Origin of the sequence: Heliobacterium mobile (assembly GCF_009720735.1) — a bacterium.
Lineage (GTDB): Bacteria > Bacillota > Desulfitobacteriia > Heliobacteriales > Heliobacteriaceae > Heliobacterium > Heliobacterium mobile.
In genome coordinates this window covers 1-57,671 of the sequence record NZ_WNKU01000013.1, presented here as the reverse complement: position 1 = coordinate 57,671, position 57,671 = coordinate 1, and the positions used below count along the sequence as shown (strand labels likewise).

Genomic DNA, 57,671 nt, shown 5'->3' with positions numbered 1-57,671 from the left:
GTTGTCCAAAAGGGTTAGATAGATTTTGTGGCGGAATAAGGGGATGTACAAATGCGAATTTTGATGACAGGTTTGTTATCCGTCAGTTATATCCGTGACAATTGGGTAGAACCATTACGCCGTATGCATGAGGTAACTTGTGTTGACCTTACGCCATTGCTGAGCATTTATCAAAATGGCTATCATGAGAAATATCTGTTATCGCTGATTCAACGTGAGAGCTATGATTGCCTGTTCTTTTATTCGGATGCAGTACACCAAGAATTTAGCGATGACTTTTTTTATGCGGTTCGGCGGAAGGGATTGCCTATAATTGCATTTTATGCAGATGATGAACCAGAAATTTGGTTTCGAAAGAATGCTCCTTACGATCATCGTTTCGATTTTATCGCGACACATTCACGTAGAGGAGCAATTCGGCGGCAGCAAGAGGGATGGCAGGACCGAGTATTATATTTGCCTTGGGGGTATAATCCGAGAGTTTTTTATAAGATACCTAAGACAGAAAAAAAATATGATGTTATCTATGTTGGTGCAAACGTAAGAGGGAATAACAACATCGTCTCACAATCCCATCAGAACAATACGATTCAGCGATTGATGGTGGAAATGTATCGCTTCTGCCAGTCACAAGGGTTGATTTTTCGTATCTTCGGTGATGCATGGGATAAGGATGAAGAGCTTAGAGAGTGTTATGGTGGACGACCATCCTTCGAAGAATTGGCGCAAGTTTATAACGAAACACGCATTGTTTTTAACCCGGGCATATCTGCGGAAGGTGATGATTCGGGTTTTCAAACAAAATTGCGCCATTTTGAAGTGGCCGGATGCGGATCAGTGCAAATTACCAACAGGAACCCTGAGCTAATGGAGCTTTTTGTAGAAGACAAGGAAATCCTATTTTATGATTCTCTAGATGGCTTGAAGAGTAAAGTGTTAACGTATGTTCGCAATGAGAAAATAAGGGAAGAAATGGCGTTAAAAACACTTGTAAAAGCTAAAAAAGAGCATACAACGGATGAACGGCTCAAGATTTTATTTAATGCGGCATTAGATGTTGATGTCATCTCAATGAAAAGCGGCACGACCATATCTCAGAATACCGTAGGACACGAAAAGCCATTAATTAAGACCGTTTGGTTAAAAGAACGAAAAGACGCTCAAACGATATTGGAACAGTGGAATGATGATGAATTTGACGGTTTTGATGCTGTCCATTTTATCGTTGGCGATCTTCAGCCCGTCAATATTGAATATAACGTGCTCTCCAGAGCAATTCAAAAGGTAAATGCCCCCATCATCGGTGTTCGCAGCTTTTTGGAATTAGCCATATTGGATGGTAATTTTGTTCAACGGAGGAAGCAAAATATTCGGGGCTTGCTTCTGAAAGAGCGCAATGTACTTTACCAAATTGACGAAGCAGTTGGGAATAATGATAATCGACTTGGTGAAAAGAAAGAGATAATTCCGGCATTTATTGACGGCAATTTATCTTTTCCGATATTTAATTATTTAGTGCGTCCTAATATAGCTAAGAATTTCTTACAGGCATCTATATCCAATGATGTTAAATGGTTTTTGGAGCAAGAACGTTATGAGTCTGGTATGATACTTAATGATTTGAGAGTTAATACTTATTTAGCTCTGCAAAACTGGGAACCGGCATATATCTCTCGATTACGAATGGTTCTTAATAATATTCAATTTGAAAAACCTTCTTTGATGGTGTATGGTGTTCAGGGAAAAATGGCCGAACATGTATTCAAATTACTTAAAGAATATCCGAATGTTATAATTTCCGGTCTTATTGATCGCAGTCTCACGGGTTCACGGATTCAGGGACATTATGTTTATTCAGCTGATGATATATTAAAGATGGTTCCTGATTATATCATCATTGCCGCAGAACATTCGGGACCGCAAATTTTGAACAGCATTCGGGACATGCAGGCAATAACGACAATCCTACCCTTATATAACCTAGATGATCCAGTGTGGGAGTTATTCCTTTAATAAGGTTAAAGGCAAAGAGCATTTTTAACGAAAATATAATTACGACATAGTAGCACTGAAGAAAGGCCCTATTGCGGGAAGGGTGTATACATTGCGGGTTCTATTTTCCAATGCGCCTTGGCACAAACAAGCGGAAATCGGTCAGGCAGGATGGCGAGGTGTGCGGGCCGGTTCACGCTGGCCCCATACTTCGCCTTTTTTCGGTGGTGAACTTACGGGGGGATACATTCCTTTTCCTTTCTTTCTTTCTACGGCAGCGGCGATGGCAAAACGTGCTGGCTTGGAGACGTTCATTCGAGACTCCATTGCCATGGGAGAATCTTACGCTGATTTTTTTAATTTTGTTAGGGAATATGATCCTCAAGTAATTATAATGGAGACATCAACCCCTAGTTTGTCGAATGATCTCGCCATTGCACGCCGCTTAAAAAAAGATTTTTCGAAAGCCCTCATTATTTTTTGTGGGGCTCATTTTGAGTTAGAGCAAGAAAAGTTTATTGAATCAAACCGAGATATTGATTTTACAGTTTATGGGGAATATGAAACCGCTCTCGTTGAACTGTTAAACCTCCTACATTCCTGTTTAGTGAACGAATCCTTTTCTCTCAGCGAAAAAGGCGAAATATCAGTCTTGCCGGAAAAGATTGCTTCAATTCCTAATTTAGTTTTTCGTGACGGTGCTGCCGTAAGAAAAACCCTCCATGGAAAACCTGTCGATTTGGCGTCTCTCCCTTGGCCACACAGAGATAGTCTTCCTAATGAAAACTACTTTGATTCAGTTTGCGGTCTTGATCTGCCTCAACTGCAAATTATGACGTCCCGAGGTTGCCCTTACGGTTGTATTTTTTGTGTTTGGCCACAACTAATTTATCGAGGTACTCATTACCGTACGCGCAGTCCTGAAGACGTAGTGAATGAGATTGAAGAGAATCTTCGCCGCTATCCTTATCGGAGCATATATATCGATGATGATACATTTAATATCAATCGTGAACACGTATTGATGATCGCTCGACTCATGAAGCAACGCGGTTTGACGGATGTTCCATGGGGAATAATGGCTCGAGCAGACCGGATGACCGAAAACATGTTGGATGAGTTAAAAGAAGCAGGGCTTTTTAGTGTTAAATATGGTGTGGAATCAGCAGATCAACAGGTACTTAACGATATTGGTAAAAAATTAGATTTGGCGAAAGTAAGTCAAATCATTCGATATACCAAAGAAATCGGCATTAAAGTCCATTTGACCTTTACGTTTGGTTTACCTAGTGATACTGCAGAATCGATTGAGGAGACAATCGCCCTTGCAGCCAGTCTACCTTCAGATTCAGTACAGTTTTCTATTGCAACGCCATTTCCAGGAACTAAGATGTATACCGAGTATGATGCCCGTGGCTGGATTTCAACTAAGAATTGGGATCATTATGACGGCTCTACGCAGGCTGTATCTAGAACAGAACGATTTACAGGCGAACAACTGGAAGGTTATGTACGCAAGGCCTACCGCATCTGGGGCGAGGCGAAGGTGAAGCGTACTCTTTATTCTGACGAATTCAAACAGGCTTTTAAGAACAAGGTGGCCGCAACAGTTGGTCCCGGAGCCAAACTCGTTTTGTTACAATCAGCGAATATCGCTTTAACATGTAACCTTTTGCGTCTGCTTCATGAGGAAATGCCCTATGAAATGCATGTGGTAACTCATGAGCGATTCGCAAAAGAATTTGTATCGATTATTCCTGAAAAACGAGTCCATGTATTTAGGAACACTGGCGATTTCAGTCATGCCTTGTTGCGAGATTTTGCGAAGACATTGCGTGAACAGGAATACCTCGAAGGGACAATTATCCCCTATACAAATCCTACCGGATGTGGTTATGAAGAAGTCGAAAAAGTAGCCCTAGAACTGGCATCAACCATCGTTGCCGGTGTAACCATGGAAGGGAAAATCATTCGATGAAGCGTATTTTGATGGTTGGAGCCTTGTCGATCCAGTATGTAAAAGACAATTGGGTAAAACCTATACGGGAGATGTATGATGCCGCTTGTATTGACGTATCGCCGTTGTTGGCTTCACGTAAAAACGGTTATCATGAGCAATATCTTTTAGAGGTGTTGCGCCGAGGCAATTTTGATGTACTCTTTTTTTATTCCGATGCCGTGAATAAAGACTTCTCTGACGATTTCTTTGGCTATGTCCGAGCAATGGGGGTAAAAATCGTTGCTTTTCATGCGGACGATGAGCCTGAAGTATGGTATCGTCAAAACATTGGACATGATCATCGTTTTGACCTGGTCGCATCTCATTCTCTTCGAGGAGTCCAGCAGCGCTTACATGAAGGGTGGGATAAAAACCGGATTCTTTGGCTTCCTTGGGGATTTAATGAAAACCTTTTTCACCGTGATCAGAATTGGGTCGAACATGAAAACGGGCATTCCAGTGAGGTAAAATACGATATTGTATTTATTGGTACGAATTTGGTGCAAGAACATAATCAGCAGATATATTTAAGAGATGGGTACTCCCGACAGCAAATGCTGACAGATCTTTACTACATCTGTCAGGAACTGAACTTGGAGTTGAAGCTTTTTGGTTTTGGATGGGAGCGCCATCCCGTACTAAAGGAATGTGCGGGCGGTTTGGTAGCGAATGAAGAAATGGCACGCGTTTATCAACAGGCCCGGATTGTATTTAACCCGGGGTTCTCCGCCGACGATGCCATTGATTCTTATCAAACGAAATTACGTCACTTTGAGGTGGCTGGTGCCGGGGCTTTTCAACTGACCAACGAAAATCCGGAATTATCTCGGTTATTTCAACCTGGTAAAGAAATCGTTTTTTTTAGAAATCGTGAAGAGTTAAAGGATAAAATCAATTATTTCATTACCCACGATGAAGAACGTTATCGAATCGCGAAAGCCGCTTATCAGCGAGCTCATGGTGAGCATACAATGGGGCACCGGTTGAGGACGCTTTTTGGTGGAACGGACATCACCGACATAGTGACGCATCAAGAAGTGTTAATCAAGACCATGCGCTTTTCTTCTAAGGAAGAGCTGCGGCGCTGGCTTGATGGAAATAAAGGCACAGTTTCTAAGCAACTGGGACAATTTGCAGCAATTCATTTTATTGTCGGTGATTTTGTTGTAGAAAACCTGGAATACAGCTTTGTACGTAGCCTGTTACAAAAACTACAAAGTGTCTATGTTATCGGTATACGCACTTATCTAGAAGTTGGTGCATTACACGATAACTATGTGCAGCGAAAAAAACAGGATATGCATGGTTTGTTGTTAACTGAAGAGATCGACATTAGTGATATCCCTCGGGAAGTGTCAGAGTATATCCAGTATCAATGTCCCACCTTATCTGAAAAAGGAAAAATTCGACCACTCATTAACTATTTACTTCACCCTTCCGTCGTGGAGCGAGTAGTAGAATCGTTTTTAAATCTGGAACCATCTACGTCTAATGATTTGGGGTTTTACTGCTCCGGAGCGGTAGTCAACGATTTTCAGGCTGGTCCTGCACTGGATATTCCCGATATCCGTACCCCACCCTATGTTTTCCGCCTCCGTAAACTTCTAGAAAAGCTTCAAGTCGATAGACAGCGTCTTCTTATCTATGGAGTAAGAGGGGATATGGCTGATCGGGTTTTTGGACAACTAAAGTTATACCCTAACGTTAATCTAATTGGAGCGGTTGATCGGAACCTACAAGGCCGTATGATTGCCGGAATCCCCATTTATGGTTTTGATGACATTCCTTCATTAAAGCCGGATATGGTCATAATTGCTGCCGAGACGTCCGGGTCGGCAATTTATGAGAGTTTAAAGCCGCTGCAGCACATGGCAGCAGTGGCTCCGTTGTATGATTTGTCTTCACCTATATGGGATGTGCTTCTCCCCTTTTCTACCGGAAAAATGAACTATGGACTATGAAGAAGTAATTGTCAGGAGTGAACAGGATGCCTCATTTTGATTATGATTTAGCGGTGATTGGCATCGGGCGGGTCGGGTTGCCACTGGCGTTGATATTTGCGGATAAGGGCCTTCGTGTCTTGGGTATTGATAGAGATACGCATATTGTTGAATCCATTCGCCAAGGAAAGATGCCTTTTTTCGAAACGGGATGCCAAGAGTTGCTCGACCGTGGTGTTTCAATCGATACAGATTATGACCTTGCTCAGTGTGGGCGAGCTGAAAAAGTGATCATCACCGTAGGTACTCCTTTTATGGAACATATCGAGATGAATCTAGGGCACATTAATCATGTATTGGCCGACGTGATTCCACAGTTACAGCGAGGACAGACGATCGTCTTGCGTAGTACCGTTGCGGTTGGAACGACGGAATTTGTCCAGAAAAGGATCGAAGCGGAACGAGGTTGGAAGACGGGGGAAGATTATTTTCTTGCTTTCGCACCGGAACGAATTCTTGAGGGTAAAGCTCTCGAAGAGATGAGTTCAATTCCTCAAGTTATCGGAACGGCTGAAGAAGGCAGCTTTCAAACGGCAGCCAATTTGTTTTTGAAGATCACTGGAGAGGTTTTTCCAGCAACCTTTCGTGGTGCAGAACTGGTAAAGCTCTTTTGTAATACAGGCCGCTACGTGTATTTTGGCTTAGTCAATTATTTTTTTATGGTAGCCAACAGTTTCGGGGAAGATATTTATGAACTGCTGAATCTGACGAATCATCATTACCCGCGGCCCATTTTTTATGGCCCCGGCTTTACGGCGGGCCCTTGTTTGCGAAAGGATTTTGCCATGATCAGTGAACTGTTTCCACAGTCTGATTTGTTTACGGCTACATGGCGTGTGAACGAGTCAATGCCGAAAGTAATTGTGGAAAAGATTCTCTCTGTTCAATCGATTTACGGATGCAAAGTGGCTGTTTTAGGTTTTACATTTAAGAAAGATAGTGATGATGTTCGAGACAGTTTGGTTCCGAAGCTGGTGCGGTATCTTCTTAAAGAAGTGCCCAGAGAAATTGCTATCGCAGAACCGAACCTATCGATAGGTGATCCACTTGACTGCACCTATCAGATCTTCTCTAACCAATCGGTAGAAACAGCCATCGAAGATTCGAATGTCATTGTTATCGCCAATGCACATACGGCATTTCAGCGTAATTGGGAGAGTTTGAAACAAAGAATACAGCCGGGTACGTTAATTGTAGATATTTGGAATATGACTCAGCAGGGACGCATGTTTTACAGACAAGGGTAATAAAAAGAGCCCGTGCTGCTGAAGGTGTCACCATAAAGTGGAATGCAAAATCATTAAATTATTAGGGTAGGAGTTGTATTATTGTGGGGAAAAATGTACTCGTTTTAGGTGGAGCTGGTTTTATCGGTTCTTATGTCTGTCGTGAACTTCTTGAGAAGGGCTATAAGCTAACGATAGTTGACAACTTTAGTAAATACGGCTTTATACAACATGACTATTTGCGGCACCCGAATGTGCGGCTCTTGGTGAAAGACGTGCGCAATATGTACCCGGTGGAATTTAAGGGTTATGACATCATCCTTTGTCTCGCTGCGTTGATTGGAGGTATTAAATATTTCCATAAAATTCCCTATCAGATTGCTCGTGATAATAATGAGCTTCTTGCGTACGCGATCGACTGTACGCTAGCCTCTTCCCCAGAAGCAGTCTTTGTCTATTTTTCTTCTTCCATGGTCTACGAGCGTGTTCAGCATCCTGTGACTGAAGCAGACGCCTATCAGCAACTTGTTCCCTTTACGAATTATGGTATGCAAAAACTCTATGGAGAGTACATGGTGCGGGGAGCTGAGCAGGAACTCGGATTACGCTACCTAATTGTTCGTCCCTTCAATGCGGTAGGGAGTGGCGAACTACCTGCTGTCGATTCAAAAGGTGAACTTGAATTCGGAATGGCTCATGTTATTCCTGATTTCGTCTACAAGGCGATGGTGCGGCAAAGCCCCTTTGAAATCCTCGGGGACGGTGAGCAGGTGCGTACCTTTACTCATGCCCGCGATGTGGCTGAAGCGTTACAACTGGCGTTAGCAAAAGGGATTGTTAACGAAGATTTTAACTTTTGCGGGCTCAATACCTTTAAGGTAAGTGACTTGGCGTTGCGAATCTGGGAAAAAGTCAACGGGGAAATCCCCTTCCCAGGCTTTAAACACTTGTCTGCCCCAGAAGCGGATGTACGTTTCCGCGTTGGTGTCTCAGAGAAAGCCCAAGCAATACTTGGATGGACACCTAAATATGATATGGATTATATTCTAGATGATACGATTCGCTTTATTAAGGACAACTTCCAAGCGGTTCGTCGGTAAGGAGGGGCTATGCGCTACCTCCTCTATGGTTCTCAGGGGTTCGCTGAACATGTAGTTGACGCTTTGACAGAAAAAAATGAACAATTTGCATCATTGACGGACCGTTCTCAGATAACGGCAATTGTCGATCATGAGCTTTCCCAGTTGGGAAGACAGGTTCGAGAGTTTACCGTTCAAGAAGCTACCCCAAGACTTTTACGGGATATTCCCTTTGATAAGGTGATTATCGCTACGTTAGATTATCCCAAAGCAATTGAGCAGTTACAGCATTCTGGTTGTACTATGGATAAAATTGAGACGAATCTTTTTTGGGAGCCCTTTTTTCTCCAAATGGAACCGACAACATACTGTAACTACTCCTGTGGGTCTTGTAGCCGGAGTATGCTTCCCCCGGGACGTGCAAACCACCATTTGAATATGGAAGACTTTTATTCCGTTATGGGCCAATTTCCCCGGGTAAAGCGAGTTCAGTTGCAAGGACTTGGTGAGCCTCTGTTGAATCCGTCACTGTCGCGGATGGTAAAGTATCTCAGGGAGAGAAACATAAATACTTCAATAACGACCAACGGGAGTATTAAAATCCAACGGGAAATGTTAGATCACTTGGATAAACTCATTTTTTCGATTGATTCGACTGAACCGGAACGATTTCAACAGTTGCGCCCCGGTGGGAATTGGACGAAAATACGAGCGCATATCGCCGAAGCTTGGGCATATCGCCAGAAACAGTCTGAAAGGCCGCTACGGCTAGTCTATAACTTTGTGGTCAGTGCGGGTAATCACGATGATATGGACGGTCTCTGTTACTTTGCTACGCAACTTCCACCGGATGAAGTTCATATTCATTTGGCAGAAAACTGGCTGATTTCCAGTCAGGAAGGATATAAAAATTCCCGATTTTTCGCTGAGGCGGCTTTTGCGATAGAAGAACAAGTAATTGATAAAGTAGAAACCCTTCGTAGCCTTTTGGGGCAGATCGGAGTTACAGTAACCTATACAGGAGGGCAAAGACGAAAAGAGGCCTGTTGGTGGCCTTTTGCAGGTATTTTTATTTCTTGTGATGGGTATGTAACACCCTGTTGCATCCGGATGCATCCCGAAGTATTTCATCTTGGGAATGGATTGTCGGGAGATTTTCGTCAAATTTGGTTCGGGGAGAAATATCAATCCTTTCGTCAGGGCATGGTATCTTCTTCAGAGAATGGGATATGTGACGATTGCCCGCGGTGAAATGAGAGATTATATTCTCGGGGAGGAAACATAGTGACCATTCAGCGCTGGAGCAAGGGTAAATCAGAAACGGTAATTCGAAATCAATGGATTAACCTTACTTCTAACGAATTTTTTAATGATGGTGTTAAAATCGCTCCCTATTATTTGTTTCATTATCCCGACTGGGTGGTTGTGGTGCCCGTAACCAAACAAGGAAAGATTGTTCTTGTTCGGCAGTATCGTCCAGGAATCGATCAGGTTGACTGGGAACTCCCTTCCGGTGCGATGGATAAAAGGGATGATTCACCTGAAGCGGCGGCGGTCCGTGAGTTGCGAGAAGAGACCGGATACGCTGGCGTAGAAGCTGAATTTATCGCTTCGTTGACCGTCCACCCATCGGCTTTTTGCAATCGCTGTTATATTTTTTTGGTACAGGAATCAGAAAAAGTTAGTGAACCGCAGCCAGATGAGACAGAATGGATTGAATCAGCTGAATTTACCTGGAGTCAGTTAGAGGATATGATTATGCAATCTGAATTTATTATGGCGCCCCATATCGGTGCACTTTATCAAACTCGATTAAAATTCCCAAAGATTTTTGTATAAGCAAAAGGTGATACCGAACGATGAAAGTGATTATCCTTGCTGGTGGCGGCGGAACCCGCTTATTTCCCTTGTCCAGGCAGGACTACCCCAAGCAATTTCTCCAAATTAACGGGGACTGTTCTTTATTGGGACAGACAGTGACACGTTTTCTTCGTACTCTGCCCCCGGAAGATATCATTGTAGTGACAAACCAGTCTTATTTTCACCATGTGCAGATGGAGCTTCGTAGACTTGGTGCCGGCAGAGCGCATATCATTTTAGAACCTTCAGCTCGGAATACTGCGCCTGCGATTGCCTTGAGTGCCTGTTACTGCTTAGATGTAATCGGCTGTGATGCAGATGAAGTTCTTTTTGTGGCTCCTTCGGATCACCTTGTGTGGGCAGAGGCAGAATATATTGAACAAGTAAACGTAGCAGTGCAGATGTCCCGGTTAGGGCGGATCGTTACTTTTGGCATTGAACCCGATCGACCGGAGACAGGTTATGGTTATATCCAAGCAGGAGCACCTTGGGAACAGGGTTTTTTGGTACAGCAGTTCATTGAAAAACCGGACATGGACCGGGCAGAAGCTTTTTTGACTGAAGGTGGTTACTACTGGAACTCAGGGATGTACGCATTCACCATTGGCTGTCTGATGGAGGAAATGAGTAAACATCAGCCGATGCTCGCTGAATTAGCCCGGTTGCCTTTCAATGATTTATTGTCTCGTTTTAACGATGCGCCAGCCCTATCGATTGACCATGCAGTGGCAGAGAAATCAGACCGTGTTGCGGTCATTCCCTTCGGAATTTATTGGAGTGACATTGGCTCTTGGGATGCTATTTTCGAGGCACTTCCGAAAGATAATCACGGGAATGTTGTGCAAGGGGACTGTTTGACATTAAACTGCCGTGAATCGCTGCTGATGAGCCATGATCGACTGCTCGTGGGACTCGGTCTGGAAGATACCTTGGTGGTGGAAACGCAGGATGTAATTGTCGTTGCCCGTCGTGGCGAGTCTCAGAAGATTAAAGATGTGGTTGAACGGTTGAAAACAGAACGGCGGCGGGAAGCCCTGGAGCACCCCACCCAATATCGGCCTTGGGGTAGTTTCACCATTTTGGCGCAAGCACCGGGATACAAAGTAAAGCGAATAACTGTTTTTCCGGGGCAGCGGTTGAGCTTGCAGATGCATTACCATCGTTCAGAGCATTGGATTGTTCTAGAAGGTACGGCTCGGGTGGAGATTGGTGGACAGGAGCAGATGATCCATGAGAATGAGAGTGTCTTTGTTCCCAAGTCCACGCAGCATCGACTAGAGAATCCCGGGAAAATCCCATTGGTCATCATCGAAGTACAAAACGGTATGTATCTGGAGGAAGATGACATCGTTCGATTTGGTGATGAGTATGGAAGGTACTAGGGGAAGTTAAGTAAGAGGTTGAGGATTGATGATTCAAGGGAATCCTTTTAAGGCCTATGACATTCGTGGTCGTGTTCCAGAAGAATTAGATGAAGAACGAGCCTACCGGATTGGGCGGGCCTATGCCCAGTTGTTTCAACCGAAGAAGGTGGTGGTTGGCTATGATGTCCGTCCGTCTAGTCCTATGTTGGCCAATGCGCTGACTAAAGGACTTAACGAGGGCGGTTGTGATGTCATTCAGGTGGGGCTTTGCGGAACCGAACAAATCTATTTTGCCGTATTCCACTGGAATCTGGACGGCGGGATTATGGTTACTGCTAGCCATAATCCTGCCGGGTATAATGGCATGAAGCTCGTTCTGTCTGGTGCGAGACCGGTGAGCGGTGATAGTGGCTTACGAGATATTGAGGCACTCGTAATGAATAGAGATACTGTTTTTGAACACGGTAACGTTCAAGGAAAACAAACACACCATGTTAATCTTGTAACTGCTTATGTTGAACATCTCCTTTCCTATATTGAACGTTCCTGTCTCAAGCCGCTGAACGTAGTCGTTAATCCAGGCAACGGATGTGCGGGACCGATCATTGATGCACTGGAACCGCATTTGCCGATTCGATTTATGAAAGTTAACAGTGAACCGGATGGTTCCTTCCCGAACGGAATTCCCAATCCATTGCTTCCAGAAAACCGAGAAGTGACTGCCCGGGCGGTACGGGAGTCTGGAGCGGATGTAGGGATAGCTTGGGACGGGGATTTCGATCGCTGCTTTTTCTTTGATGAAAAGGGACGATTTATTGAAGGATACTATCTCGTTGGTCTTTTTGGTCGAGTCTTTGCCCAGCGGTACGGCGGGGCAAAGATTATTCATGACCCACGACTGACTTGGAATACCCAGGAGATGGTCATAACTGCAGGAGGCATTCCCGTTCAAAGTAAAACGGGTCATGCCTTTATCAAAGAGCGCATGCGGCTGGAAGATGCCGTCTATGGTGGTGAAATGTCGGCCCACCATTATTTCCGCGATTTTAGTTATTGTGACAGTGGGATGATTCCTTGGCTAATCCTGTTGGAAATTATGTGCCGGGAGAACAAGTCGCTGTCAGCGCTAATCGAGGATCGGATGGATCTTTTCCCTTGTAGCGGGGAAATCAATCGTAAGATAAACGAACCCGAGGCGGTGCTGATGGCAGTGGCAAGCGCATTTTCTATCGGTGGAGTGATGGACAAGACTGACGGTCTGAGCGTAGAACATGCAGACTGGCGGTTTAACTTGCGTGCATCCAATACAGAACCACTGCTTCGCTTGAACGTGGAGACCCGGGGTGACAAAGCTTTGCTGAAAACGAAAACGGCGGAACTGCTGACATTTATTGAATCATTAGGTTCATAGAGAGCTATTCTAGAAAACAGCCAGGTGTTTCGGTAACACTTGGCTGTTTTGCCGGTACGGCATTATCTCTAAGGTTTTTAGTGGGGTTTAACGATAATAAAAAATAGAGGTAGAACACCGTTTCATGTATTGTTAATATATCCTTGAATTAGTAGTGCCTGGAGGCGTTTATGTGGACATTGTATCGGTTGTTATCCTAAACTGGAACCGTCGAAATGACTTGCGAGAAGGGTTGATTCGTCTTCGGGAACAATCGTACCAGCCCTTAGAAATTATAGTCGTCGATAACGGTTCTACCGATGACAGTGTGGAAATGGTCAAAAGGGATTTTCCAGAGGTTCATGTTATAGAGACAGGAGAGAATCTCGGTGTAGAAGCCTATAACCGCGGATTTCTTCACGCAACTGGCGAGTATATAGTGATTCTCGATGACGATTCCTTTCCGGCAGTCGATGCCATCGGAAAGATGGTGGAGCAGTTCCGGCGCGATCCCCAGCTCGGTGTTGTCGCCTTCGATGTGCGAAGCTATGGGCAGTTTGAGGAATGGCAGCGGAAGCGTCATGAAGACATCTCTAAAACGACACAAGCAAAGATATCAAAATCACTACAGGAGAAACTATCCGTACCTGAATGCGATATGAGTAATAAAGAGAAACTAAGCACTTCGGCCAGCGATGACACAGAACCAGTGGAATATTACATGAGTTTTAATGGTGCTGGAGCTGGTATACGTAGGGAACTGCTGAATCGAGTCGGTGGGTATCCTGGGGAATTCTTTTTATATATGAATGAAACCGATCTGGCTTTTCGAATCTGGAATGCCGGTTATAAGATTAAGTTTTTTCCAGACATTGTGGCCTATCATAAGGCTTCTCCGACGAACCGGCAGTCCTGGCGTGCGCCTCTTTACTATACTCGGAATCTTTTTTGGCTGGTTTGGAAACATCAACCGGCACCTTATGTCTTTACCTTGACCTTTCAGCTTTTGTATTATTGTTTTTATTTTGCCATGGAACAAAAGGCATCGGTCTATCTAAAGGCGGCTTGGGCGGCTTTTCGCCAGATGGGAATGATTTTGGAATTGCGTAAGCCCGTTCAGGATCATGTAGCCCGGAATATGCGTGTACCATACCGAGTGAATTTTACCTTTTATCGGTAGTTTATGCTTGTTTCCTTTGATGAAGAAAATAGTGTCATCAAGTATTAAGTGTTCCTGTGGAAAGTGGAAGCTGTTTGTACAGGAGATTTGGGATGAATAAAGAAAATAAAAAATGGTGCTTGCTGATTCGTTCCGTTCCCTTTCAACAACTCGATAAAATCGTCCCCAAGGTCAAGGAAAAGTTTCCCGAAGTGCAGCTCGCCGTATTGACTCATCGCCATGGAGTGGAGATGGCCTCGAAATATCAGGAAGTCGATGAGGTTATCCCTTATCTAGAGACAGGCAGTTTTGATCGCTCCCGTCTCCCGGAAGCGGTACGAAGCCGGTCATGGGACGCTGTGATAGCACCTGTTGCCAACGAAAGCGGGAGCGGGTTTCACAATGTTTTGCATTGTGCGTTAGCTGTTCCGGCGAAACAACATTGGATGGTTAATTTACCCGGTGAGATGACACCGATTCAATCGAGCAAGATCTTGTGGCAAACCTTGCGCAATGGATTTTATGCCTTTGTCGCAGTGTTGGCGGCGTCTGTCCTCTGGTTGCCTTGGGTGGTTGCCTTTTCTTTATATCCTCGCCGTGGGGAATAAAAATACTGGACAGGTGAATCCAGACTTATATGGGGCGTGACAAATGTTCGATTATTTGATTGTCGGTGCTGGACTTGCCGGTTCTACATTAGCAGAGCGTCTGGCCTCTGAAAAAAATGCCAAAGTACTTGTCGTGGATAGGCGTTCCCATGTGGCTGGGAACGCCTATGACTGCTATGACGACAGTGGAGTATTGGTCCACCGCTACGGTGCGCACCTTTTTCACACCAATGACCGAGAAGTGTATCTCTATTTATCTCAGTTTACAGATTGGCATCACTACATTCACAGAGTACTTTCGTGGGTCGACGGGCAGCAACTTCCCTTTCCGATTAATCTGGATACTCTCAATCAGTTGTATGGGCTTTCGCTGACCGAAGAGACGATGAAACTCTTCCTGGATGAGCGAGCTGAGGCACAAGAGATCAAAAATTCCGAGAATGTCATCGTCGGTCAGGTCGGTAAAGAACTGTATGAAAAGTTTTTTGCCAATTATACGCGCAAACAGTGGGGTTTATCTGCTGCTGAACTGGAACCGGAAGTCTGTGCCCGTATTCCTGTGAGGTTTAACCGGGACTCCAGGTATTTTACCGATGTCTACCAGGGGATGCCAAAACAGGGCTATTCGCGTATGATCGAGCGGATGCTACAGCATCCGAATATCAAGCTGATGTTGCAAACCGATTTTACCGAGATTCGTCACCTTATTCCTTATAAACAACTGATTTACACCGGTCCAATTGACGAGTACTTCAATTATGCCTACGGGCGTTTACCCTACCGGTCTTTGCGGTTTGAATTTGAGACGCTAGCGCAGGAATCTTTTCAGCCGGCTTGCGTCGTCAACTATCCCAACGAATTTGACTTTACTCGAATCTTAGAGATGAAGCATGCGACCGGCCAGAAGTGTGAAGTCACGACGATTGTTCGAGAATATCCCGTCGCTGAGGGAGAGCCATACTATCCGGTCCCGGCAAAGAAAAACCGTGAGTTGTACCAGCGGTATGCCGAGGAGGCTGCCAAGATGGACAAGGTATACTTTGTGGGCAGATTGGCGCAATATCGTTATTTGAACATGGATCAGGTCGTCAGAGAAGCGTTAGACCTATTTGCACGGCTCCGATCGCAGGATATAACAAGGAGGATATGATGAGAGGCTTTACAGTCGCTGGATATCGAATCGGCCCTGACGCACCTCCGCTGATCGTTGCAGAAATGTCTGGAAACCATAATCAATCCTTAGAGCGGGCACTGCAGATTGTTGAAGCAGCCGCGAAGGCAGGGGCCCATGCTCTTAAACTGCAAACATATACCGCCGATACGATGACGCTGGACGTACCGGAAGAGACATCGCAAGGTGAGTTCTATATTGATGATCCGACGAGTCTTTGGAAAGGCAGAACATTGTATGATCTTTATTGTGAAGCTTATACTCCCTGGGAATGGCACGAGCCGATCTTTAAACGCTGCCGGGAATTAGGGATGATCGGCTTCAGTACGCCTTTTGATACCACTGCCGTTGACTTTTTAGAGTCTTTACAGGTTCCTTTGTATAAGATCGCTTCCTTTGAAATCACCGATTTGCCGCTGCTTGCTCGGGTTGCAGCCACAGGTAAGCCACTCATTTTATCTACCGGTATGGCAAGCGTAGCAGAGATTGATGAAGCGGTGCAGGTGATTCGTGATGCGGGGTGCCAAAACTTAGTCCTGCTTAAGTGCACGAGCAGCTACCCGGCTTCTCCTGCATCGAGCCACCTCAAAACCATCCCCCATCTTCAGTCGATGTTCGGCACGACAGAGATGGGAAACGACGATAAGGCGATGACGGTTCAAGTGGGGCTATCTGATCATACGATGGGGATCGGTGTATCGGTAGCGGCTGTGGCCTTAGGGGCTACGGTGATTGAGAAGCACTTTACCTTATGCCGGTCCGACGGGGGTGTCGATGCGGCCTTTTCTTTAGAGCCTTCTGAACTGGCATCGCTGGTGCAGGAAACCAAACGAGCTTGGCAGGCTTTGGGGCAGGTTTGGTACGGGCCGCTTCATGGAGAGGAGACATCACAAAAACACCGGCGTTCACTTTATATTGCCGCAGATATGCGTACCGGCGATGTGTTGACACCAGAAAATTTGCGGTCGATTCGTCCCGGTTTGGGTTTGTCTCCGAAATACTATGATCAATTATTAGGCTGTCAGGTTCTTAAGGATGTGGCGAAAGGGACGCCGGTGACTTGGGATTTGTTGATACCAAAAAAGTAAGAGTTGCTTCGCTTCAAAACGAATTCAAACGGTAATATAAAGAAAAAAAGCATGGAAAATCGTATAACCGGCAGAGGAGAAAAGATAAAAAATATTGATTAGCGAGAAGGTGGCAGAAATAGCGGCAATTACTGTGGCATTTTTGGCTGTGGGGCGCCGGGTGGCCCTTTTGCGTGCCTTTCGCGAAGAATTAGATCGGTTTGGCGGTAAGTTGCTTGGTGCAGATGTCAATCGGCTGGTTCCGGCCGCTGCTGTTTGCCATGATTTTCGGCAAATCGGACGGTGGGATGCAGACGGATATGGCGATGACCTCATTCATTGGTGTCAGCAACAGCGAGTAGATCTGCTGATCTCTCTTTGGGAGCCGGAGTTTTTTCGTTTGTCAACATTGAGGCCTGACTTGACGAAGGTGGGCACGAAGCTGTTGCTTTCTGAAAAGCCGGTGTTGGATGTCTGTATGGACAAGCTAGCTTTTTCCCGATGGTGTGGGAAAGAAGGTTTTGCCACACCGAACCTTTGGGATGCTACTGACTGGCATCGCTGGAACGGCGAGGTACCGCTTTTTATCAAGCCGCGACGGGGCATGGGCAGTAAATCGGCATGCCCTGTAAAAGAGCCTGTAGATTTAGAGCCGTATGCTAACCATCCAGATGCTTGGATCCTGCAAGAGTTCATCGATGGAAAAGAGTATACTTTCGACGCCTTCCTCGATGCTCAGGGACGGGTCATCGAGGTAGTGATGCGCGAACGGGTAGAGGTTCGAGCCGGTGAGGTTATTAAAAGTAGAACTGTGTTCTTTCCAGAACCCTGGCAGGAAACTTGCCGTCTTTGTAGTTTGCTAGGGAAGATGGGGGCGATTGGCCCATTGACAGTTCAGGGATTTATCCGGCAAAGCGATGGGGCTTTCTTTTTTACGGAGGTGAATCCACGTTTCGGTGGCGGCGTGCCATTGGCGATCCAGGCCGGTGCCCTTCATCCGCGCTGGTTGATACAAATGGTAGAGGATAGGATGATCGAACATGTGCCGGGAAGCTATCAAAAGAATCTTTGGATGCTCCGTTATGATGATGCCGTGTTTGTCGTGGAATAGTTCGGTGAACGGGGAGTTGGTAAGGAGTGATGTCGATGAATCTAGCCGATGGGCCGGTCCATGCCCATATCGAACCGACGACGATCTGTAACCTTCGTTGTCATAGTTGTATTAATCATGCGCTCCCCAAAGCACGGCGAGGCGTGATGTCCCTCGAAGATTATAAGCGTGTTCTGGATGCCATCCCGACTTTGAACGACGTTAGCCTTATCGGTCTTGGCGAGCCCTTTACGCACCCCGATATTCTACAGATGGCTTTGGAAACGCGGTCAAGAAATATTGTAGTTCGTACAGTGACGAATGGAATGTTGCTCCAACGCTTTGATCGCCAACTGATTTTAGAGAGCTTTGATGAACTGGTCTTTTCCATCGATGGGGCTAGTCCGATGGTCTTGGAGTCGTTGCGTGAGGGAAGCGATTGGGAGTTATTCATAGAAAACTTGTCAGCCTTACATGAAACTAAGAAACAAAAGAAGCTGAAGACTCCAATTACTTCGAATACGGTTTTATCTGATAAAAATTTGGGAGAAGTACCAGGTATTTTTGAGTTGGCTCTTCGTTTTGGATTCAGCAAACTGCGCTTTGTTTTCGCAGTGGATACAGTGGGGACCGATACGGGTTCGACCAATATGCAGGAAAAGCGCAAGGACATTGAAGCGTTAAAAATCAGAGATGAAAAGTTGGAATCCGAACTACGGGAGCAAATCGAATCGTTGAGCCGTAAATACGGTCTACCAGCTTCTTTTTCAGGATCGCAGCCCTACGCTCCGAATTGTTGGTGGCCCATTCGTGGAGTCTACGTGACTTTTGACGGTTTTGTTACGCCGTGCTGCCTGCGCATGGATCCGGAGGTTATCCATTTTGGTAATTTATTTAACGAATCCTTTTTATCCATCTGGAATGGGGAGAGGTATCGAGGTTTTCGCCAGACCTTTCAAGAAAAACAGGTTCCGGCGATTTGCCGCTCTTGTCCGTAATACCACGAAGAAGGAGGTAAAATAACCTATGAATATACTCGTTACCGGAGGAGCCGGTTTTATCGGACGGTGGGTGGTTTTGCAACTGCTTCGTATGGGCCATCACGTATGGGTGGTTGACGACTTGAGCAATGGTCGTGCTGAGAATTTGGAGTTTACCGCCGATGAACTCGGGTGGACAGACGGTCCTGTAGGTGCTTTCTGTACTGGGATTAATGTGGGAAAGTTAACCTTTGAAGTCGGCGATATTTGTGATACCAGTCTGTTGCGAAAGTGGTTTGAAGATTACCGCTTTCAGTTGTGCTATCATTTGGCTGCAGAGATCAATGTCCAAAAGAGTATTGATTTCCCGCAAGACACATTCCGGCGAGACGTGGAGGGTACCTTTGGATTGCTCGAACTGTGCCGGGCCTTTCAGTGCCGCTTTGTTTTCATGAGCACCTGTATGGTCTATGCACCATTTGACATAACTCTGTCGGCGATAGACTCGACGACGAGTTGTGGCGGCGATAAGGAGGCTACCAACCGATGCCAGAAGGTCTCCGAAAAGTGAGCATGGGGAATCGATGAACATCACCCTGTACTGCCGGCCTCGCCTTATGCCGGGGCAAAGCTATCCGGAGAGCATTTGGCCATGTCTTACTATCATGCCTATGGGTTGCCAGTGACGGTGATTCGCCCTTTTAACACCTATGGACCTTACCAAAAGACGAACGGTGAAGGCGGAGTTGTCGCTATTTTTGTGGAACGGGCGCTGCGTGGTGAGCCGATTGGTATTTTTGGGGAAGGGACACAGACGCGAGACTTGCTCTATGTAGAAGATTGCGCTCGTTTTGTTATTGCGGCAGGGATGGATGACGCTGTCTTAGGTAAAACATTGAACGCTGGCTCCGGTCGGGATGTTTCGATCAATGATCTGGCATACTTGGTCGGAGATGTTGTCAAGGCAGGAGCGGCTTTTCGCGTGGAGCACGTAGCTCACCCTCATCCACAGAGTGAGATCCACCGGCTTCTTTGTGATTATCGGGAAGCAAAGCGATTGTTAGGCTGGGAACCGCGCATATCTTTAGAAGAGGGAATTGCCCGAACTGCGGAATGGGTACGCCGGAAGAAGTAAAATCGAGCTGTAACGGTCGCCTTTAGATGAAATGTATAAACATGGCAAAAAGCCCCCGGTAGACTCTAGAACAGAGCTCCCGGGGGCTTTTGAGTTATACCGGCTTCTATTTCAACAGTTGCAGGATACCCTGCGGTAATTGGTTCGCTTGTGCCAGCATCGCTGTCGCCGACTGAGTAATGATATTTTGTTTCGTGAATTCGGTCATTTCCATAGCCATGTCCGTGTCACGGATGCGTGATTCAGCCGCAGTGAGGCTTTCGTTGGCCACTTTCAGGTTATTGATGGTGTATTCGAGGCGGTTTTGGAAGGCACCGAGTTTAGAACGCTCTTTTGAGATTTTCGCAATGGCTTCATCAAATACTTTGATGGCGACATTGGCATCTTGTTGCGTATTGATTTTTATACTGAACTCTGCCCCTGAGTAACTCTTTAACCCGAGGGCGGCGGAGGTAACGTCACCGATTTCCAAACCGAGGTGCTGGTTGGTGTTCGGGCCAATTTGCAACGTTGCGTCACCAGGTGGACGACTAACCAAGGCTTGGCGAGTTTCATGGAACGACGATAGGGCATCGGTAGCTGGTGTTTTCATGATTCCCTGTGCATCTCGGAAGGTAAAGGTAATGCCGTACACAGCTTTGGCATAGCCCCCGCTAAGCGCAGTAAAATTGAGTTTCGTTCCGCTTACTGTGAGTTTAAAGTACCCGCTGACATTTCCACAAGAAGCACCGTTCATGTCTTTGACAGCAACAGCACCGATAACATCATTAAAAGTTGTGCTGTTCGTAATTTTAATTCCACTTGTTTGCAATAGTTTTCCGTTGACAACGAAGCTTAACTGAACTGTATCACCGGAGACGACCCCAAATTTGTTCCCTGCCCGGTCTGCCAAATTAATCAAATCAGCGCTAGCATTAAAGGCGCTCCCCATAGATGTGACTAAACTGTTCGTCTGAATATTAGCGACAGCCCCAGAGACAGCACGGCCCATATTACCGTTTAACAGTTTTCTGGTGTTAAACTCCGTATGCCCGGCAACACGGTCAATTTCTTTAATTAACTCGTCCACTTCATCTTGGAGGGCGTTGCGATCTTGTTCGGTGTAAATCCCGTTAGCCGATTGCACAGACAGTTCACGCATGCGCTGGAGCATTTCGTGAACCGAATCAAGCGCGGCTTCGGCTGTTTGAATCAGCGAAACACCGTCGAGACCGTTACGCTCCGCTACAGTAAGGCCACGAATTTGTGAACGCATACGTTCAGAGATAGCCAATCCTGCCGCATCGTCAGAGGCACGGTTGATTCGCAAGCCCGAAGATAGTTTTTCCATATGTTTGGATACGGCGTTTTGGTTATTTGATAGTTGTCGATACGCATTTAAAGCTTGGATATTATGGTTAATTCGCATTCTCATCTCTCCCCGATATATTTGAGATCATAAAATCACCTGTTCTTACTCTCGCCGATCAACGGAATCGCAAATATCCATCGCATCGTAGTCATAGGCAAGATTGCGTTCATATACTGAAGTCTGCCTACGAATCTGTTCGGAACGGTTTGTGGGGCCTTGCTTCAACATTTGTTTCCAAGCTTCTTCAATCGGTTCTATTGTCTTTAAGATGTCCGTAATGATAGCAGCGTCTTTTTTCCAATTCGCTTCATAAAGACGGTCGGCTACAAAATTATAGAGGGCATCAAATTGTTCTGCTACGGCACCTGCTTCATAATTAATACCGGCTCCAAGTCGTTCTACAATATCGTTGGCTTTTTGCAACTCTTGATTGGCCGCGCCAATACGTTTTTCACGAATAGCTACTAAAGAGTTTTGAAGTCGATCGATCAGACTTTCGTATAATACCAAAGTTAACTCTTGGGATGACATTTGGTAAATTTCTTGCTCTGTCGGGATTCGTTCCAAGTGAATGTCACCTCCTACGGATTTAAATGCATGCTCATTTGTAAAAGCGAAACGTTTCGTTCCGATATAGCAATGTAAATCTCTTTTATTATCGGGTTTATTCTTGAGAAAGTTTAGCCTGTTTTTGGGTTCATCGTCTTTTTTCTACCGATTCTCGCTTAGGTGTACGTATCGACCAGCAAACCTTTAATCTCACCGACGAGTCCGAGGATTTTCAGGCCGTTGGCTTGTTTTTTTAGGACATGGTCTGTGAGTTCAAGAAGCTTTTCGTCCACTTTGGTGACGATTTTGTAAATCTTGGCTCGTCCCCGGCGATTGAAGCCACGCCGTTCTTCTAGCTTGAGGCCGTCTTTAATGACATCATCCATGAATTGCTTAACCAGTTCTTTGTATTTTTTTAGGTCTTCAACGGTCCGAGATTGAGCGAGGATATTGCCTTGGTCTTCAATCTTTTCTACCATTTTGGAGTATTTCTCTGTATTCATGTGGTCTCGCCGTTGGGCCATGATTTCGGAGAAGGATATCTTTTCTGTTGGGACTTCGGGATTGTTTTTTTTGTTTACCGCTCCGGTTTTGCCAATTTTATTGACTTCCATTGATGTATCACTGCCTTACTGTATACTTTGGTGATTTTCCATATCTTCAAGAAGTAGAAGGATTTCGGCGATGACTAGGTACAGTTGAGGGGGGATGGTGTCGCCAAGATCCATATCGATTAAGTTTTCTACCAGCAACGTATCTTCTTGGATCGGGATATTTTTTTCTTTTGCAAGGTCGATGATTTTTCGAGCGAGATGCCCCTTACCTTGGGCAATGACCACCGGCGTATCGCTGTTGGCATCATAACGAAGGGCGGCTGCCGTGGGCCCGCCGATTTCTTTTTTTTGTTTTTGATTAAAGAAACGGTAGTTCATTAGGTGTTCCTCGTTTCTACAGGGGCATTCATCTAGGATAATTATCGTTGAATTCGCCCGTTCCCTTGAGTGAGTAAAAAATGAGCAGCCCCCGGCGGATACCGGGGGCTTTTTTTAGATTTTGAAGCTGAATCCCCCTTGAGTGACTTTTGCTGCCGTTGGCTTAGTACCAGGGGTGATATTGATCTGGGAAAAAGCTTCACCAGTTGTAGCCGTGCTTTTTTCTTCGGTCAACCCTGTGAACTGCACTGATGAAATATTATAACCGATCTTTTTCAGGTTCTCCTTACATTTTTCGACCAAAGAAGCGACCTTTTCTTTAAAATCGTCTTTGTCATTCTTCAAGGTGATAGAAAGATTGCGGTCCACGGCGGAGAGGGCAATACCGGTATCGCCGTATTGGGGTGTATCGATCAGGAAGTAGAGATTACAATTTTCCCAGTTCATTTTTTGCCGCTCATTGCGTCCGTTGACCCAGACTTGTAGACTTTCAACTTGGTTTCCAAGGAGCATGGGCAGGTTAAAAAAGAGTGATTGCATATTGGTGCCAATGTCGCTTTTGCTGAGGAGTTGCTGGCCTGTAAGGTTGTTTAAGGCCTGTTCGGCTAAGGCGTGGACAGATGGCGGTAAGGGACTGTCGCTCTTGGCCAGTTGCAGTAGGGTGGATTTGAGGTTATGTGAATATTTATCCTGGTCAGAGTTAGGATTTTGGTTGAAGGATTGTTGAGAATGGGTGCCGCTTCCGCCGTCCTGGTCGGTAAATCGGGAAGAGTTGAGGTTCTGGGCTTCCGAAGATAGATTTGTTTGACGGTTGCTCGCCAGCGACTGGGCAACTTCACTGTCATGATTGAGGCCCAACGTGCGAATGAGATTATAAATATCACGGGCAGAAGGTTCTGTTGTTGCTCCAGCAGTATTTCCCGAACCGGAAGCGGGGGATGAGGAGGGCGCCAGGGACGAATCTCTGCTTGGACTGTTAGGAATGGATAAAGCACTTAGGACTTGGTCCATCTGTCGTCCTAACCGTTCCATAGGGTTTTTATCGAAGGAGAAGAGACCGCTGTCTGTGAGGATGCGCCGGACTTTTACATCGGATGGCCGCCAGTTGAGGTTTTCGAGGAGGTCTTTTACTTCGGTTAGGATCTCCTGGGCTTTACCGTTGTTACCCTGGCTGAGAAAATTCCGAGCCTCTGCGAGACGACTGCTGGCGACCATCAGTTTCTTTTCCGTACCCATATCGGTGAAAAGTGTGATGTCACTTTTGAGGATTGCATTATCTAAGATATCGATGGTGGATTCGAGCAGTGGTTTGACCAAGGGGAGAACGTAGTTGCGGTTGTTTTGTAAGACCTGTGAAATGCTATCGATGTTGCGGACAACTTCCCGTTTGAGGTTGCGGAAGTCTTGGGTTGCTTGGCTCAACCGTTGGGTGATTTCGGTGACGAGATAATTTTTAGCGGGGAGTTGAATACCGCCCATTTCCAGCGCTTCCGCATAGGCTTGGGAGACGATTTTTTCAAACTCCTCCGGTGAGTCGGCTGGAGTTGATGAAGGTTCTGAGGCCGCTTGTAGAAATGGGTCGGTTTGGGCTAAGGGAGTAGTTTGAGATGACTGAGCTGTCGCCGGCGATTGAGCAATGTCTAACAGTGATGACGTCGGGGATGATTTAGAGAAAAGCTTTTGTAGCTCTTCTGTTACCTGACCGAGTGCTTGGATGAGGCGGGCGTTGCCCAATTGCTCCTGTCCTGTGGACGCAAGGGTGCGAGCATCAGAGACGGCCTTGTCTAGTGCAACTACAATGGGACGGTTCACCTGCCCATTTGTCGATAACTGTCTTACTAAGTCCTGGACAAGTTTGGTCGACTCGGCCACGTTAGAACTATTGGAGACCGTCGAATAGACTTGGGCTACCTGATCTTTCGTGGATATAAAATTCCCAGCAGATTGTGGATGGGAAGTTGGTTTTGCGGGAGAATCCGCTTCTTCGCGGACCATCTGTTCCAAAAACTGACTTAAGTGCTCGCGAGCAAGACGCTCGTAACCCTTTTGTTGAAGTTGACTGGCGTTACTTAGTTGTTGTTGCACCTTCATGGACAACGCAGGCTCGATCGTTCGATTGGCAGTAACGGCATCTCTAATCCAGCCGATTGCTTTACTGAGATCTGTTTCTTGCCGAGCCACCGTCGCAGCGTTTATCAACAGCGACTTGGTTGTTTCATTAGAGGGAACGACGTTGATTGACTCTGTCAGGTTGGAGCTTTTGGAGACGGTGGAAAAAGCTTGCGCTACCGACTCTTTCGCTGAGGGAACATTGCTGACTGATGTTGGATAGGAAGGTGGTTTTGTGAAGCTGTTTGCTTGCTGGCGAGCCATCTGTTCCAAAGACTGGCTTAGACGTTCTCGGGCAAGGCCTTCGTAGCCTTTTTGCTGAAGTTGGCGTGCGCTATCCAGTTGTTGCTCAACTTTGATGGCTAATTCTGGATCTATCTCCCTGTTAGCTGCAAGTGTATCACTGATTTGTCGAAGCGCTTGGTTGAGATCGGGTACTTGGCGGATGATAGCAGCAGCCTGGGTGAGGTATATCTTCATCGTCGCATCGGAGTTAGCCGGTCTTGAACCGATACTCAACGGTAAGGATTGTACCGATTGCGTTGGTGATGTCAAAGCAGGGGGGGGAGGTGTAGATGTAGAAGGAAAGGTAGAGATAGCAGGTGGATTTTCAGGTAATTTTCCCAGTATCTGTTTGAGAACATGTTGAAGGCGTTCAGAACTTGCTTGGTCACGGCCTACGGAGGCAAAGATTTGTGCCTCCGAGACGGCACGTTCTAGCGCAACCACAATGGGACGATCAACCTGCCCATTTGTCGATAATTGACGGGCTAAGTCCTGGACGACTTTGATTGACTCCATCATGTTGGAGCTTTTGGAGACAGTGGATAAAGCCTGGGACACCTGTTCTTTCGGCGATAGAATGTTGCCGACTGATGTTGGCTGGGAAGGTGGTTTTGCGGAGGTGTCCGCTTGCTGGCGGGCCGGTAAGGTTTGTGCCGATTGCGTTGGCGATGTTAATGCAGGAGGGGAAGGAGCAGATGGAGTGGGGGTGGCAGGGGCTGAGGGAGGATTTTCCGGCAAGCTTTTCAGTACCTGTTTGAGAGCCTGCTGAAGACGCTCAGAACCTGCTTGGTCACGGCCTACAGAGGCGAAGATATGTGCCTCCGAGACGGCACGCTCTAGCACAACCGCAATAGGACGATCAACCTGCCCATTTGTTGATAATTGACGGGTTAAGTCTTGGACGACTTTGATTGATTCTGTGAGGCTGGAGCTTCTGGAGATGGTCGATAAAACTTGGGCCAACGCTTCTTTGGGCGATTGGGATGTTGAGGTGGATGAAGGTGGTATCGATGATTCGGAGGGAGTAACAGACGGGCTTGTGGAAACATTTGATGGTTGTGGAATATTCCACTCGGGATCAAGCTGACTCGCTAAATCGACGAGTACTTGTCCGAGAGGACGACCATTCAAAGCTTCTTGAACTGCCTTTAGCTGTGGGAATGTAACCTCTAGGTTTTTATTAAGCAGTGCCTGGACTGTTTTAAGTTTATCTGCTGAAGAGCCCGGTGTTTTATCCAAAAAGCTTTTCAGTTCCTGAATGGTGTCTTTGTTCAGTGGCCGTCCACGCTCCATCACGAGGCGTGTCGCCTGGGTCAAATCTTCGGAAGGAGTCACTCCGAAGGTACGGATAATGCTTCCGATATCCGGTTCACTGGAGCGGGCAGTTGAGTTGTTGCTGGGGGGGGCTTCAAGAACTTTAACTTGAACAGTACTCCCGTTAGAACCGGTGATTTCCAGTGCAAAACGATCTCCTTTTGGAGGGTTGCCTTCAAAGCGGACTTGTACATCCTGCCCCCGGATTTGAATGACACCTTCTTGGGCTGAAGTGAGCTTCTTAAGGTTTCCTGTATATACTTCTCCTTGTTGAAGTTCAAGGGATGGATCAATATCAGGACGAGCGGTTCCCGTTGAATACGATTGAATACGCATGGAGATCCGTCCTTTCCGGTGGCATGTCGATCGATGTATTTATTATCGTTAAAATACGGAGTCCCCTTGAGAAGTCTTGGTCAACAGTTCCCGTTGGTTGTTTACGCCTGGGTAAAAAGGTATAATTTGATACACTACACAGAAAGAGGTGTGTGAATGTGCAGGTTGCGACATTGGTGCCTCGCCGTAAAAATGTATATTCTTCGTTTCCTACGTTCGTAGAGCATAAAGGAAAGCTGTACATCTACTATCGCCAAGGGACTAAAGATAAACGTCAATGTCACGGAATGGACGGTGTCGTTCGGGAAATCATCCTGGAGAAAGAGGAATTCTTTCATCAGTTAAAAGATAGGTCGCTTCGTTTGACGAGTGGTAACTCTTTTTCGAGGTGGATTTCGAAGACACGTCGCCGTGTTAAGGCCTACAGAGATTCTGATGAATCTTGGGAGTCTTGCGGAACGGTTGTCTTTTCTAGTGAGAATGAGTTGGATGCAATTGTATCACGACTCGATGAGAACCGGTTCTCCCTCTGCACACGGACCTATATTCCAGGAAAAGCTATCGCTCCGACTGTTTCTTTTGCCGCTGAACCGGATTTCGATGATCGGTGGCCTGTGACGATCCCCTCGATCGATTGGTTCGTTTTTTATGGTAAGTCCTTTACATCAAGCCGGGGATATGTTTTTCCCGCCTATGGACAGCGAAAAGGTGAACCAGTGATACGACCGTTTTTGTTAGTGACGGACGATGGGCATCATTGGGACCTGTTAGCGACGATCACTGATTACCCCCGGGAAGTGATCCTCAACGAAAGCTCCATTGTCTTTGACGGTCATAGCTACTATATGTTCATGCGGCAGGATAATGGGCCCTTTGGAATCTGGGTGACTGAGTCAACGGACTTATTACAGTGGTCTCCTCCCAAGAAACTATTTTCCATGGCGCATGCCCCAATGGCGATTCATCAAAAGGGGCAAATTTTGTTAGCTTACCGCAGGTTAATGACAATAAATCAAAGTGCCGTAGGATTGGCAGAGTTCAATCCGTTATCTGATCTATCGACAGGAAAAGCGAAACAGACCGATTTCGGTGAATACGGTCTTACCGGAAGAAAACTGTTAGATTTTTATTCAGGGAATCCCTATGATGGTGGATATGCAGATTTGGCTTGGGTGGATGAGAAATTAGTTACTCTCTATTATCTCGGCAACCGAGATGCTGAACCGGCGGTACGGTTTTCTGTATTAGATCCCAGGGAGTTACCAAGCAGACAAGTTCTGCGGTAACTTTCACCGGGCAAACAAAAGTTTGGGTAATGGCCACTTTATACAGAGAATGAGATTAACTCTTGCCGCTTCCGCTACGATACAGAATGAGATAGAAAAGAATGTTTCAATAGATAGGGTAATTTACGCAGGAGGTGCTCTCATGTCTACAGCCATTATCGTTCAGGCCCGGATGGGATCTACCCGTCTTCCAGGAAAAGTGCTCAAACCGTTGTCAGGAAAGCCAGTTCTTTGGCATATATTTGATCGGTTAAAGCGGGTTCGGGAGGCTCAAGTCTTGTGCTTAGCCACAAGCCATCTGGCGGCGGACGATTCTTTAGCCGAAATAGCGCGGCAATGGGGCATCTATGTATTTCGAGGGGATGAGAGCGATGTCCTTTCGCGCTATGTCGGTTGTGCTCAGGAGGTAGGGGCGGATAGGATCGTGCGCATCACTGCGGACTGCCCGCTCATTGATCCCGATGTAGTTGGATCGGCGATTGATTACTTCCAAGCCCAACCGTTCGACTATCTAGCCGTCGAAGGTGGGCCTCGTGGTCTCGATACGGAGGTATTCTCACGGGATGCTCTGGAAGAGGCTCATCGTGATGGAAGATATCCGGCAGCTCGGGAGCATGTGACCTTCCATCTCTATCATTCCGGTCTATATAAGGTGGCCCGCTGTCCAGTGCCGGAAATCTACCGACGTCCCCAGTATCGGCTGTGCGTCGATGAACCGTTAGACTACCAATTGTTGGCGGAGATTTATGACCGGTTTTACCGCCCCGGCAGGATCGTCTCTGTTCCCACTGTTTTGGCGTGGCTTGATGAGAATCCACAGTGGGCGCGACTTAACGATGGCGTGGTCCAAAAAAATGTACAACCGGAAGATTTGCAGCCGATTGTACAGAGGGACTAAAACTCATGGCGACGAAGGCAACAGGATTAGATGGAACATAAGAAAGGAAGTGGCCTTTCGGCCGATGGAAAACATATGAGCGTGAGACCCTTTATTCCCTATGCTCGTCAACATATTGATGATGAAGATATTGCTGCCGTCGCAGAGGTCCTTCGAAAAGATTATCTGACGACAGGGCCTGTTGTGGATAGTTTTGAAGCGAAAATCGCTCAACGGGTTCAGGCGGCTTTTGGCGTGGCTTTTTCATCGGGGACAGATGCCTTGCATGGAGCCTATTCAGCTTCCGGATTTGGCCCTGGTGACGAGGTGATCGTACCGGCTATGACGTTTGCAGCTACCGCCAATGCGGCTCTTTACGTAGGGGCCAAGCCGGTTTTTGCAGACGTGGAATCGGATACAGGCAATATGCATGTGTCCCAATTGGAGCCCTTAATCAACGCTCGAACGAAAGCGATCGTAGCTGTTCACTACGCAGGCTTGCCGGCGGATATGGCTGAGATTCATAAACTGGCTTGCCATTACGGCCTAACGGTCATTGAAGACGCTGCCCATGCCCTCGGTGCCTATTATCATGGAAAGCCGATCGGTGCTGTGAGTTCCCTCACCTGTTTTTCTTTTCACCCCGTCAAACACATTACGACCGGCGAAGGCGGTATGGTGGTCTCTGACGATCTGCAATTGCGGCGGAAACTGCAGCGGTTTCGGACCCACGGCGTCACACGGATACCGGAGGAAATGGCCGGGAATGATGGCGACTGGTATTATGAGATGGTGGAACTCGGCTATAATTACCGGTTGACCGATATCCAAGCCGGATTAGGTCTGAGCCAGCTTGAAAAACTGGATCGCTTTCTGACACGGCGAAGAGAGATCGCCGAACGCTATGACGAAGCATTGAAAGATCTCGCAGAAAAAGAAAGGATTCAACTGCCCGGAAAGCGAGAAGGGCGACAATCAGCATGGCATTTATATGTGATCGGTGTCCAGAATGATCATTCTGGAGAGAGACGCAAGAGTCTTTATGATTACCTCCGTAGTCGAGGAATTGGCGTGAATGTCCATTACGTGCCTGTCTATTTACACCCCTACTATCGCAGTCTTGGCTATACGGCAGGGCTTTGCCCTAAGGCGGAGCAATTCTACCGTCGTTCCATATCCTTACCTATTTTTTACGGACTGACCGATGCAGAGCAAGAGCGTGTGATCGATTGCTTGCGAGATGGTGTGAAGGCGTGTCTATAAAAAAAGGGATCCATCGGAAAGTCCTTTTTTATTTTGACATCGGTCCCGGTATTGGACTTGGACATGCCATGCGCTGTATCGCTTTGGCTGAAGCTTTTCGCGATCAGTCCTTTCAACCGGTCTTACTGGGAGAGGGGCAGGCCGAACTGGAATCTTTGGCACCGGGTCTATTCTTCCCGTTGCCTGCGCATGATCGAGATTACTTTTTTACCGATCCGGAAGGGTGGGTGAGGGAGCTTTGCTGCGATGCCTATCAGATATTCGTTGTCGATAGTTATCGGATGCCATTGGAACAATTAGACCGCTACCGGCAGGCCGGACTGTATGTGGTCTATATGGATGATTTCTATTCTTCCCCAATCGGATGCAATCTGGTCATTAATGGGAGCTTAGCGGCAGAGGGTGCTGAGTACACCTTTTGTCATGACGAGGGCATCTATTTGGCAGGACCTCACTATGCTCTGCTCCGTCAACAGGTTAGGACGATTCGAACAAAACGTATCAAAGAGAAGGTCCCTTTGAGCGAGTCCCCTCTGGAAGCGAATGCTCCCGTTCCAATTGCAATGCATCAGTCTGTAAAGTTACGTGTACTGGTCACGGTAGGGGGCGACGATGTACAGGGGCATTTACCGTCCATTTTGGCTGGACTAGAGCTTTTTATATCGAATTGCCAAGAAATTAACGATTTTCGTGTTCATGTCGTATTGGGTCCCTTTATGAAGCCTCCTACTGCCGCTTGGGATCGACATTGGATTCAGTGGCACAAACCACCGATCAATATTTTGGATTTGGCAGCTTCGGTCGACATGGCCATCATCGCCGCGGGTGTAACCTTGCAGGAAATGCTTTGTATCGGTGTGCCCATTTTATTGGTGCTGCAGGCCGACAATCAGCTCCTATCAGCAAAGGTTGCCATCTCCGGCGGCATGTCCATTTCGCTTCATCCCGAATTGCAAGCGATGGATTGGGATGGCTCGGTAAGCCGGCTGGCGCCGTTAGATCCTCGATTTATTGCAGGGCAATTACATCGGTTATTTGCGGGTTTAGAAGCACAAAGGATTGTCCAGTGCGGAATGTTAAAGATGGATGGTCTTGGTGCAGCCCGATGTGTTTCCGTTGCGCTGGAGCACGCTAAAGCTATCTGCCGTTAATCAGGTAAGCCCGATTTTTCCCTGAGGATTCATACAAAAAAGCCCCTCCGCCGAATCGCTCACGGTGGAGGGGCTTTTTTGCAAAATATCATGAATTTATATACGAGGCATTGTTAATTCGTTCGCAATAATATAGAATATTGTCGAATAACGTTTATATTTGTCGAAATACAGGGGGAGATTTTTCGTTATGAAACAATGGTTGAAGATCGGTCTTGCCAGTTTGCTTTGTGTAGGCCTGCTTACCACCGTGGCTGGTTGTGGAAGTCAACCGACCCAAAGTGCAAAAGAACCGTCAAAAAATGTCCTTCGTGTTGCCTCAGATGCTGCCTATGCTCCTTTTGAATGGAAGAATGACAAAGGTGAAATTGTCGGCTTTGACATTGACCTGATTAAAGAAGTCGGCAAGGAGATTAACGCGGATATTGAAATCGTGGACACACCTTTTGACGGGATTATCTCTTCCTTGGCTAATAAAAACGTAGACATGATCATTTCGGCCATGACCATCAATGATAAACGCAAACAAACGGTGGACTTTTCCAATCCTTACTTTGTGGCGGTCCAATCGATAGCTGTCAAAGAGGGTTCGCCCATCAAAACTTTTGCTGAATTAAAAGATAAAAAAGTGGGTGTACAAAACGCCACGACGGGTCAAGATGTAGTTGAGAAGTTAATGGGGGCCAAAAACCCAAAAATCTCTCGTTTTGACACCACGCCGACGGCGTTGAATATGCTGATCAATGGCGATGTCGAAGCGGTTGTGGCGGATAAGCCTGTTGTTCAGTATTTCTTAAAGAACAATCCGTCCGCAAAATTGTCCCTGCTGGATGATACTAGCTTTGAAACGGAAGAATACGGGATTGCTGTTCAAAAAGGAAACACGGAACTGCAGAAAAAGGTGAATGACGCATTAGATAAGATGAAAAAGAACGGAAAAATCAAAGAGATCTCCGACAAGTATATGGCCAGCAAGTAAAACCGCTACTTGCGTTAGCTTTTTATTTATTGAGATAATATCTATGGCAGATGTCTAGTCTCTGTAAGGGAGGCGTCCCAGGGACCACCTGAGGCGCCTTTTCTGTGTTTCAAGTTCATGAAAATGTAAAAGGAGTCGCTAAAACTCATGGATTTTCGTTGGGACATTGTATACAGCTACTATGATATGTTCCTGATGGGCGGTTGGATGACTCTAAAACTGACTGCCATCGCCGTCACTATTGGGACGATCATCGGTCTTATTGTGGCGCTTGCTCGGTTGACTAAGTTTACGCCGCTGCGTTGGTTTGCCGCTATCTACACCGACGTCATTCGAGGAACCCCCTTATTAGTACAGATTTTTATCGTCCACTTCGGCGCACCGAAACTGTTGGGTTTTTCGCTTTCTGCGATGACTTCCGGTTTAATCGCTTTAAGCATCAACTCGGGTGCTTATGTGGCCGAGATTTTTCGTGCCGGTATTCAGTCTATCGACAAAGGACAGATGGAAGCCGCCCGTTCCTTGGGGATGACTTATCCTCAAGCGATGCGCCATATCATATTGCCGCAGGCGTTTCGACGGATTATTCCTCCTTTGGGCAACGAGTTTATTGCCATGTTGAAGGATTCATCGCTGGTGTCTGTAATCTCTCTCCCTGAGTTAGCCATGGCGGGACGCACCGTCTACGGCTCGACCTATCGCGTCTGGGAAGCCTGGCTTCCCGTAGCTTTCGTTTATCTCGTAATGACCTTGGCCTTTACACGATTGGTAGCCTGGTACGAGTCGAGGTTGGCACTGAAAGCTCATCGATGACCGGCCGTGGTAAGAGATAGACTCGGCAGCAGACTGTGACAAGGAGTTAATTCCTGATGATAGAAATTAAAGGCTTGCATAAAAAATTTGGTTCGCTTCATGTTTTACGTGGTGTTGATTTGACGGTCGCCGAGCGAGAGGTTGTCTGTATTATCGGTCCCTCCGGTTCCGGTAAAAGTACCTTGCTGCGCTGCATCAACCACCTGGAAGAAGCTACCGAAGGGGAGATTCAGGTGGAAGGAATCCACCTTACCCATAAAGAGACCGACATTAACCGGGTACGAGCAGAAGTGGGGATGGTGTTCCAACGGTTCAATCTCTTCCCTCATATGACGGTGCTAGAGAATATTACACTGGCTCCCGTACAAGTCCGCAAGATGCCGAAGGTGGAAGCAGAAAGATTTGCGAGGGAACTTTTAACCAAGGTCGGTTTATCGGAAAAGGAAAGGGCTTATCCCGAACAACTATCAGGCGGTCAGCAGCAACGAGTCGCTATAGCCCGAGCCTTGGCAATGAAGCCGAAGATTATGCTCTTTGACGAGCCGACGTCGGCACTCGACCCGGAGATGGTTGGTGAGGTTTTGAATGTCATGAAAGATTTGGCTCGTGAAGGCATGACCATGGTCGTCGTCACTCACGAGATGGGCTTTGCTCGGGAAGTGGGCGATCGAGTCATTTTTATGGATGAAGGAGTTATTGTCGAAGAGGGCTCGCCGGAACAGATTTTCGGAAATCCTCGTCATGAAAGAACAAAAGCATTTTTAAGCAAAGTTCTCTAACGGTGCTGTAAAATAGCGTTTTTACATGGATTTATAAGTTATTGTACAAAATGTGGTGGCCGACACGGTGGGGTGCAACAGAATAGGGTTTCAGTTATAATAAAAGCGCCGCTGATACGTCGGCGCTTTTCTATGCTTATGATTTAGTGCCAAATGGGAGAAACGAGGCGAAAAGAACATGCAATTCGTTCCGCCCCCTTATGTACGGTTTCTAAACGACAATATTTTTGAGGCGAATATCCGTGCTTTGGCCACGGTGCAGCCCCCTTTGGCGGAACGGATGGCTCAGTACAAGCCGCCCTATAACCAACCTTTTCAAGTGGAGTTGACACCGTCGGGAGACCTTACCCTGCTGATCGACACAGGTCAGGAACGGATTTTCCTGCATTCTCCGATAGATCCGCAGAAGCAAGCGCGGGAATGGGTGCAAGAAGTTGTCGGAGATCCAACGAGTCTACTCGTCGTCTTTGGATTTGGACTTGGCTATACGATGAAAATACTTCGACAGATTATCCCTGCTCAAGGAAAGATTGTTCTTTTTGAGCGATCTATCGACATCTTTTGGCTTGCTCTATGGACAATCAATCTTCGGGATGTGCTTTCTGATCCGCGCATTCGCTATGCCGTCGATGTAGACAGTTCTTCCGTGGCTCCGATTATGCATCACCTCAATCTATCGGCCAATGATGCGCTGTCGGCCCAATTGTATGAGTTCCACTATTTGACGGCACTATTTGACGGTTACTATGAATCGGTGAAAGAAAGCCTCGATAAGTTTTTTCAGACGCAGCAAATCGGTGTTGCCACAGAAAACTATTTCAGTCAGACCTGGACTATCAACTTTTTACGTAACTTGCCAGCGGTGCTACAGTCGAGTCCGGTTTGTCATCTCTACGGTCGATTCCCCTCTGTACCTGCTGTTATCATCGCGGCAGGTCCTTCCTTAGACAAGAACATTGAGCAGTTACGCCATTTTTCGAAGTATGGCCTTTTAATCGCTACGGGACCATCTTTACGTAAGTTGCAACAGCGGGGGATCCGTCCTCATCTAGTGGTCTCTATTGATGGAGGAAGCCCAAACTTTAGTCACTTTCAAGGTATTCCTGCCGATGATGTTCCACTTGTTTTTGATTCGACAATCTATCCATCCATCTTAGATACCTATTGGGGCGGTGGAAACCGGTTCTGTCTTTTTGCCCCCGATAAGGCTGGATTATATGGGATTTTATCTACAGCATTCGACGTGAGTCGTTCCTCCTTAAATGTAGGCGCTTCTGTAGCAAACTTAGGATTGAACCTGGCTTACCATCTCGGCTGTGATCCGATCGTTTTTGTCGGTCAAGACCTGGCTTTTACAGGTCGGCACTCCCATGTGCGGGGATCGGCTCATGACCAGAGCTTTGACGGGCAAGATATGAGCCAATACATTGAGATGGAAGACATCTACGGTCAAAAGACCTACACTCAGGAAACTTGGCTCGCTTTTCGCGATTGGTTTCACTGGTTCATTCAAGGGTACCCAGGTCGTCGTTACATTAATGCGACAGAAGGCGGTATCGGCATACCGGGAACTGAAGTGTCCAGACTCGCCGACGTTATTGAACAGTTGGAGGAAACCCGTTCGGCCGTTGGAAGGGGTCCTTTTCGAACCGTCATTACAGAGGCCTATGCTACGGGCGAGCGAGAGCTCTCTTTGGCTAGGGGAGCGGTAGTAAAGGAATTACATCATCTCCGACGGCATCTCAAGATTATCGTCGCTGAATGCCGTAAAGGAGAAGAGTTAATCGTCAAGCACCAGCGTTTTGCGACTGGCAAGATGGATGTAGATAAGCGTTTTGCTCAATACTATAAAAAGCTGGACAAGATTCGCCAGCGAATTGAAGGCGATAAAAAAACGATGGACTTTTTACGCCTTGCTTTCCGCCCTATCACGATTCAGTTAGATCAGTCGATGCTCTTTTCGGAACCGGTCGATGAGAGGGAAGCAATCCAGCAAGACCTGGTGCGGGGAAAACTTTTTTTTGCAGAAGTAAGCCGCCGTTCGGAGGAAATCTTGAGCCAAATGGAACAGACGATAGAGTCGTTGCAAGCTTTAGAACAGCGGTTTTGAGATTATTTGAACAATATTCCGGATTTTATCTTCTATCGGCAGGAATTTCCGAGCCCTTTAGGGAATAATACTACAAGAACCGGTTACTACGCGAAGGAGCTGATGCCTGATGAACATCCAAGTTCGCGGAAAAAACATTGAAATCACCAATGCCCTACGTGAGTATGTGGTCAAACGCCTCTCCAAACTGGAAAAGTACTTTAACACCTTGGGCGGTGCCCGCGCGACCCTTTCTGTCGAAGGGGATATGTCCAAAGTCGAGGTGACGGTCCCAGCCGGTGACCTGATCCTGCGGGCCGAAGAATCCCATCCCGACATGTATGCATCGATCGATCTGGTCTTTGAGAAGCTGGAAAAGCAGATTGATGCCCATAAAACGCGCCTTTCCCGCAAGCTAAAAGGCCATGGATTTAAGGATTTTGCCGTCGAGAGCCGTGTAGAAGCTTTTGAGCCGAAAATCGTCCGTTCAAAACGGTTTGCCTTCAAACCGATGGACGTGGACGAAGCGGTCATGCAGATGAATCTGATCGGCCACAATTTCTTCGTCTTTGCCAACGCTGAGACGGAACAGGTCAATGTGGTCTACCTCCGGAAGGACGGCAACTACGGCCTGATTGAACCGGAGTTTGACTGATATTCATCGACAAAGAGGATTTAGACAGTACAATAGAATATTGCTGTATGCAAAAAGAGTGCCTAGTGCACTCTTTTTCTATGGTTCTTTTTCCCTTCCATTGCATCTGCCCGTTGTAGGGTGATAGAATATAGGTTGACGCAAAGCGCCTTTGAAAGGAGTTATTATCTTTGTTTGGCTTTTTAAAGAAATTGCTCGACGATAACGCGAAAGAAGTTCGTAAGCTAAAAAAGATCGTCGATCAGATTAACTCGTGGGAGCCTGAATTCACTCGGCTCGACGATGCTGCGCTTCAATACAAAACGGTGGAGTTTCGTCAACGCATTGAGAATGGCGAAAGTTTGGACAGCCTCCTTCCGGAAGCCTTCGCTACGGTCCGTGAAGCTTCTAAGCGTGTCACCGGTATGCGCCATTTTGATGTCCAGCTAATCGGCGGAATGGTCCTTCATCAGGGACGTATCGCTGAGATGAAGACCGGGGAAGGGAAAACCCTTGTGGCTACCTTGCCTTCCTATCTGAACGGTTTGACAGGCCGTGGTGTCCACGTCGTTACCGTCAACGACTATTTGGCCCGTCGGGACTCCGAGTTGATGGGCCGTATTCATCGATTCCTCGGACTGAAGGTCGGCCTCATTGTCCATGGGCTTGATTTTGCCGAACGCCGGGAATCCTACGCTGCCGATATTACCTACGGCACGAATAATGAGTTCGGTTTTGATTACCTGCGGGACAATATGGTAAACCAGCCTCACCATATGGTCCAGCGGGAGCTGAATTTTGCCATCGTCGACGAAGTGGATTCGATCTTGGTCGACGAAGCCCGGACCCCATTGATCATCTCCGGCCCTGCCGATAAGCCTACCGAAAAGTACTACACCGTGGCTCGGTTGGTTCCTCGACTGAAAAACGAAGTAGACTATAAAGTCGACGAAAAAGCCCACTCGGCCACTTTGACTGAAGAGGGGGTCGAGAAGGTCGAGAAGATCCTTGGTATTGACAATTTGGCCGATAACATGGAATGGGCCCATCATGTTAACTGTGGTTTAAAAGCGTACGCCTTGATGAAACGAGACAAGGAGTATGTCGTCAAAGACGGAGAAGTCATCATCGTCGATGAATTTACCGGCCGCATGATGTTCGGCCGTCGCTATTCCGAAGGTTTGCATCAGGCCATCGAAGCTAAGGAAGGGCTTAAGATTCAAAACGAGTCTCAAACCTTGGCGACCATCACGCTGCAAAATTACTTCCGTATGTATAACAAACTGTCCGGTATGACCGGTACGGCTCGGACAGAAGAAGACGAATTCATCGAAATTTACAAGATGGATGTCGTCGCCATCCCGACGAATAAACCGGTTATTCGGGAAGACGTACCTGACGTCGTCTACCGCACTGAAGAAGGCAAGTTCAATGCTGTCGTAGAAGATATCATTGAGGCCCATGAAAAGGGACAACCTGTCCTCGTCGGTACGGTCTCGATTGAAAAATCAGAGCACCTTTCCGAAAAACTAAAACGGCGCGGCGTTTCTCACCAAGTCTTAAACGCCAAATATCATGAAAAAGAAGCGGAAATCATTAAAAACGCCGGTCAGCGGGGCATGGTCACCATCGCCACCAATATGGCCGGCCGGGGGACAGATATCATCTTAGGCGAAGGCGTACCGGAAGCGGGTGGCTTGTACGTGATCGGTACAGAGCGTCACGAGGCTCGCCGGATCGACAACCAGCTTCGCGGCCGTTCCGGCCGTCAGGGCGACCCCGGGAAAAGCCGCTTCTACGTCTCTTTAGAAGACGACTTGATGCGCCTCTTCGGTGCCGAGAACATTCAAGGGTTGATGGATCGACTCGGCATGGACGATTCCATGCCTATCGAATCGGGGATGATCAGCCGAGCGATCGAAAACGCGCAGCGCCGGGTGGAAGCGCGCAACTTTGATATCCGCAAACACGTGCTTAAATATGACGACGTGATGAACCAGCAGCGAACCGTCATCTATGAACAGCGCCGCAAAGTGTTGGCCGGGGAAAATCTCAAGGAAACGGTCCAAGACTTTATCGACAAGCTCGTCTCCAGCATGATCGAACGGTTTGCTGGGGAAGAAAAGTACGTGGAAAACTGGGATCTTCCGGCCATGATCGCCTACGCTAAGGAACTCTTCCACATTGAAGAGGAGATCGATCAGGAAGAGCTTTTGGATATGGAAAAGGAAGATGTGCTCGACTTTTTCCTAGAGAAAGCCCAAGAGAGTTACGAACGCCGTGAGCGTGAACTCGGGGAAGAGACGCTCCGTGAACTGGAACGAATCATCCTGCTGCGTATCGTCGACGAGAACTGGATGGACCATCTCGATGCGATGGACCACCTTCGCCACGGCATCGGTCTGCGGGCTTACGGCCAGAAAGACCCCCTCGTGGAATATAAATACGAAGCCTTTAACATGTTCAACGACATGATCACGAACATCCAGGAAACGTTCCTGCGCTATATCTTCCGGGTCAACGTGGTTGTCTCGCAGCCGCAAGCTACGGAGGAAGAATCACTCCTGAAAAAAGCTCATGAAAACCGGTATGAAGACGAACCGCAACAGCCTGTGAAAGGGGAGCCGCAAACGGGCCGGAACGACCTGTGCCCCTGCGGCAGCGGGAAAAAGTATAAGAAGTGTTGCGGCCAGAAAAAGGGGTAGGCTTTTTCTAGGGAGTGAATGTTCATGAGTGAAAAGCTGCTCTTACAAATCCTGGCTGAACTACGGGACCTCAAGAGTGATGTCAATGAGATAAAAAGTGATATCGATGAGATTAAGAGTGATCTAACCGGGGTTAAAAGCGATGTCGATGGCGTTAAAATTGACGTCAAAGGAATTAAAAGTGAACTCAATGGGGTTAAAGATCAGATAAATGGAGTAAAGCAGCGACAAGATGAACTTTTTAGCGTGACTAGAGCCATTGAAATCAATTTACAAACATCCACAGCAGAAATAAAGAAAATGAACGAGCGGATGAATGAAGTTGAAGGCTCGTTGTACCGTCTTGAAAAGACGGTTGCCGGAATTGCCTTAATTGGTTACCGGCACGAGGCGGACATCCATGAGCTTCGTAAGGAGATTCGCGAAGCAAAATAAAAGTTAGCTTTGAGCGGCGTTAGAGCATAATCTGATCTATGCCGCTCAAAGATTTATTGGGAATCGTCCATTCAATTGCATCCCATCGCTATGGAACCGACATAATAGTTGCTCATAAAATATGAGCGATGGTAACTTTGAATAAGGGAACGGTGTTACATGTTATATTCCGATGTAAAACGGGAATTAACGGCCTTGGAGACCGGGCTGGAAGATCTGAGGGCTTCTCTTTGACTTGTCTATCAAGGAAGAGCGGATCGCTGAACTAGAGCTGATGATCACGGACCCAACCTTTTGGGAGGACCAAGAACAGGCCCAAAAGACGATGCAGGAACTGACGGGATTGAAAGACAAAGTCAAATCCTTTTTCGATCTCTATCAGAAGTGGGAAGATCTCGGTGTCCTGCGGGAGTTGGGAGCGGAAGAGGAAGACCCCGATATTCTCCAAGAAATTGAGGAAGGTATCCAGACGATCCAATCGGAACTGGACCGTTGGCACCTTCAGTTATTGCTTAACGGACCATATGACCGCAATAATGCCCTCGTCACCCTGCATGCCGGTGCCGGCGGTACTGAGGCTATGGACTGGAACGAGATGCTCATGCGTATGTACATTCGCTGGGGTGAGAAAAAGGGATATAAGGTCGACATCTTAGATTCCTTAGCCGGCGATGAAGCAGGCATGAAATCGGCGACCTTGTCCTTCTCCGGAGAAAACGCCTACGGCTATCTGAAAGGCGAAATGGGTGTTCACCGGCTGGTACGCATCTCGCCCTTCGATGCGTCCGGACGCCGTCACACTTCTTTTGCCTCTGTCGAAGTGCTGCCTGAAGTGAGTGACGACATCGACATCCAGATCAACTCGGAAGACTTAAAAGTGGACACTTTCCGCGCCAGCGGTGCCGGTGGTCAGCACGTCAACAAGACCGAGTCAGCCGTGCGCATCACGCACATACCGACCGGCATCGTCGTCGCCTGCCAAAGCGAGCGTTCCCAGATTCAAAACCGTGCGACGGCTATGCGGATGTTGCAAGCGAAGCTCTTCGAACGGCAGCGGCAGGAACAAGCCGACGAAGTGAACCGGCTCAAAGGGGACCAACAGGATATCGCCTTTGGCAGCCAAATTCGCTCTTACGTCTTTCACCCTTACAACCTTGTCAAGGATCACCGGACGAATTGCGAAGTCGGCGCCGTCTATAACGTGATGGACGGTGAGATCGACGATTTTGTGTCGGCCTATATGATCTGGGCGTCCAAATGACTAATTCATGCAGGGAATTGGTTGAAAGGTGCAGAATATTAACAGGATGTCTTACAGGAGGGGAATGTTAACATTATGGAACAAGCGTTACAGCAGCGCCTGGAACAGACCGCCAGGCAGCTCCGGCGCCACATCATTTCCATGACCCACGGGGCCAGCAGCGGTCATCCCGGCGGTTCGCTGTCTGCTGCCGATATAGTGACTGCGCTCTTTTTCCATGAGATGCGTGTAGATCCGCAAAACCCTCGTTGGCCTGGTCGTGACCGTTTCATTCTCAGCAAAGGTCACGCTGCCCCAGTCCTCTATGCGGCCCTCGCTGAAAAAGGCTTCTTTCCGGTGGAAGAACTGCCGAATCTGCGCCGCACCGGCCATTTTCTGCAAGGTCACCCCGATATGAAGAAAGTCCCCGGTGTGGATATGTCCACCGGTTCGCTGGGACAAGGCATCTCAGCTGCCGTCGGAATGGCCCTTGCTCTGGAATTGGACAAGAGTGAAGCCCGTGTCTGGGCTGTCCTCGGTGATGGAGAGCTCCAAGAAGGGCAAGTATGGGAAGCAGCTATGGCGGCTGCCCACTACAAGCTCGATCGCTTGACAGCATTTGTCGACCTCAACAAGCTCCAGATCGATGGCCCCGTAGAAAAAGTCATGTCATGCCTTCCTGTGAAAGAAAAGTTCGAAGCTTTCGGCTGGAACGTCCTGGAGATCGACGGCCATTCCTTCGAACAGATCCTCGACGCGATCGAACAAGCGAAGGCGACGAAAGGACGACCTACCTGTATTGTGGCCCACACCGTCAAGGGCAAAGGCGTTTCCTTCATGGAAAACCAGGTGGGATGGCACGGGTCGGCGCCCAATGCCGAACAAGCCCAACAAGCGCTGAAGGAACTGCAATAAGGGAGGTCCATCGATGACGAAAATCGCTACCCGCGATGCCTACGGACGCGCCCTGGCCCAACTGGGCGGCGAAAACCAGGACATCGTCGTACTTGATGCTGATTTGGCCAAATCGACCAAAACGATTGACTTTGCCAAAGTATATCCGGAACGGTTTTTCGATATGGGTATTGCCGAACAAAACCTTATCGGCGTGTCTGCCGGTCTGGCTGCGGCCGGCAAAATCCCCTTTGCCAGCACCTTTGCCATGTTCGCCACTGGGAGAGCCTTTGAACAGATACGCAACTCTGTCGCTTACCCCAAACTGAACGTCAAAATCGCCGCTACCCATGCGGGGATTTCCGTCGGGGAAGATGGCGCCTCCCACCAGACCGTGGAAGACATCGCCCTCATGCGGGCTATCCCCAACATGACCGTCGTCGTCCCTGCAGATGGCATCGAGACGGAAGCAGTCATCCGCTGGGCAGCCTCATACTCAGGGCCTGTCTACATCCGTTTGGGCCGGCTTGCTGTGCCGGTCTTGTACGATGAGAACTATCGCTTCGAATGGGGTAAAGCGGTAACCCTTCGCTCTGGCAAGGATGTGACCTTTATCGCCACCGGCTTGATGGTCGCGATGGCGATGGAAGCGGCAGAACTGTTGAGCGCTGAAGGCATTGAGGCGGAAGTGCTCAATATTCACACCATGAAACCGATCGACGCAGAGGCGATCGGTGCGAGCGTTCAACGGACCGGTGCTGTCGTCACAGCGGAAGAACACTCCATCATCGGCGGCCTCGGTTCTGCCGTCGCTGAAGTACTCGCCGAACACTGCCCGGCACCGCTGGAACGGGTTGGCCTAAAGGATACCTTCGGCGAATCGGGTAAACCAAATGAACTCTTTGAAAAATACGGCCTGACCAAAGAGGCTCTCGTCGCAGCAGCGAAAAAAGCCGTTAGTCGAAAAAAATAACAACGCGTACAACAGGGCGAATACACATAATTGTAGAATCAGGGGTGTAATGACGAAGTGAGCCTTTTGGGCGGAACGGAGTCATTACACCCCGATTTGCCAAAAAGTTGTCCTTAACGTACACAGACCGCCAAATCCCACTATTTTCTCGAAATTGGAAAAAGGATATAGAATCTTTTTGTCGAACAACCTCCTGATGGGGGTTGTTATTTTTATGATACAGATGTTTAACGTCTCAAAAACGTATTCCAATGAGGTAAAGGCCCTTGTAGACGTAAACGTTCGTATACAAAAGGGAAGTTTCGTCTTTCTTGTCGGTCCTTCGGGAGCAGGAAAGTCGACCTTTATCAAATTGATCTTTCGCGAAGAAGCGCCGACTCGCGGCCAAATTCTTTTTGACGGAAAGTCTCTCGTCCGCATGCGTGAACGAGAGGTTCCTTACCTGCGCCGGCAAATCGGCGTCGTCTTTCAAGATTTTCGTCTGTTGCCAAATAAGACTGTATATGACAACATCGCTTTTGCCATGGAGATCGTCGAAGCACCGACGAAGCGAATCCGCCAGCGCGTACCGCAGGTGTTGGAGATGGTGGGACTCGGTAAAAAAGGTAACCTCATGCCCCACCAATTATCTGGTGGAGAACAGCAGCGCGTATCGATCGCCCGGGCCATCGTCAACGAACCGATGTTGATCATCGCTGACGAACCAACGGGAAACCTCGACCCGGAGACGGCCACGGAAATTATGAACCTGCTCTTGGAAATCAACCGCCGCGGTACGACGATCATCATGGCTACCCATGCCAAGGATATCGTCGACAGCCTGCGACGCAGAGTCATTGCCCTGGAAAATGGGCGCATCGTCCGCGACGAAGAGCGGGGCAGCTACGAACAGGGGTCGAGCGCTTCTCTACCGGGTTCCTTAGCTCAAGGTGGATATATCCAACCGGGAGGTACCGTTCTACCCGGTAACAATTCACAGAGCCTTTATTCCCTGCAGGAACGGGGTGCCCTGCGATGAGAATGCGCACCGTAGGCTATTTTTTTCGGGAGTCCTTCCGTTCGCTTTGGAAAAACGGTTGGATGAGTATCGCATCCATCTCGACGGTAGCTATTTCCCTGCTGATCTTAGGGATTTCGCTGCTTTTGGTGATGAACTCCAATAATCTGGTGACGACGATGGAATCGGAACTGGAAGTTTTGGTTGCCATGCGCACCGATATTGATGCCAAGCAGATCCAAGCCGTGGGGGATAAACTCCGCAGTCATAGCAAAGTCAACGAGGTCACTTTTGTTTCTAAGAACGAAGCGATGGCGACCATGAAAAAGCAACTCGGTGACCGCAGCGATATGTTCAAAGCCTTGGGGGATGCAAACCCATTTCCCGATATGTACCGGGTGAAAGCGAAAGATCCCAACGATGTGAGTAGCCTGGCCGAAGAATTCAACAAGTATCCCGGCGTAGAAAAAGTTCGCTACGGTCAGGGGTTCGTCGAGAAATTGCTCAGTCTGACCGAGTGGATCCGCATGGTCGGCTTGTCGATCATGTTCCTGATCGGGGCCGCATCGGTTTTTTTAATCTCTACGACCATCCGGTTAACGGTCTTTGCCAGGCGTAAAGAGATCAACATCATGAAATTCGTCGGTGCAACCAACTGGTTTATTCGCTGGCCTTTTTTGCTGGAGGGGACCTTTTTGGGCCTCTTTGGCTCCCTCATCGCCGTTGGATTGCTTTACGGCATCTATGCGCCGGTCACGACCTATGTAGAATCGTCCCTGCCTTTTGTGCCGCTGCGCTCAGATGCCTCTTTCCTGATGACCATCTTTGAGATCGTCATGGGAACCGGTATCCTCATTGGTGCCATGGGCAGTGTCATTTCCTTGCGGAAGTTTTTGAAAGTATGATGACTCCAGGCAAAAAGGAGTGGCTCCTTTGAAGCAAAACCTATCCCGTCTGGTGCTGGGGGGAGTAGCGATAGCCTGTTTATCGGGGCTTTTTATCTACAGCGCTCAGACGATTCCTATCAAAGCGGCGTCGGCAGACCAGTTGGAAGATGCCCAGCAGGAACTGCAGCAGCGGCAGGCCAACATCGAAAACACCCGCCGGGAACTGCGCGAAAAGGTCCAGCAGGAAAACAGTGTTCTCGGGAAACTATCGACGGTCAACCGGGAAATGAACAATACCCAAATGGCCATCAATGACCTGAACAGTCAGACGCGAAATGTAGAAACAGCCATTCAGCAGGCTCAGAAGGAGATCGCTGAAGCCCAAAAGCGCCAAGGAACTCAACTGGATCTCCTCAAGGCCCGCATGAAAGATATCTATATTAACGGGAACGTCTCTTACCTGGAAGTGGTGCTGCAGGCGAACAGCATCACCGACTTTTTAACCCGCATGGACCTGATGGAAAAGGTCGTTCAACGGGATGCTCAATTGATTCATGAGATTGAAGCGGAACAGAAGACGATTGAAGCTCGCAAAGCCGATTTGGAACTTCGTAGACAAGAACTGGCCCAGATCAAGGCTCGTATGGAAGAACAACGGTCCCGCTTAGCGGCTCAGAATGAGGAACAAAAGGTTGTCCTCGCACAAGTACGTGAACAAAAAGATAGTATCGCTGAAATGCTCGATGCGGAAGAGGCTGCATCGCAACGGTTGGAAGCGAGAATTCGCAGCTTGCAGAGCAAAACGAACCGCCCCAGTATGACCCAAGGAACTTGGGGTTATCCCTTGGAAAACTATGCTCCTGTTACATCTTCCTACGGGCCGCGATACCACCCAGTGAGAAAGAAAAACAGCTATCATACGGGTGTTGACCTTGGTGCTCCTGCCGGCGCGTCCATTCTGGCGACGAACAGCGGTGTCGTCATCGTCGCTGGTTATGACTATGCCTACGGAAACTGTGTGGTCATCGATCACGGCGGCGGAATTACGACGCTCTATGGGCATATGTCTTCTCTTGGTGTCTCGGAAGGACAAACTGTCCAAAAAGGCGATTTTATCGGTAAGGTAGGATCGACGGGATTGAGCACGGGACCGCACTTGCACTATGAAGTCCGGATAAACGGATCTCATACTAACCCGATGGGGTACATCGGGGGATAATTGCCTGAACGGTAACGAAGTAAGGAAAAATCGATTTGGATTTCCCGTAGAGTAAAATGATTTAAACCTAACTGGTTGTATATCTAGTCTTAAAAGCGTATAGAGTTTAGAGGAACAGATTTTTTTGCGTGGCTCATTTTGGAATAAGGTGGTTGAATTCATTGGCTGGTCGTCGTAGAGGGCTTGTCATCGCCGCAGCCCTGGTCATCATCGTCAGCGTATTGACAACAGCTTCCCTGGCTGTGGCGGTGATAGGGAACTATCAACATCTGGGCCGTCTCATTAACGTCGTCCGGCTGGTGACGAGCGAATATTTGGAACCGACCTCTTTTTCCACCCTCGTGGACGGGGCCATGAAGGGCATGGTTGCCTCCTTAAAAGACCCCTATTCAACGTATCTGGAACCGGACGAATACAAGCAGCTCTTTGATCAAATCCAGGGAAGTTTTAGCGGTATTGGAGTTTACGTCAGCAAAAAAGATCAAAATAAGATCGTCGTCGTTTCGCCTATCAAAGGTGGACCGGCAGAACGGGTCGGCATTAAAGCGGGCGACGTCATCGTCAAGGTTGACGGAGAAGAAGTGGCCAATATGGATGTGGATCTGGCCGTGTCGAAAATCAAAGGCCCCGAAGGCTCGAATGTTAATTTGACCGTGTTCCGCGAGAACACGAAAAACTTCCTCGAATTCACAGTGCCTCGTGAGAAAGTGAACATCCCTGTCGTAACGGCTGAGCTGGCCAAAGGGGATAACCGCATCGGTGTATTGCGCATCACTCAATTCAACAAAACAGCGGCTGCGGAAGTCGACAAAGCGATCCGGGCATTCCAAGATCAGCATGTGAAAGGCATCATCCTTGACCTGCGCGATAACCCCGGCGGTGAATTGGAATCGGCTGTAGACATCGCCTCTAACTTTGTCCCCCAAGGTCCTGTCGTCAAGGTGGTCAACCGCGACGGAGAAACAGAAGTTTACCAATCGACCCGCAACCAAGTCATGCTCCCGCTGGCCGTACTGATCAACGGCGGTTCCGCGAGCGCTTCGGAGATCGTCGCCGGCGCGATTAAAGACTATGGCACCGGCACTATGATCGGATCGAAGAGCTTTGGCAAAGGCATTGTCCAGTCGGTGATCCCCTTGGATGGCGGTGCTGCCGTCAAGTTGACGACGGCGAAATACTTGACCCCGAAAGGCAACGATATTCATAAAATAGGTATCGAACCGGATTTCAAAGTGGAGCCGGAGAAGAATGAAACTCCCCATGTGACCGGCGCCGAAGATAACGATTCCGTCTTTAATAAAGGCGTCGAGGTTGTTCGTTCGTTGATGAGATAAGGTGACCTGATTACGGAAAAAGGCTGGCTTAACTATGGTCGACTTCAATGGATGGGACCTTCTGAATACGATCATCCAAGGTTTTGAAATACTGCTGCTCTACCCTCTGGAATACCCAACTTTTTGGGTATTCCTTTTGATCATTGCGCTCCTTTACCGGCGTCAACTGCGGATGAAATCAGATCTGTTTCAAGTAAAACCGGAAAGTGTCTGGCCTTCTGTCCTTTCGTCAGCGATGTATGGTCTGGTGGGCGGATTCATCGGGTCCTTCTTGATGATTCTCTTTGGGATCACCATCGTTGAATCTGGTTTTCTTTATCTCTTGCCTGTCGCCATCGCACTGGCTTTGATCAACACCCGGTATATGTGTTACGCCTATGCCGGAGGAGTCATCTCCCTGGCGGCGATCCTTTTCGGGTGGACGGAAGTCAGCGTCGTGCAAATCATGGGGCTCGTGGCCATCTTGCATCTCGTTGAGGCCGTTCTGATGTTTTTGTCGGGCCACCGGGACAGTTTACCTGTTTATGTGGCCCATCGCCGGGGAATGACGGTCGGGGGATATCACCTACAAAGCTTTTGGCCGATTCCCTTGGTCGTATTGACGATGGTCGCGATCCCCCATAACAGTGGAATTCCTTTTCAAGAGATCTCTACGCCCGGTTGGTGGCCTCTGATCACCCCTCCAGACATCCCCTACAATCCGGCTGTGGAATCGGTGGTGCTCAGCCCATTGCCCTTAGTGGCGTTACTCGGCTATGGTGACCTGGCTCTCGTTCGCCAGCCCCGAGTTCATTGCCGGCGATCGTCTCTGATGCTGGCCGGTTACAGCTTGATTCTGCTCACCTTGGTTGTGCTGGCTTCCCATATGCCCATACTGTCCCTGCTGCCAGCCCTTTTTGGGCCCCTCGGCCATGAGGCATTGATTCTCTGGACGAAGCGGCGTGAGATGCAGGGCACTCCCCTCTATGTGGCCTCCCCGAGGGGTCTGAAGATCCTCGATGTAGGCGATGGCTCTCCAGCTGAAAAGGCGGGCCTTCGAGCCGGAGATCTCTTAGGCAGCGTCAACGGCCTTCCCGTGCGTTCCCGCAGAGATCTGGCCATCTCGCTTTCCTGGTCGCCGGCACAGGTGGAGATGGAATTTCTGCCCGGTGGGACCGGAGGGTTCTGGAAAAGGACGACCGCGATGAAAGGATGGAATGAATCGCTCGGACTGGTTCCCGTACCTGATCCAGAAGATCCGCCGTTGATTCGGTTTGAGGGAGTCGGGCTTTTCAGAAACTTGTGGAGGCGCTGGACCCAACGGTTCTTCCAGCGGAATCGCAAAAAGCCATAACAAACGTTAGTTCAAGGCCCGCTGAGTCATAAGATATGATCCAAACGGTTTTTCACAAAAAAATCGCCCTAGTCTTATCCTGAACAGAAGATAAGGCGGAGGGCGATTTTCCAATTGCTTAAAGGCTTTTTAAACTCAAATGAAGTTGGCACGAACGAAAGCCAATGTACAAAAAGCAGTGTACCAAAGCTTAGCCGCGCATACCGAGATTGAAGCTCAATACTTCCAGGTTAACGGTCAAATCGATATTGCGTACTTCCACGTGAGGGGGGGCGCTGAGTACGGTCGGAGCGAAGTTTATGATCGAATCGATGCCGGCATCGATAAGATACTCACAGACCCGTTGGGCTGCCGCAGGAGGCACAGTGATGATGCCGATCTTGACGCCCTGTTCTTTTACCGTGTCATTTAATTGAGCTAATGGGAGCACTGGCAGACCGTTGGGCAACTGGCCCTGCTTTTTCGCGTCCGAATCGAAGAGTGCCACCACGTTGAAACCACGGTCCTGCAAACCCCGGTAGGAGGACATGGCCATGCCCAAATGGCCGGCGCCGACGATGATGACAGGCCAGGTATGGTTGACGCATAGGAGTTTGTCCACTTGAGCGCCTAGTTCCTTGACGCGGTAGCCGACGCCCCGGATTCCGAATTCTCCAAAGTATGACAAGTCTTTTCGCACTTGGGCCGACGGGATTCCGACTGCTGCACCAATTTCATCGGAAGATATTATGTCAATGCCTTTGCTGCTGGCTTGGTTTAGAAAGCGAGAGTACAGGGACAGCCGAACGACGGTAGGTTCGGGGATCTTTAACATCTTCATAGCGGGTAACCCTCCGGATACTCTTTATTTCTATGTCTCGCGTCTAACTTTTAGTATAATACAAATCACTAGTGTTTCAAAGTACACTGAAGGCAATTCCCACTAAGAATGTTATTATTTCCTTATACAATGCTTCATCAGGCGAAAAAACCAGGCCTTGGAAGGCACTGATTGACCGCTTCTAAAAGCCTCCGGACAGATTCATCAGAGGTTTGCCCAAAGTCCACATAGTAGGTCCCGACAGCCTGAAAGTCTTCTGGGGCTAGCGGACAGAACATTTGATCGACCGATTTGGAGAGGGTCTCCAGCACATCGGGCGGTCCGACCGGCAGTGCGACGGCCAAATAAGCCGGTTCATGGCGGAGGATGCTTTGGATTGCGGCCATCAGGGTATAGCCGGTGGCCACGCCATCGTCGACGAGGAGTAGCTTTTTTGATTTCACCGATCCAACGTGGAGGATATAAGGATATTCCTTTTTGCGCCTCTCCATTTCGACGACCTGACGCTGCCTGACTCGATCGATGTACTCATCGTTGATTCCGAGATAAGCGATGAGTCGGTCGTTCAATATGACGGAACCATCCGGGCCCACGGCACCGATGGCGACCTCTTCTTGTCCGGGAGCCCCCAATTTTCGGGGAGTGATGAGAGCGAGCGGACAGCCCAGTTCTTTGGCCACCGGTGCAGCCACTTCCACACCGCCTCGAGGTATGGCGATGACCAGATCAAAGGCCAGCCCTTGCTGTGCGATTCGTTCATAAAGTAGGCGGCCTGCTTCGGCACGATCGGTATATTCTGTTGCTCTTAAGCGGCCGAACTGTTCGGCTTTCGTATTATTAGTCATAACAAACCTTCTTTGCCGAATAATCCTATCTGAGTTTTGCAAAGGGAGAAGGAAAGCGGCAATGGATATCGAATCAGTACCCTATTCTGATCTTCTTCTAAATGGATTTATTTCTAATCCGGTTTTACTTAGTAAAGGCAGTCATCGGCCGGATGAATTCTCGATCATTGTAAGGTTGAGCATCATTAGGATTGAGTAGGGAGGTCCAGAATATGTTCTGGCGAAAAGCATCAGAGAATACGGGATTACGTCCTTATAGTGGACCGAAACCGACTATTGCAATTCAAAATCCCTCTTTTCAATTGTCTGTTCGTTTTATGAAGTTGAATCCGGAACAAATGGAACTGCTACAGGAAATCCGCCCGATTATCGAAAAGCATGTCGATGAGGCGGTTGACGTTTTTTACGGGCACCTGGGTTCGATACCGGAAATGCGCGAATTTATCACCCGTCATTCCACGGTCGATCGACTGAAAAAAACGATGCGGGCTTACCTGCTGAGTTTGTCCCCTTTACGGCTTGACGACGATTACGCCGCCAACCGTCATAAAATCGGTGAAGCCCATGACCGGATTGATTTGCCGCCCTATTGGTATACCTCGGCATATCAACTCTACTATAACTTTTTTATTCCCAAAATTATGGATGCCTACACGGATAAAGATCGAGCCAAAGCAGCGATCACAGCGTTATTGACGATTACCAATTTGGATCAGCAGCTGGTCATGAGCAGTTACCTGGATAGTTATACATCCGGCTTATCCAAAAAAGAGGAACTGGAAAAGATTCTTGGCGACTTGCAATCGTTACAGGAGAAGGTCAACGATGCGAGTCAAGGCTTAGCTGCTACGGCGGAGGAAACGGCTGCTTCTGCGGCTCACATGTCCTCGTCGGCGGAACGGATCACCCAAAACGTGGCTCAAGCGGCCAAACATACCGATCAAGTGGTCCACCTCGCCCAAAACGGGGAAAAACAGCTTCGTGAGTCCGTTCAGGCGATCAAAGACCTCACTCAACTGATGCTGGATATGAAGACCAAAATCTCCGCTTTGGACGAAAGCTCGGAGAAGATCTCCTCGATCGCGGAAGTCATCCAGGGAATCGCTTCTCAGACGAATTTGCTCGCTTTAAACGCCGCCATTGAGTCGGCTCGTGCCGGCGAACACGGCCGCGGCTTTAATGTGGTCGCTCAGGAAGTGAAGAAGCTGGCCAGCAGTTCTGAGCAGTCCGTCCAGGAGATCGCCGAGATGATTCAGCTTTCGCGAACCCATACGGCGGAAGTCAGCCAAGCGATGGAACAGAACTCCCACTCCATGGAACGGGTCAACCAACTCGTCGATAAGGTGGTTCAGGGCTTCACCCAGATCCTCGAGTCGATCGCTTCCAACCAGGAACAGATGCAACATGTGACAGAAGAAGTGATGTCGCTCAGTTCGACGGCGCACGAGATCGAAAACGCCTCGGAGGCGGTAGCCCACTCGGCAGAAGATCTGTCCATGATGTCCCATCAGCTTTCCTAATTCCCGCATACCAAATTCTTCGCCCTTTAGGATATTGGTCGAATGAACGACCGTGAAAGATATTTGAATGATTAAATGATGAATGCCCCGGTGAGGCCAAGTTAGGCATCACGCGGGGCATTTTCCGTCTGAAACCGTGATGGTTCCCGGCGGAATCGTCGGCGCCAAAGGTAAAGTGCCGCACCCATAAAGACGATCCCAGCCAAGATCAACCAGAAACCGCGTTGATGGGCCAGTAAGGAGAGTATCTCCAAGGACGCCGTCCAGAGAAAGGATACGGTCTCTTTCACCAGAAAAAAGCCGAAGCGCCAGATTTCCGCATCCCAAGGCATACCTTTCTGCCCCCTCTTTTTGGGTATTCCTGCTTTATCCTCCAACGACCGACGATGGTTCATAGTATTTCATCGTATTTCCTGAATAAATCATAAGGGATGACCTTTTGACTGTCTAGGGGAGAGAATCCCCGACTAATGTCGGAAAAGGGAATCTTTTGTGAGCATCTGATAGGTATTTTCTATTACTTTTACATCAAAATCTAATGTAAGCGCTGCCATTAAACCATCATAATGGTCCGTTACAGTTTGCAGGGAAACGGTCAGTACGGTGGTTAGGACATCATAAAGCGACTTGGAGTAAGCGGCCTTCACCACATCGATTGCTTTTGATAGATAAGCATCCACCGGTACCTGTAGAAGAGCTTCGAGATCCTGACGGAACTTAGCCCTCCCAGCCCCTTCAAAGAACTCTTTGGAAGTCTTCACACTGTTAAGCAGGGTACCTACAGAACTGGTGTTCGTTCGGAAAAGTCCCTTCGGCATTTCTGGTGTCGGCAAGGGAATCGGTTCATAGGCCGGCAAGGCACAATGGGGGGCGTTGGCGGTAACGACCCGGTTCAGTTTGTCCAAGTATTGACCGGCCCGCTTATGGACAAAATTCTCCACTCGAAGGGATGTAGCCCGTAATTCTTGTTCCAACTCTTTTTCCATCGTCTGCAATAGGTCGTCAAGGCAGTGTTGGAAACCTTTTTTGGTGATATTGCCCCGGGCATCCTGTAGCACAGCAGGATTGAAGTAACGGTCAAACATATCGCCGAATCGGTAGAAGAGCCTCTGTTTCACATAATAGACCAGTTCGTCGATTTCCTTGTGCAGAAGGTCCGCTTCGGCAGCAGTGCCGACTCTGTTGATGGACTGCTCCAGTTCCATTCGGGACGCTTCGAAGGCTGCCCGCTTGATCCGGCGGGAAGTGGCATCGGTCTTAGCAGCTGCGATCACTTCTTCCAGGCTCGACAAGGTCCGTTGCATTTCGCTTTCGGCAGCCGATAAGGCTACCGCCGTCAGTTCGTCGAGGGTAAAGTGGAAAAATTCCTCTTCAAATTGAGCAAAGCCTGATAAGTCGAGGCCTTTTTCCCAGGGCAACAGTCCGTCACCAGTTGCTTCTTCTCGTGCAGCCGTTAGGGCGGTGGTTCGCTGCCGGTAGGTCTTTTCCAAAGAGGCCGTCATGGCATCGCATTGGCCGAGGCGGGCCAGCAAGGCTGTCTGGCTGGAGACGGTATACAACCGGGGCTGACAGATGCCGCAAGCGGCGACCCGTTCTTTGACGTGCTGTTTTACCGTTTCTAGTTCATCGCTTGTCTTGGCCAAGTCGGCAGCATTGATCAGGAAGAACATCTTATCCATGGCGAAGCTGTCCTTGACTCGGCCCAGTTGGAAGAGAAAATCCTGGTCGGCGTGGGAGAAGGCGCTGTTGAAATAGGTGACAAAGAGGACCGCATCGGCATTCTTGATGTAGTCGAAGGCGACACCGGTATGGCGGGCATTGATTGAGTCGGCACCGGGTGTATCGACGAGCATGATGCCATGGTCTGTCAGCGGGCAGCGGTAGAAGAGCTCAATCCATTCGACGAAACAAGCTTTTTCTTCACTGGCTACGTAATCATGGAACGTATCCAGGGCGATGATCAGTTCCTGACCGAGCCGGTTCTCCACAGCTGAAATTCCCCGGGCGACGGCGTTGAGGAAAGAATAATGAGGCTTCGCCGTGGGGTGAATGTCGCCGGGGGAGATTTCTTGCAAACGTTCCAAGGCCTCGGCCATGCTCGCAGCTTGAACGTCACAAGCTTTTAGGGAGTTCAATACGTCGCTTTCGATGTCGTCAGCGGTCTTCAACTGCACCCGGACCGTTCCATGGGGGTAGTCGTCGTTCGGCGGTAAGATTTTGTTGATGGCTGCTGTTGTCGGGTTCGGCGAGACCGGTAGCACGGGATGGCCCAATAAGGCATTCGCTACAGATGATTTTCCGGCGCTAAAGGCGCCGAAAAGAGCTACCGTAAAGATATTCTTCTCCAGCCGCTCTGCCCGCAAGGTCAACGCTTCGGCGATGTGCTGAAAGCCAGGCAAGGAGGACACAGCCGAAGCATAGGCATGGAGGCGATGGCCTGTCTGCTGCAGTAGTGTTGACGACGGGTGTCGTTTCGCGGTCTGAGAGGCCGGGATGCTGTTATCATCGACTCGTCCTGACCGAATGGATGCAGCGTTTTCTTTGATCGCTTGACCGAGGCTGGTCAAAGAGTCGGCTGTCGATACATTGGCGGCGTCGATACCTGCTTGCGTTTTACCTATAGTCTCTATTGACGGGGATAAAAGTTTTTCTATCGGTTCCGGTTTGGGGAGATCTCTTTGCAGCATCGCGATCAGGCTTTCCCGGTACTGCCGGTCAACCTGATCCATTTTTTCCAAGCTCTTGATGGCATCCATCAGGATGCTGAGGGGTTCCAATTGGCGAGTCAGTTGATCGAGCTGTTCTGCGAGACTCTGTCTCGCCAGTCGGACGGCCTCTTCGGCGTAGTACAAGGCTTCCCGGCGATAGATGGCCTTGACTTCGTTGGCTATATCGCGGGTGTAGTTATGAATATACTCGTTGCTGGCCACGGCACCTTCGCGAACAGCGTTCACCAACAATTCCGATCCCCAGGTGAGGTTGAAAGAGTTGACCTTTTGTAAGTAATCGCTGTCGGCGGCGCCGTGTGCCTCCGGAACTTTTCCTAAGACATCGCGCAAGTGCCATTCCAACTGGGTCGATACATGATGGCGAAAGTCCTCATAAAGTGCATCCAAACGGGCGGAGATCTCTTTTTTCGTCTTATCGCCGGAGAACAAGAAGCCGACTTTGAAATCAGGGGCTCGGCTCTCCAGGTAGCGCTGTGCCCGTTCCGTCGTCGTAAAGGGAGTAATCCGAGCGTTCTCCACGACCCGGCGGATCTCACTGTCTAGCTCCGTTTGTAATTGCTCCGGGATACGGCGCAGGTTTTCAACCTGTCGGCTCAGGTCTTGATAGGCCCGCAGCGCTTCTTCCAGGTTTTCTGTCTCCTCGACGATAGCCTGAAGTTCCCGTCGTTGGTCGGCCTGCTGATCGGATTGTCGCCGGCAATGGTCTTCGATCAACTGCCGAGCAGCCGGCAAGACGGTGGCAGTGAGAATCTCCTGTTCATGGAGGAAGATAGAGCGTAGATGAGCTTTTAATTGGCCCAGTTGATTTTCCGGGTGATCCGGCTCGGTCAAAGTGGTGAAATACAATCCATTGGGCTGGATGTCCCAAGCGGCAAATCCGGCTTCAGAGCTTCGCTTGAAATAGGCAAAATCAAGCTCGAATTCGCAATGCTTGTCGATCTGGTTGACGATGAGATAGACGGGCTTTCCCCGTTCCTGGAGCCGTTTCGTGAAGGCGAAGTTGATTTCTGACTGAACATGGTTGTAATCCATCACATAAAAGATGACGTCAGCAGAGATGATAGCAGGAGCTTCGGCTAGGCGCCGAGCTTTGTCAGCCGAATCGACCCCTGGTGTATCGATGAGTGAGACAGAGCCATGGAAAAGGTCATGAGGTACCGTGATAACGACCCCATCGGTGTTTGTCCCATCTAAGCAGTGGGACTGTACATCGGTGAGACTTGACGCGAGGTCGAACTCAACCGCGTCGCCAGATTTCAAAAGCGCCCGGGCCGCCGGGGAGCCTGATTGAATGGAGACAATGTTTGCGCTGGAAGGAACGGGGCTCGTCGGAAGCACGTCGTGGCCGATCAGCGCGTTGATCAAGGCAGATTTCCCGCCTGACACATGACCGCAGAAGGCGATGCTTAAGTGCCGTTGAACCAACTTCTGCTGTAAAGCCTCTAGGCCTCGGGCCGATTGGGTGTCGCCGGCCTGGAGGAAGGCTTCCGCCAGATGTTGAAAGCGGCCGACCAACGTTTTGAGAATCTCGCTGTGAGACAACAGACGGGAGGTCATAAAACCAATACACCTTCTTACATACAATATGGAAAGTGAGAAAAGCTATAGGCAACTACGATTCTATCATTGTAACAGATATAAAAGAAATCCCAGATGTCAGATTTTTCTGTCATATAATTGTTATTTTTATCACTCCTATTGTTGCTGGCGGTTTCTAGTGTCGGATGGGTCGATAGCCTCCTGGATATGCTAACGTCGGAGGTGAATGTAGATGAAAAACAATGCATCAGATCAAGAGACATTGATCATTCGCGAAGTCGGCCCCGACGGTACACATACTCGTAAGTTGACAAACACTGTCGATATGGGTGCTGGTGACACCAGCGAAGGCCAAGCGAAAAATGAGGGATAATCGTAAAACCTATTGCACGTGAATACCGCGGAGATAGCTCAGTCTATTAAGCCTGAATTTTACCTTTACCAAACGACTATTGTCTGGCCATCTCATTTTAGGGGATGGCTTTGTTTAAGGAGAAGTATAAAAAAATCGATTTGGAAAAAAATTATGCTTGCAATCACTTTAGACCTGTGCAATAATAGCAAACGTCGCCGATACGAGGCGGCAAAAAACAACGACGAAAAGCTATAAGCTTGGTCGAATCTGGTCCTTGAAAATCAAACAGTTGTTAAAGCAAAAGCGTGCGAAACCAAAGTCAATTCGGCCCGCGCAAGCGGGACGGACAACTTCGTAAGAGTTGATGACTTCTGTTACAAGAAGCCTTAACTCGATAAGAAACTTTATCAATCAGAGCTTGACTCAAGCTTTATCTACAAAAATTTTTGTGGAGAGTTTGATCCTGGCTCAGGACGAACGCTGGCGGCATGCCTAACACATGCAAGTCGAACGGAGCACGGATACTTCGGTGGAAGTGCTTAGTGGCGGACGGGTGAGTAACGCGTGGATAACCTGCCTGAGAGTGGGGGATAACAGCCCGAAAGGGCTGCTAATACCGCATAACGTTGTCTGGGGACATCCCCGGACAACCAAAGGAGCAATCCGCTCTTGGATGGGTCCGCGTCCGATTAGCTAGTTGGTAGGGTAACGGCCTACCAAGGCGACGATCGGTAGCCGGCCTGAGAGGGTGAACGGCCACACTGGGACTGAGACACGGCCCAGACTCCTACGGGAGGCAGCAGTGGGGAATCTTCCGCAATGGGCGAAAGCCTGACGGAGCAATGCCGCGTGGGGGATGAAGGTCTTCGGATTGTAAACCCTTGTCTTCGGGGAAGAAGTAATGACGGTACCTGAGGAGGAAGCCCCGGCTAACTACGTGCCAGCAGCCGCGGTAATACGTAGGGGGCAAGCGTTGTCC

At 48.4% G+C, this 57,671-nt stretch carries 44 protein-coding genes, 1 rRNA gene and 2 pseudogenes; 38 read left to right on the top strand and 9 right to left on the bottom strand.

All coding sequences use genetic code 11. The features are described 5' to 3' along the window. The first annotated feature begins 51 nt into the window (after positions 1-51). The 16 genes and pseudogenes from GJ688_RS11825 to GJ688_RS11750 all read left to right on the top strand — a co-directional run bounded on the left by GJ688_RS11825 (position 52) and on the right by GJ688_RS11750 (position 20,120). Positions 52-2,013, top strand: coding sequence for a CgeB family protein (locus GJ688_RS11825; RefSeq protein ID WP_155476762.1), 1,962 nt, complete (start codon positions 52-54; stop codon positions 2,011-2,013). Positions 2,014-2,104: 91 nt separating this feature from the next. Continuing rightward, a complete protein-coding gene (locus tag GJ688_RS11820; RefSeq protein WP_170291916.1) occupies positions 2,105-3,970 on the top strand; it encodes a B12-binding domain-containing radical SAM protein in 1,866 nt (621 codons plus the stop codon). After that, positions 3,967-5,952 carry a glycosyltransferase gene (locus GJ688_RS11815; protein ID WP_155476760.1) on the top strand — a complete coding sequence of 662 codons (1,986 nt, stop codon included), beginning with the start codon at positions 3,967-3,969 and terminating at the stop codon, positions 5,950-5,952. The genes GJ688_RS11820 and GJ688_RS11815 overlap by 4 nt, the downstream gene beginning before the upstream one ends. A 26-nt stretch (positions 5,953-5,978) precedes the next feature. Beyond that, complete coding sequence (locus tag GJ688_RS11810) at positions 5,979-7,238, top strand: nucleotide sugar dehydrogenase (protein WP_155476759.1); 1,260 nt, start codon at positions 5,979-5,981, stop codon at positions 7,236-7,238. Positions 7,239-7,321: 83 nt separating this feature from the next. Continuing rightward, complete coding sequence (locus GJ688_RS11805; protein WP_155476758.1) at positions 7,322-8,317, top strand: NAD-dependent epimerase/dehydratase family protein; 996 nt, start codon at positions 7,322-7,324, stop codon at positions 8,315-8,317. Between the two features lie 9 nt (positions 8,318-8,326). After that, the gene (locus tag GJ688_RS11800) at positions 8,327-9,547 is read left to right on the top strand and encodes a radical SAM protein (RefSeq protein WP_155476757.1); all 1,221 of its coding nucleotides are present in this window, start codon (positions 8,327-8,329) and stop codon (positions 9,545-9,547) included. Between the two features lie 33 nt (positions 9,548-9,580). Continuing rightward, positions 9,581-10,135, top strand: a complete 555-nt coding sequence (locus tag GJ688_RS11795) for an NUDIX hydrolase (protein WP_155476756.1) — start codon at positions 9,581-9,583, stop codon at positions 10,133-10,135. Positions 10,136-10,155: 20 nt separating this feature from the next. Beyond that, positions 10,156-11,538: a mannose-1-phosphate guanylyltransferase/mannose-6-phosphate isomerase gene (locus tag GJ688_RS11790; RefSeq protein ID WP_155476755.1), complete on the top strand. Its 1,383-nt coding sequence runs from the start codon at positions 10,156-10,158 to the stop codon at positions 11,536-11,538. A gap of 28 nt (positions 11,539-11,566) precedes the next feature. Next, positions 11,567-12,931 (top strand): phosphohexomutase domain-containing protein, encoded by a 1,365-nt coding sequence (locus GJ688_RS11785; protein ID WP_155476754.1) that lies wholly within the window; start codon positions 11,567-11,569, stop codon positions 12,929-12,931. A gap of 172 nt (positions 12,932-13,103) precedes the next feature. Beyond that, positions 13,104-14,090, top strand: a complete 987-nt coding sequence (locus GJ688_RS11780; protein ID WP_328597362.1) for a glycosyltransferase family 2 protein — start codon at positions 13,104-13,106, stop codon at positions 14,088-14,090. A gap of 92 nt (positions 14,091-14,182) precedes the next feature. Continuing rightward, positions 14,183-14,677, top strand: a complete 495-nt coding sequence (locus GJ688_RS11775) for a hypothetical protein (protein ID WP_155476753.1) — start codon at positions 14,183-14,185, stop codon at positions 14,675-14,677. A 43-nt stretch (positions 14,678-14,720) separates the two neighbouring features. After that, positions 14,721-15,827 (top strand): UDP-galactopyranose mutase, encoded by a 1,107-nt coding sequence (glf, locus tag GJ688_RS11770; protein WP_155476752.1) that lies wholly within the window; start codon positions 14,721-14,723, stop codon positions 15,825-15,827. Continuing rightward, on the top strand, positions 15,827-16,936 hold the full coding sequence (gene pseI, locus GJ688_RS11765) for a pseudaminic acid synthase (protein WP_407928953.1): 1,110 nt from the start codon (positions 15,827-15,829) through the stop codon (positions 16,934-16,936). Before glf ends, pseI begins: the two co-directional genes overlap by 1 nt. Before the next feature lie 94 nt (positions 16,937-17,030). Next, complete coding sequence (locus tag GJ688_RS11760) at positions 17,031-18,026, top strand: ATP-grasp domain-containing protein (protein WP_155476750.1); 996 nt, start codon at positions 17,031-17,033, stop codon at positions 18,024-18,026. A gap of 35 nt (positions 18,027-18,061) precedes the next feature. Next, positions 18,062-19,003, top strand: coding sequence for a radical SAM protein (locus GJ688_RS11755; RefSeq protein ID WP_170291914.1), 942 nt, complete (start codon positions 18,062-18,064; stop codon positions 19,001-19,003). A 28-nt stretch (positions 19,004-19,031) separates the two neighbouring features. Continuing rightward, positions 19,032-20,120, top strand: a pseudogene (locus tag GJ688_RS11750) (dTDP-glucose 4,6-dehydratase). Positions 20,121-20,226: 106 nt separating this feature from the next. On the opposite strand, the gene GJ688_RS11745 reads toward GJ688_RS11750, so the two are convergent. The 5 genes from GJ688_RS11745 to GJ688_RS11725 all read right to left on the bottom strand — a co-directional run bounded on the left by GJ688_RS11745 (position 20,227) and on the right by GJ688_RS11725 (position 26,996). After that, positions 20,227-21,528 (bottom strand): flagellin N-terminal helical domain-containing protein, encoded by a 1,302-nt coding sequence (locus tag GJ688_RS11745; protein ID WP_155476748.1) that lies wholly within the window; start codon positions 21,526-21,528, stop codon positions 20,227-20,229. 45 nt (positions 21,529-21,573) lie between these two features. Continuing rightward, the gene (gene fliS / locus GJ688_RS11740; protein ID WP_155476747.1) at positions 21,574-22,038 is read right to left on the bottom strand and encodes a flagellar export chaperone FliS; all 465 of its coding nucleotides are present in this window, start codon (positions 22,036-22,038) and stop codon (positions 21,574-21,576) included. Positions 22,039-22,196: 158 nt separating this feature from the next. Continuing rightward, on the bottom strand, positions 22,197-22,634 hold the full coding sequence (locus GJ688_RS11735) for a YaaR family protein (RefSeq protein ID WP_155476746.1): 438 nt from the start codon (positions 22,632-22,634) through the stop codon (positions 22,197-22,199). A gap of 15 nt (positions 22,635-22,649) precedes the next feature. Continuing rightward, positions 22,650-22,952 carry an EscU/YscU/HrcU family type III secretion system export apparatus switch protein gene (locus GJ688_RS11730; protein ID WP_155476745.1) on the bottom strand — a complete coding sequence of 101 codons (303 nt, stop codon included), beginning with the start codon at positions 22,950-22,952 and terminating at the stop codon, positions 22,650-22,652. Between the two features lie 114 nt (positions 22,953-23,066). Continuing rightward, entirely contained in the window at positions 23,067-26,996 is a 3,930-nt protein-coding gene (locus GJ688_RS11725) for a hypothetical protein (RefSeq protein ID WP_155476744.1), read from the bottom strand. A 158-nt stretch (positions 26,997-27,154) separates the two neighbouring features. On the opposite strand from GJ688_RS11725, the gene GJ688_RS11720 reads away from it, so the two are divergent. The 19 genes and pseudogenes from GJ688_RS11720 to GJ688_RS11630 all read left to right on the top strand — a co-directional run bounded on the left by GJ688_RS11720 (position 27,155) and on the right by GJ688_RS11630 (position 48,884). After that, positions 27,155-28,282: a sialidase family protein gene (locus tag GJ688_RS11720; protein ID WP_155476743.1), complete on the top strand. Its 1,128-nt coding sequence runs from the start codon at positions 27,155-27,157 to the stop codon at positions 28,280-28,282. A 142-nt stretch (positions 28,283-28,424) separates the two neighbouring features. After that, entirely contained in the window at positions 28,425-29,180 is a 756-nt protein-coding gene (locus tag GJ688_RS11715) for a cytidylyltransferase domain-containing protein (protein ID WP_170291913.1), read from the top strand. Between the two features lie 30 nt (positions 29,181-29,210). Then, positions 29,211-30,422 carry a UDP-4-amino-4,6-dideoxy-N-acetyl-beta-L-altrosamine transaminase gene (pseC, locus tag GJ688_RS11710; protein WP_235910942.1) on the top strand — a complete coding sequence of 404 codons (1,212 nt, stop codon included), beginning with the start codon at positions 29,211-29,213 and terminating at the stop codon, positions 30,420-30,422. Then, on the top strand, positions 30,413-31,573 hold the full coding sequence (locus GJ688_RS11705; RefSeq protein ID WP_155476741.1) for a hypothetical protein: 1,161 nt from the start codon (positions 30,413-30,415) through the stop codon (positions 31,571-31,573). The genes pseC and GJ688_RS11705 overlap by 10 nt, the downstream gene beginning before the upstream one ends. A 190-nt stretch (positions 31,574-31,763) precedes the next feature. Then, positions 31,764-32,552 carry a basic amino acid ABC transporter substrate-binding protein gene (locus tag GJ688_RS11700; RefSeq protein WP_155476740.1) on the top strand — a complete coding sequence of 263 codons (789 nt, stop codon included), beginning with the start codon at positions 31,764-31,766 and terminating at the stop codon, positions 32,550-32,552. Between the two features lie 147 nt (positions 32,553-32,699). Continuing rightward, a complete protein-coding gene (locus tag GJ688_RS11695) occupies positions 32,700-33,365 on the top strand; it encodes an amino acid ABC transporter permease (RefSeq protein ID WP_155476739.1) in 666 nt (221 codons plus the stop codon). A 56-nt stretch (positions 33,366-33,421) separates the two neighbouring features. Further along, the gene (locus GJ688_RS11690) at positions 33,422-34,144 is read left to right on the top strand and encodes an amino acid ABC transporter ATP-binding protein (protein WP_155476738.1); all 723 of its coding nucleotides are present in this window, start codon (positions 33,422-33,424) and stop codon (positions 34,142-34,144) included. A gap of 178 nt (positions 34,145-34,322) precedes the next feature. After that, complete coding sequence (locus GJ688_RS11685) at positions 34,323-36,254, top strand: motility associated factor glycosyltransferase family protein (protein WP_155476737.1); 1,932 nt, start codon at positions 34,323-34,325, stop codon at positions 36,252-36,254. Between the two features lie 109 nt (positions 36,255-36,363). Further along, positions 36,364-36,888 (top strand): ribosome hibernation-promoting factor, HPF/YfiA family, encoded by a 525-nt coding sequence (gene hpf, locus GJ688_RS11680; protein WP_155476736.1) that lies wholly within the window; start codon positions 36,364-36,366, stop codon positions 36,886-36,888. Positions 36,889-37,058: 170 nt separating this feature from the next. Continuing rightward, positions 37,059-39,572 carry a preprotein translocase subunit SecA gene (gene secA, locus GJ688_RS11675; protein ID WP_155476735.1) on the top strand — a complete coding sequence of 838 codons (2,514 nt, stop codon included), beginning with the start codon at positions 37,059-37,061 and terminating at the stop codon, positions 39,570-39,572. Positions 39,573-39,596: 24 nt separating this feature from the next. After that, the gene (locus tag GJ688_RS11670) at positions 39,597-40,007 is read left to right on the top strand and encodes a hypothetical protein (protein WP_155476734.1); all 411 of its coding nucleotides are present in this window, start codon (positions 39,597-39,599) and stop codon (positions 40,005-40,007) included. A 159-nt stretch (positions 40,008-40,166) separates the two neighbouring features. Next, positions 40,167-41,268 (top strand): peptide chain release factor 2 gene (gene prfB / locus GJ688_RS11665; protein WP_155476733.1). Its coding sequence is split into 2 segments (ribosomal slippage): positions 40,167-40,238 and positions 40,240-41,268, totalling 1,101 coding nucleotides; the frame shifts between segments, so codons are not numbered across the junction. Between the two features lie 75 nt (positions 41,269-41,343). Then, positions 41,344-42,162: a transketolase gene (locus GJ688_RS11660; protein ID WP_155476732.1), complete on the top strand. Its 819-nt coding sequence runs from the start codon at positions 41,344-41,346 to the stop codon at positions 42,160-42,162. A gap of 13 nt (positions 42,163-42,175) precedes the next feature. Continuing rightward, the gene (locus GJ688_RS11655; protein ID WP_155476731.1) at positions 42,176-43,114 is read left to right on the top strand and encodes a transketolase family protein; all 939 of its coding nucleotides are present in this window, start codon (positions 42,176-42,178) and stop codon (positions 43,112-43,114) included. A 214-nt stretch (positions 43,115-43,328) separates the two neighbouring features. Beyond that, positions 43,329-44,000 (top strand): annotated as a pseudogene (gene ftsE / locus GJ688_RS11650) (cell division ATP-binding protein FtsE); the annotation flags it as partial. 128 nt (positions 44,001-44,128) lie between these two features. Beyond that, positions 44,129-45,016, top strand: coding sequence for a permease-like cell division protein FtsX (gene ftsX, locus GJ688_RS11645; RefSeq protein WP_155476730.1), 888 nt, complete (start codon positions 44,129-44,131; stop codon positions 45,014-45,016). 28 nt (positions 45,017-45,044) lie between these two features. Continuing rightward, a complete protein-coding gene (locus GJ688_RS11640) occupies positions 45,045-46,217 on the top strand; it encodes a murein hydrolase activator EnvC family protein (RefSeq protein ID WP_155476729.1) in 1,173 nt (390 codons plus the stop codon). 161 nt (positions 46,218-46,378) lie between these two features. Further along, positions 46,379-47,551, top strand: coding sequence for a S41 family peptidase (locus GJ688_RS11635; protein WP_155476728.1), 1,173 nt, complete (start codon positions 46,379-46,381; stop codon positions 47,549-47,551). Between the two features lie 34 nt (positions 47,552-47,585). Next, positions 47,586-48,884 carry a PDZ domain-containing protein gene (locus tag GJ688_RS11630; RefSeq protein ID WP_155476727.1) on the top strand — a complete coding sequence of 433 codons (1,299 nt, stop codon included), beginning with the start codon at positions 47,586-47,588 and terminating at the stop codon, positions 48,882-48,884. Positions 48,885-49,074: 190 nt separating this feature from the next. Here the strand turns inward: GJ688_RS11630 and GJ688_RS11625 are convergent, their stop codons facing one another. Both GJ688_RS11625 and GJ688_RS11620 read right to left on the bottom strand, forming a co-directional pair. Continuing rightward, positions 49,075-49,704 carry a redox-sensing transcriptional repressor Rex gene (locus tag GJ688_RS11625; RefSeq protein ID WP_155476726.1) on the bottom strand — a complete coding sequence of 210 codons (630 nt, stop codon included), beginning with the start codon at positions 49,702-49,704 and terminating at the stop codon, positions 49,075-49,077. A gap of 137 nt (positions 49,705-49,841) precedes the next feature. Beyond that, positions 49,842-50,549 (bottom strand): phosphoribosyltransferase, encoded by a 708-nt coding sequence (locus GJ688_RS11620; protein WP_155476725.1) that lies wholly within the window; start codon positions 50,547-50,549, stop codon positions 49,842-49,844. A 212-nt stretch (positions 50,550-50,761) separates the two neighbouring features. On the opposite strand from GJ688_RS11620, the gene GJ688_RS11615 reads away from it, so the two are divergent. Then, positions 50,762-52,069, top strand: a complete 1,308-nt coding sequence (locus GJ688_RS11615; protein ID WP_155476724.1) for a globin-coupled sensor protein — start codon at positions 50,762-50,764, stop codon at positions 52,067-52,069. A 101-nt stretch (positions 52,070-52,170) separates the two neighbouring features. Here GJ688_RS11615 and GJ688_RS11610 read toward each other — a convergent pair whose 3' ends face one another. Together GJ688_RS11610 and GJ688_RS11605 are read right to left on the bottom strand one after the other, a co-directional pair. Then, the gene (locus tag GJ688_RS11610) at positions 52,171-52,401 is read right to left on the bottom strand and encodes an LPXTG cell wall anchor domain-containing protein (protein ID WP_170291912.1); all 231 of its coding nucleotides are present in this window, start codon (positions 52,399-52,401) and stop codon (positions 52,171-52,173) included. A 135-nt stretch (positions 52,402-52,536) separates the two neighbouring features. Continuing rightward, a complete protein-coding gene (locus GJ688_RS11605) occupies positions 52,537-56,355 on the bottom strand; it encodes a dynamin family protein (RefSeq protein WP_155476722.1) in 3,819 nt (1,272 codons plus the stop codon). 214 nt (positions 56,356-56,569) lie between these two features. Here GJ688_RS11605 and GJ688_RS11600 point away from each other — a divergent pair, with 214 nt between their 5' ends. Together GJ688_RS11600 and GJ688_RS11595 are read left to right on the top strand one after the other, a co-directional pair. After that, entirely contained in the window at positions 56,570-56,710 is a 141-nt protein-coding gene (locus tag GJ688_RS11600; protein ID WP_155476721.1) for a hypothetical protein, read from the top strand. 427 nt (positions 56,711-57,137) lie between these two features. Beyond that, positions 57,138-57,671 (top strand): 16S ribosomal RNA (locus GJ688_RS11595); the annotation flags it as partial.

What these genes read in the sequence shown, in the direction of transcription:
- GJ688_RS11825 (WP_155476762.1), top strand. Translation starts at nt 52, where the DNA reads ATGCGAATTTTGATGACAGGTTTGTTATCCGTCAGTTATATCCGTGAC.
- GJ688_RS11815 (WP_155476760.1), top strand. Translation starts at nt 3,967, where the DNA reads ATGAAGCGTATTTTGATGGTTGGAGCCTTGTCGATCCAGTATGTAAAA.
- GJ688_RS11810 (WP_155476759.1), top strand. Translation starts at nt 5,979, where the DNA reads ATGCCTCATTTTGATTATGATTTAGCGGTGATTGGCATCGGGCGGGTC.
- GJ688_RS11800 (WP_155476757.1), top strand. Translation starts at nt 8,327, where the DNA reads ATGCGCTACCTCCTCTATGGTTCTCAGGGGTTCGCTGAACATGTAGTT.
- GJ688_RS11790 (WP_155476755.1), top strand. Translation starts at nt 10,156, where the DNA reads ATGAAAGTGATTATCCTTGCTGGTGGCGGCGGAACCCGCTTATTTCCC.
- GJ688_RS11785 (WP_155476754.1), top strand. Translation starts at nt 11,567, where the DNA reads ATGATTCAAGGGAATCCTTTTAAGGCCTATGACATTCGTGGTCGTGTT.
- GJ688_RS11775 (WP_155476753.1), top strand. Translation starts at nt 14,183, where the DNA reads ATGAATAAAGAAAATAAAAAATGGTGCTTGCTGATTCGTTCCGTTCCC.
- glf (WP_155476752.1), top strand. Translation starts at nt 14,721, where the DNA reads ATGTTCGATTATTTGATTGTCGGTGCTGGACTTGCCGGTTCTACATTA.
- pseI (WP_407928953.1), top strand. Translation starts at nt 15,827, where the DNA reads ATGAGAGGCTTTACAGTCGCTGGATATCGAATCGGCCCTGACGCACCT.
- GJ688_RS11755 (WP_170291914.1), top strand. Translation starts at nt 18,062, where the DNA reads ATGAATCTAGCCGATGGGCCGGTCCATGCCCATATCGAACCGACGACG.
- GJ688_RS11745 (WP_155476748.1), bottom strand. Translation starts at nt 21,528, where the DNA reads ATGCGAATTAACCATAATATCCAAGCTTTAAATGCGTATCGACAACTA.
- GJ688_RS11735 (WP_155476746.1), bottom strand. Translation starts at nt 22,634, where the DNA reads ATGGAAGTCAATAAAATTGGCAAAACCGGAGCGGTAAACAAAAAAAAC.
- GJ688_RS11730 (WP_155476745.1), bottom strand. Translation starts at nt 22,952, where the DNA reads ATGAACTACCGTTTCTTTAATCAAAAACAAAAAAAAGAAATCGGCGGG.
- GJ688_RS11725 (WP_155476744.1), bottom strand. Translation starts at nt 26,996, where the DNA reads ATGCGTATTCAATCGTATTCAACGGGAACCGCTCGTCCTGATATTGAT.
- GJ688_RS11715 (WP_170291913.1), top strand. Translation starts at nt 28,425, where the DNA reads ATGTCTACAGCCATTATCGTTCAGGCCCGGATGGGATCTACCCGTCTT.
- pseC (WP_235910942.1), top strand. Translation starts at nt 29,211, where the DNA reads ATGGAACATAAGAAAGGAAGTGGCCTTTCGGCCGATGGAAAACATATG.
- GJ688_RS11700 (WP_155476740.1), top strand. Translation starts at nt 31,764, where the DNA reads ATGAAACAATGGTTGAAGATCGGTCTTGCCAGTTTGCTTTGTGTAGGC.
- GJ688_RS11695 (WP_155476739.1), top strand. Translation starts at nt 32,700, where the DNA reads ATGGATTTTCGTTGGGACATTGTATACAGCTACTATGATATGTTCCTG.
- GJ688_RS11690 (WP_155476738.1), top strand. Translation starts at nt 33,422, where the DNA reads ATGATAGAAATTAAAGGCTTGCATAAAAAATTTGGTTCGCTTCATGTT.
- GJ688_RS11685 (WP_155476737.1), top strand. Translation starts at nt 34,323, where the DNA reads ATGCAATTCGTTCCGCCCCCTTATGTACGGTTTCTAAACGACAATATT.
- hpf (WP_155476736.1), top strand. Translation starts at nt 36,364, where the DNA reads ATGAACATCCAAGTTCGCGGAAAAAACATTGAAATCACCAATGCCCTA.
- GJ688_RS11670 (WP_155476734.1), top strand. Translation starts at nt 39,597, where the DNA reads ATGAGTGAAAAGCTGCTCTTACAAATCCTGGCTGAACTACGGGACCTC.
- GJ688_RS11660 (WP_155476732.1), top strand. Translation starts at nt 41,344, where the DNA reads ATGGAACAAGCGTTACAGCAGCGCCTGGAACAGACCGCCAGGCAGCTC.
- GJ688_RS11655 (WP_155476731.1), top strand. Translation starts at nt 42,176, where the DNA reads ATGACGAAAATCGCTACCCGCGATGCCTACGGACGCGCCCTGGCCCAA.
- ftsX (WP_155476730.1), top strand. Translation starts at nt 44,129, where the DNA reads ATGAGAATGCGCACCGTAGGCTATTTTTTTCGGGAGTCCTTCCGTTCG.
- GJ688_RS11630 (WP_155476727.1), top strand. Translation starts at nt 47,586, where the DNA reads ATGGTCGACTTCAATGGATGGGACCTTCTGAATACGATCATCCAAGGT.
- GJ688_RS11625 (WP_155476726.1), bottom strand. Translation starts at nt 49,704, where the DNA reads ATGAAGATGTTAAAGATCCCCGAACCTACCGTCGTTCGGCTGTCCCTG.
- GJ688_RS11620 (WP_155476725.1), bottom strand. Translation starts at nt 50,549, where the DNA reads ATGACTAATAATACGAAAGCCGAACAGTTCGGCCGCTTAAGAGCAACA.
- GJ688_RS11615 (WP_155476724.1), top strand. Translation starts at nt 50,762, where the DNA reads ATGTTCTGGCGAAAAGCATCAGAGAATACGGGATTACGTCCTTATAGT.
- GJ688_RS11610 (WP_170291912.1), bottom strand. Translation starts at nt 52,401, where the DNA reads ATGCCTTGGGATGCGGAAATCTGGCGCTTCGGCTTTTTTCTGGTGAAA.
- GJ688_RS11605 (WP_155476722.1), bottom strand. Translation starts at nt 56,355, where the DNA reads ATGACCTCCCGTCTGTTGTCTCACAGCGAGATTCTCAAAACGTTGGTC.
- GJ688_RS11600 (WP_155476721.1), top strand. Translation starts at nt 56,570, where the DNA reads ATGAAAAACAATGCATCAGATCAAGAGACATTGATCATTCGCGAAGTC.